The following is a 53,122-nucleotide window of genomic DNA, read 5'->3' as shown; positions in this document are numbered from 1 at the left end:
ATCTATCTTGCTTACACGCAGACCCACTATCCAAACATCGTGTCCGAAGAATTTGATGGGGCCACTGGAAACGGTGTCTGGGCTGACATTCTACTTCAAACAGATAGCTATATCGGACGTATTGTTGATGCGATCGAGGGGGCAGGTGTTTCCGACGACACCATGGTGATAATTACTGCTGACAACGGCCCCGAAGCTCTTCCGGTTGGAAACGCCAACGTCTCGCCGGTGCCAGCGGTACATGGTACAGCCGGACCTTGGCGCGGTACTCTGTTTACCAGCCTCGAAGGAAGCATGCGCGTGCCCTTCGCCATCAAGTGGCCGGGGAAGATCCCCGCTGGTTCAGAAAGCAATGACGTTGTCCACTCAATGGACCTTTTTCCAACACTGGCGGCGTTCGCAGGCGGTAGAGTGCCGGAAGACCGGGCATTTGATGGCATCGACCAGTCAAAGTTCTTTCTTGGCGACCAGCCAAAATCGAACCGAGAAGGCGTGATCGTCTACATGGGTGAGCAGATATTCGGCGTAAAATGGAAGGACTGGAAAGTTCTGTTCAAAGAGAACACAACGGCTTTTGGCGCGACGGAGCCTTTCGACACACCAAGGGTCTACAACCTTCTGAATGATCCACACGAGCGTGAAAGCGTACTCTTCCCGCACACATGGGCGGCCGAAAAAGCGCTGCCGCAGTTGCAGGAACACATTGCAACCTTCGAGGAGTACCCTCCAATCCCACCGGGAACGCTTGATCCCTACGAACCACCCAAAAACTGAACAGCGGCTTTGTCCGCCAGCCGGACACTGATCGCAAGGGGGCCCCGGTCTTGTTGGAATGCAAAGCGGTCGTTCGTTCTTTGTGCAAAAAAGTTCAAAACATCTCACTCATTCACGGCGCAACGCATTTGTAACCGTACGCGTTCCCTCATCTCGTCTGCTTTATCAGTTAAATAGTCCAGCCCCCCGCGCGTGATGGGCGTGGGACTTGAGTAAAATCGAGCGGCGTTCAAGTTGGGCCAGTGGATGAGGAGCGACATTCGTGCTCGGGTGACGATGTGTGGGCGCCAACGAAATCTCCGTGAAGCCATGTAATTTAGGGGGTAATTGGGTGCAATTGTGCTGACGCCAAAATCGATCCAAAAAATCAATTGATTTGGTGGAGCCTTAGGGGTAACGCCGCCAAACGCCTAATGCACTGATAGTAAACACTATTGTAGTGTGTTGGTTTGCAGTTTGTCTCACCCTAGTGTCACACCGACGCTTCGGCTACTCCTATTGACCACATTCGTTCAGGCAGAATAGCAAAGTGTGAAGCCGTCTCCTCTATATGTCTCCAATGATCAGGCCTGAGGGGTGCGTACCCCGGTGATGTATGCACTGTCGTTGTCCAAGCATGGGGGAACTCTGCCTGCCTTTAGTAAAAGATACGGGCTCGGAAAAACTCGCCAACAATTTGGCAATTGGAGTGGGCCAGAACAGCGGATATTGATGCGATATGCACAAAATAGCTGTCACGAACCCAGAGTGGAAAAACTTGATGGGGCCAAGCTAGATAGCGTCTTCACGGTGTAGAAAAATTGACCACCTACATTAAAATCGTATTGTCGAATATGGAGCGACAATAAGTTCACGCCGTTAAGTGCTTCGAAACAATTGTAGATCAAAATGAAAGAGGGACATTATGAAAAAACTTCTTTTAGCTTTGCCAGCAGCCGCAATTCTCGGTGCATGCGACGAAGGCAGCACAACCAGTGGCACGTCGGCAACCCCAACCGCAGCAGAACAAGCGTGCTTGCGTGATGTCACTGCGACCACCAACAATCCGGATGTAGCACTGCTCGGTTCTGAGTTTTCTGAAGCCGGTACGTTTGTGCGCGTCGGCGTCGGACCTGACCGCGCCCCTTGGCAGTGCATCGCCTACAGCGACGGTACAACAGATGGCATCATGTCGCTGACGAACGAAGGTACTCTCTAGCCTCACTATGTTCTCTGAACATGGTCTTTATCCCTTGGACACTGTGTAGTCTCCTGCACAGTGTCGATTGCTAGTGATATTTGAAAACCTACTTTGAACTTTGGTGAGAGAAAGCATGGGTAGGGGCCAACGGAAGTAATAGATTCCGTGTCTGGACAGTGAGAGATACGCATACAGCTTCATTTTGTGTCACACCTGTGTGTCACATCGCTCTAGTGCATACTATCCAGTTGTATTGTTAGGTATTGGTGGAGCCTAGGGGAGTCGAACCCCTGACCTCTTGCATGCCATGCAAGCGCTCTCCCAACTGAGCTAAGGCCCCATACAAGTACTGCCGAAGCAGTGGACGGACGTTTATGAGACAGTGGCGGTTAGCGCAAGTCCAAAAACAGGCTGACTGACCAAAAACTTTTAGCCCGCCGTCCGGGACGGTTCGAGGCGGCGCGGGGCCGCCTCTGACCGGAATTAGTTTTCGTCCTCGGACGACATGTCAGTGATGTCGTCCAGCGAGACGTTATCATTGTCGTCGTCATCATCGTCCAGCAGATCGTCTTCCAGTTCAACGTCGACGTTGTCGTCATCATCCAGAACAATATCTTCATCCGACGCGTTCTCACGCGCTTTGGCCGATGCTGCGTCTTCCGCATCTGCGGCGATCATCCGGCTTTTGCCGGTTTCAAGCTCCACGATCTCGCCGGTATAGGGGCTAACGATCGGGTCCTTGTTCAGGTCATAAAACCGCTTACCGGTTGTCGGGCAAACGCGCTTTACACCCCATTCTTCCTTGGGCATGTCAATTCCCCTTGATATCAGGTGAGTCGTATCAACGATTCAGGTCACGTGCCACATGCGGCGGGTACTGTCAAAGCCTTTGAGCAGGAGAAACAGGCATATGGGAGATCACGCACTGCCCGGGACGCCTCCGGTGCCGCTGACATTGCGCAAGTCAGCACAGGCGCGACGGATCAGCCTGCGAATTTCCCAATTGGACGGGCGCGTTACACTGACTTACCCGCAAGGCGTGCCAGAGGCCGAGGCGCTGAACTTTGCACGTATGAAAGAAGACTGGATCCGGCAACATCTTGAGGACAGACCGGAGCTGTCGGTTGTCCAGTTTGGTCAAAGTATCCCGGTCGAGGGCGTCGCACGGCGAATCGTTCCCGCCAGCGGACGTCGTGTGCAGATGGGCACTGATGAAATCGCAGTCCCAAAGGGCGCCGAGGCGCGACGTTTGGCCAGATTTCTCAAGGAACTGGCGCGGGATCGTCTTACCGGGGCGTGCGATGACTATGCGGCCATGTTGGGACGTCCGTATTCCAGCCTGACGATCCGGGATACGCGGTCCCGCTGGGGGTCGTGCAGTTCGACAGGTGGTTTGATGTTTTCTTGGCGGTTGATATTGGCCCCGTCCGATATCCTGCATTACGTCGCGGCGCATGAGGTTGCGCATTTGGCAGAAATGAACCACTCGCCCGCGTTTTGGGCGCAGGTTGAGCGCATTTTCGGGGACTACAAAGACCAAAGACGGTGGCTGCGCGACAACGGGGCGCAGCTTCATCAGTATAGATTCGATACTGCCATGAGTTGACCGCAGGTCAGTTTGTGATCACATGGGGGCATGTTAAGCGCTCGTCCTTCAGAAACCCAAACAGCAACACATGACCGGGTTTACCGTGCCCTGCGCGCCCGTATCATGCACGGTGAGATTTCGCCGGGTCAGGCCCTGACTTTGCGCGGGATCGGCAAAGAGTTTGGTGTTTCGATGACCCCGGCGCGCGAAGCGGTGCGGCGTCTGGCAGCTGAAGGCGCGCTGTTTCTCTCGTCATCCGGCCGTGTCTCGACGCCCGAGTTGACGAATGACCGGATCGAAGAGCTGGCGGCCCTGCGCGCCCTGCTTGAGGTGGAGCTGGCAAGCCGCGCTTTGCCTCGGGCGCATATGGCTTTGATCGACCGGCTTCAAAGCATCAACATGAACGTGGCTGAAATGGTCACCAAACGCGATGCTGTCGGCTATATCCGGACCAATCTTGAGTTTCACCGGACCCTTTACCTGAGGGCGCAGGCACCCGCGATGCTGGCCATAGCCGAAACCGTCTGGCTGCAATTGGGACCGACGATGCGCGCTTTGTATGGTCGTTTGCGCCGGACTGAGCCGCCGCATTACCACAAGCTGATCATTGCCGCGCTCAAGGCCGGGGATGAACCCGGTTTGCGCCTCGCGGTGCGCTCGGATGTCACGCAGGGCCTGAGGATGCTGGTCAGCTAGGCGACTTGTCGCCGAGCGCCCTGCGTCTGCTCTGACCTGGTGCGTCGTTCTGGTTTAGGGCGCGGCTCTGTTGTACTCTGGACCAAATCACAACAAGAGCAGATTTCAGCCATGATCAATCGTCGAGTATTTTCTGTCGGCCTCGGGTCCGCCCTTTTGACTGCATGTTCCGCAGGGACGCAGTCCAATGCACCTGCATCGCGAATGCGTGCCGTTCCGAACTCGGGCTGGGATGCCTGGGTGGCCGGTTTCAAAGGCCGCGCGGCCGCGCAGGGCATTTCGCAATCCACAATCAATCGGGCCTTTCAGGGGGCGGGTTATTTGCCTGACGTGATCGAACGCGATCGCAATCAGGTTGAGTTCAAGCGCTCGCTCGAAGACTATCTGGCTATCGCCGCCTCGGATGAGCGGATTGAGACGGGTCAACAGATGATGGTCCGCCACGCCGCGACGTTGTCCAAGATTGAAGCGCAATACAGTGTCGACAAAGAGGTTATCGTTGCGGTCTGGGGACTTGAAAGCCGCTATGGTGCCCGCCGTGGTGATGTGCCCGTGATCTCGGCGACCTCGACACTGGCTTATGACGGGCGGCGGGGTGCATTCTTTGAAAAGCAATTGATTGCGGCCCTGCAGATCATTCAGGAGGGCGACACGACGCCCGACAAGATGACTGGAAGCTGGGCAGGCGCAATGGGCCACACCCAGTTCATTCCGACCTCGTACCTTGCCTATGCGGTGGATTTCACCGGCGATGGACGGCGTGATATCTGGTCTGATGATCCAACAGATTCACTTGCGTCTACAGCGGCATATCTGGCCCGCGCGGGATGGGTGCGCGGGCAGCCTTGGGGTGGCGAGGTTGGAACAGTCTCGGGCACGCCGGTCGCGGTTCTGCAGCCGCAAAAGCCGGGGCCAAGTATTGCTGTTTTCCGCAATTTTCAGGTGATCAAGCGGTATAATAATTCGGATAGCTATGCGATTGGCGTCGGGCACTTGTCCGACCGGATCGCGGGCGGTGCGCCGTTCCAGGCATCGTTCGGGCCGGATGCCGCGGGTTTGACGCTGGAAGATCGCAAGGAACTGCAACGCCGATTGACTGCCGCCGGGTATGATACGCAGGGCGCAGACGGTGTGATCGGGAATAACACGAAATCCGCCATCAGCGCCTATCAGGGCGCCAAGGGCCTGCCAGTGACGGGCGAACCCTCGGTGGCGCTGTTGCGGCAGTTGGGGGGCTAGGCGCGTTACGCGGCCAGCCCTTTGGAACCGATATCGAGGAATTTTTGACGGCGGTCGCGGATCAGAGCGGCCGCGTCTTTGCCGTCCAACTCGTTCAGCATTGCGGCAATCGCTGCGCGAACCGAGTCAACCGCAGAGGCGCGATCACGATGAGCGCCACCTTTAGGTTCGGTGATGATACGGTCGCAGACGCCCAGTTTGTAAAGGTCTTGCGCGGTCAGGCGCAGGGCCTCTGCCGCTTCGCGCATCTTTTCCGAATCTTTCCACAGAATCGACGCGCAGCCTTCGGGCGAGATGACCGAGTAAACCGAATGCTCCAGCATCGCCACGCGGTTTGCCGTGGCAAACGCCACCGCCCCGCCCGAGCCGCCTTCGCCTATGATGACCGAAACCAAAGGTACGCCGATTTTCAGGCACATCTCGGTTGAGCGGGCGATCGCTTCGGACTGGCCGCGCTCTTCCGCGCCTTTGCCGGGGTAGGCCCCAGCCGTGTCGATAAGGGTGATGACCGGCAGCCCAAACCGCCCTGCCATTTCCATCAGTCGGACGGCTTTGCGGTATCCTTCGGGCCGGGCCATGCCGAAATTCCGTTCGATCCGCGACTTGGTGTCCGAGCCTTTTTCGTGCCCGATCACCATGACCGGCTGGTCGTTGAAGCGCGCTAGACCACCTATCACGGCCAGATCGTCGGCAAAGTTTCTGTCCCCGGCCAGCGGAGTGAATTCGGTGAACAGTTCCTTGACGTAGTCCTGACAATGTGGGCGTTCAGGGTGCCGTGCCACCTGACATTTGCGCCACGGGGTCAGATCCGCGTAAAGCTCGTCCAGCAGCTTGGCGGCCTTGGCGTCCAGTGCGGCGGCTTCTTCGGCCACGTCCATCTCTTCGTTGGCGCGGGCCAGCGCGCGCAATTCCTCGGCCTTGCCTTCAATCTCGGCCAGGGGTTTTTCGAAATCCAGATACTGGGTCATGACGCCTCTCAACGCGGAATTTCCCTGCTATATGACCTGACGTCGCGCCGGATGCAACTCGGGCAATGCGATCGGCCTTTGTTGCCGTCAGATTTCTTCGCCAAGAAGCCGGTTACGCTGGCCATAGAACGGGGTACAGCGAAGCCACCAACAATATCGCCATGGTCCAGTTGAACACCGACAAGCGTTTCGGGTTGGTTAACACGCGTGCCATCTGTTGCCCCAGAACCGTCCACGTACTGACCGAGGGCAGGTTCACCGCGCCAAAGACCAACGCAACGACAACGATGGCGTTCAGAGTCTGCTCGGGCGTGTAGGCGGTTGTGGCGGTCAGGGCCATGACCCATGCCTTAGGGTTGACCCATTGAAAAGCTGCGGCCTGTAAAAAGGTCATCGGCGTGCCCGAGGTCGCCCCCGCCTTGGCCGGCGCTGCATGAGCGACCTTCCAGGCAAGAAACAGCAGATAAAGGACCGAGGCGGTTTTCAGGATCGTATAGCTGATTGGGAACCGATCAAAGACCTGCACCAATCCGGCCCCGACAAGCAGAACCATCACCGTAAAGCCCAATCCGATCCCCAACATGTGCGGGACTGTCCGGCGAAAGCCAAAGTTCGCACCCGATGCCATCAGCATCAGGTTGTTTGGTCCCGGTGTAATGGACGAAACAAAGGCAAACGTGATCAGGGCCAGAAGAATCTCATAAGTCATGAAGGGGATAATTGCTGCGTATTGGGCAAATGAAATTGCGTTTTTGTGCGTGATTGTCATAGTTTTGCAATCAATGACCAAGATAGATCAAATAAATCAGCAAATATTGCACGAGCTTTCGCGTGATGGACGGATCAGCAATCTGGATCTGGCCGAACGTGTCGGGCTTTCCCCGTCTGCCTGCCTGCGCCGAGTGCAAGAGTTGGAGCGTTCAGGGGTGATCGCCGGATATCGCGCGGTGCTGAATCCGGCGGCGGTTGGAGTGGGGTTCGTGGCTTATATCGGCGTGGGGCTGGGTGAACATACCAAAGCCGCGCAAGAAGGGTTCGAGCGCGCCCTTCAGCGTGCCCCCGAAGTGGTTGAGTGTCACAACATCACTGGCACCATAGAATACCTGCTGCGCGTCGAATGCGCAGACCTTCCGGCATATAAGACCTTTCATACGGATGTGCTGGGAACGCTGCCCCATGTCACGTCGATTACGTCTTATGTCGTCATGGATTCGCCCAAAGATATGCGTGCTTAGCCTTGCGATTGTGATGTTTAACCGTCTTGCGGGGTTAATTTTCACACCCTAGTGTCAGTTAATGACCTAATTTGACGGGGAACATACCCCGCGGGATGACTCTCAGGGAGGAGAAAATGAAACTCTTCAGAACAGGGGCGCTTGTCGCAGTATTCGCGATGATTGCCGGTGCGGCCATGACAGCGCCGCTCAAGCTGCAACCTGCCAGCCCCCAGCCCAGTCCAAAAGCGGGGCTTAACGTGAAGTATGCATGGGAGGGTAATCCTCCACGCAAGATCCAGAACCTATCCAAGGTCGATTTTTTGCTGAAAAAGGCCAAGCCGGGTCAGCCGCTGCGCGGGTTGGACTACCGCGATACGTCAGAAGGCGACCCGGTGCTGACGTTCAACGAAGCGTTCAACGTCGCGGCTGAGATCACCGGGTATATCAAGTTCAACGCGCCCGGTGTTTACGAGCTTGAGACATGGTCCAATGACGGGATCGACGCTTGGGTCGGCGGGCAGCAAATCGGGTATTTCAATGGTCGTCAGGGTTGCGATGCAAACCAGAGGACCGAGGTCGAAGTCCCGCAGGCTGGATGGTACCCCCTGAAGATCAAGTATTTTCAGAAATACGGAACGTCTTGCCTGATGATGAAATGGGGCAAGAAAGGCGAGCGGTTCACCTGGACCCCCAACGACGTCTTTGGCCGTTAAGAAAAAGGCGCCCTTCGGGGCGCCTTTTCAGTTTCAACCGTTTGCGGCGATCAATTCAGCCTGCGCCACGATGACCTCGGCCTGTTTGATCGACGCGATGTCTACCAGACGCCCCTTGTAAACCGTTGCGCCTTCGCCGTTGGCCTTTGCCTGTTCCATCGCAGCAAGGATTTCGCGGGCCTCGGACACAGCCTCGTCCGACGGGGTGAAGACCTGATTGGCGAGCGCGATCTGCTTGGGATGGATCGCCCATTTGCCGACCATGCCCAAAGTGGCCGAACGTTTGGCCTGCGCGATATAGCCTTCGTCATCCGAGAAATCGCCGAACGGCCCATCCACGGGCAACACGCCATGGGTGCGGCAAGCGGCGACGATGGCGGCCTGCGCCCAGTGCCACGGATCAGACCAGTGCTTTTCGCCCTCGCGCAGCATGTAATAGTTTTCCTGCGTGCCACCGATGCCGGTGGTCTGCATCCCCATCGAGGCGGCAAAGTCCGCAGCCCCGAGGCTCATGGCCTGCATACGGGGCGAAGAGGCCGCAATTTCCTCGACATGGGCGATGCCTGCGGCGGATTCGATGATGACCTCAAAGCTGACGGGCTTGGTGCGGCCCTTGGCGCGCTCGATCGCTGTGACCAGCGCGTCTACAGCGTAGACATCTGCTGCGCATCCGACTTTAGGGATCATGATCTGGTCCAGACGATCGCCTGCCTGTTCCAGCAGATCAACCACGTCACGGTACCAGTAAGGTGTGTCCAGCCCGTTGATGCGGACGGACATATACTTGCCGCCCCAGTCGATGGTGTTCAGCGCTTCGATTACATTGGCGCGGGCTGCATCCTTGTCACTAGGTGCGACCGAGTCCTCAAGGTCCAGATTGATCACATCGGCTGCAGACGCGGCCATTTTCGGGAACAGTTTGGTGTTTGATCCCGGCCCGAACAATTGGCAGCGGTTGGGGCGCGCGGGGGCGGCGGGTTGGATGCGAAAGCTCATCTGGACCTCGTGCGAGAAAGGAAATTGCGATTTTCTTGCCTCTTGAGGTATTAAATTGCGCGGTGCTGCGCAAGCGTCTTTGTGCAGATGCGGCAATGCAATCGCAGCATTCACCGTAATACGCTGCGTCGCTGGAGGTTAAAGTTTAATCGCTTTGAAAACTTGGGATGATTTTGCGCGTCAGGTAAAAATTACGCAAAATTATCCCTCGCGACCCGGCGTCCTTGCGGGAAAACGCGAAACACTCGTTCGGGTGCTTCAATAATCTGCGCCGGAATCAAAGGAGTGCACCGCAATGATCGAGACACCGTATCTGTTGTTTTTGGGCGATGCGCCCGACCAGTTGGCGGCAAAGGTTGCCATCGGAATCCGCGACTGGCGGCCGGAGAACGCCGTGGGTCAATACCGAATGGACGGCTGTAAGGCCGATCTTGGCATGACGGATATGACGCTTGCCGAAGCCAAGGCAGCCGGGGCAAAGACGTTGGTGATCGGCGTTGCCAATCGCGGCGGTGTGATCAGCGCAGCGTGGAAGAAGGTGCTGATCGAAGCGCTGGAGATGGGCTATGATCTGGCGTCCGGCCTGCACAACCTGCTGCGTGATGAGGGCGATCTGGTCGCGGCTGCTCAGACTCATGGTTGCACGTTGCATGATGTGCGGGTGCCGACCGTTGGGTATCCGATTGCAAACGGTCGTAAGCGCGCAGGCAAGCGCTGTCTGGCCGTTGGCACCGATTGTTCAGCAGGCAAGATGTATACCGCGATGTCGATGGATGCCGAGATGCGCAAGAGGGGTATGAAATCCACCTTCCGCGCCACCGGTCAGACGGGCATTCTGATCACCGGGCAGGGCGTTCCACTGGACGCGGTCGTCGCCGATTTCATGGCGGGTGCGGTTGAATATCTGACGCCCGAGAATGACGCCGATCACTGGGATCACATCGAAGGGCAGGGCTCGCTTTACCATGTGTCATATTCTGGTGTGACCATGGCGCTGATCCATGGCGGCCAGCCGGATGCGCTGATCCTGTGCCACGAACCCACCCGGACCCATATGCGCGGCTTGCCGGAATATTCTTTGCCAACGCTGCCTGAACTGCGCGACGCCGCCCTTCCGATGGCCCGGATCGCGAATCCGGCCTGTCAGGTTGTCGGGGTGTCGATCAACACGCAGAACCTAAGCGAAGAGGACGCTTTGGCCTATATCGACGAGGTTGAGGCCGAGATGGGCCTGCCCGCCACTGATCCCTATCGGTTTGGTGCGGGTAAATTGGTGGATGCGCTAGCCGCGCTGTGATCTAAGCGCTGGGCCGGTGGCGTTTGTTGCCGGCCTTTTCGACACTAAACTGAAAGGGTAGGCGCGTGCAGATAGAGGTCTCTCGTGATGTGTTTCGGCTGGCGCAGGTGTTCACCATTTCGCGCGGGTCGCGGACCGAGGCGAAGGTTCTGACGGTCCGGTTGTCGGATGGCGTGCATCAGGGCTGGGGCGAATGTGTTCCTTACGCGCGTTATGACGAAACGCTGGAGTCCGTCGAGGCTGAGATCGCGGGCCTGCCAGCCGAATTTACACGCCAGTCGCTGATGGACCTGTTGCCCGCCGGGGCTGCACGAAATGCGGTGGATTGCGCTCTGTGGGATCTGGAATGCAAACGCGCAGGGAGACGTGTCTGGGACCTTGCTGGTCTGCCGGTTCCGGGGCCAGAGATTACCGCCTATACTCTTTCGCTGGACACGCCCGAGGCGATGCAGGCGCAGGCGGCGCAAAACGCGCATCGCCCGTTGCTGAAGATAAAGCTGGGCACGCCGGACGACATGCCTCGTCTTGAGGCCGTTCGCGCAGGCGCGCCTGGCGCGCAGATCATTGTCGACGCGAATGAGGGCTGGTCTGCCACCGTCTATGCCGATCTGGCCCCGCATCTGGTGCGTCTGGGTGTTGCGTTGGTCGAGCAGCCCTTGCCCGCAGGCGAGGATGACGCGTTGATCGGGATGGAGCGTCCGGTGCCGGTCTGTGCTGACGAATCCTGTCATGACCGCGCCAGCCTGCCCGGCCTTAAGGGTAAATACGACGTGGTCAACATAAAGCTCGACAAAACCGGCGGCCTGACCGAGGCGCTGGCCCTGCGTGATCAGGCGCTGGCCCAAGGCTATAAGGTCATGGTTGGTTGTATGGTCGGCAGCTCGCTTGCGATGGCCCCTGCGACCTTATTGGCGCAGGGTGCGATGGTAACGGACCTTGACGGCCCGCTTCTTCTGGCCGAAGACCGAACCAACCCGCTGATTTTTGATGACGCCGGAGTGCATCCGCCTTCAAGCGCGCTCTGGGGCTGAGGAGAACAACATGACCCGCACCGTTTACGTGAACGGAGAATACCTGCCCGAGACCGAGGCCAAAGTCTCGATCTTTGACCGTGGTTTCCTGATGGCCGACGCTGTTTACGAGGTGACCAGCGTGCTGGATGGCAAGCTGATCGACTTTGAAGGCCATGCGGTGCGTCTGAAACGGTCGCTGGACGAATTGCAGATGGCCGAGCCATGCAGCAAGGATGAGTTGCTAGAGATTCACCGCAAACTGGTCGAGCTGAACGGGATCGTTGAGGGTTTGATCTATTTACAGGTCACACGCGGCAGCGATGGCGACCGGGATTTTGTGTTCCCTGCGGCCGACACCAAACCAACGCTGGTTCTGTTCACGCAGAACAAGCCGGGACTGGCTGACAGCCCTGCGGCGCAGAAGGGGGCCAAGATCATCTCGATCGATGATATCCGTTGGGGCCGTCGCGACATCAAGACAACGCAATTGCTGTATCCGTCCTTGGGCAAGATGATGGCCAAGGCCGCTGGATGCGATGATGCGTGGATGGTCGAAGATGGGTATGTTACCGAAGGCACCAGCAACAATGCTTACTTCGTGAAAAACGGTAAGATCGTCACCCGCCCTTTGTCCAACGACATCCTGCACGGCATCACCCGCAAGGCCGTGCTGCGCATGGCGGCTGAGGCGCAGATGGAGGTCGAGGAACGTCTGTTCACCATTGACGAGGCGAAAGAGGCAAATGAGGCCTTTACCACTTCGGCCAGCGCTTTCGTGATGCCAGTGGTTGAGATCGACGGGATTGCTCTGGGCGATGGCACGCCGGGGCCGATTGCAAAGCGTCTGCGCGAGATCTACTTGGACGAAAGCCGCAAAGCGGCGATCTGATTTAAAAGGCTCGCTGGAATGGCGGGCCTTTTAGCTATATGTCCTCAGCCTTTTTTGCCGACGTTTTCTTCAAAGGCGACCTCGAAGGCGGCCTGTTTTTGAGGGCTGGCCTCGGTCTGATAATTGGCTTTCCATTCATCCATGGTCATACCGTAGAAAATCTGGCGGGCCTCGTCCTTGCCCATCTCAATGCCTTTTTCATTGGCGGCTTCTTGATACCAGCGCGACAGGCAGTTGCGGCAGAACCCGGCCAGATTCATCATGTCGATGTTCTGGACGTCGGTACGGTCTTCCATCAGGTGCTTTTGCAAGCGGCGGAAAGCGGCGGCCTGAAGTTCGATTTCGGTTTGCTTGTCCATGGTCTGGCTCCGGGTAAACACTCTTGTTTTCTATGACCTAGCGGTCCGGTGGCGATGTTTCAACAAACAGGACGTCACGCCAGTTTCAACGCCAGCCACGGGACGATGCAAAAGATCAATGTCAGAATCTTGTAGTTTGCGAGATACCTGAAATAGGCCCGTTTCACGTCCGGGCGTTCCATCTGGAACATCCTGCCGTGGATACCGGCAATCCAGTCCTGCATAAGCAGGACCATTGCTGTGGTAAACAGCAATACCGCGATATTGAGCACGGCCATCCAACCAAAGACGGAGGTGAGGAATTCCTGAGTCATAGTCGCCCCCTTTCCCACGATATATATGGGTTGGCGGCGAACCTCACAATGTCGTGCGCTTAAAGGTCGCTGTCCTCCAAAGCATCCTTCAGAACAACCGCCAACCGTTCAGCCCATGCGCGCTGCCCTGTGTGATCGGCGATCAGGTCGTTGCGTAATTCGATCAACGCATTAGGGCGGCCAAATCCCGTGCAGTGCTTGTCGATCGCGTCGCCGGGCAGCACGCCGGTATAGGGTTCGTTGATGCCGACGCACAGATCGTCTTCGGCCTGCAGCCGGTTGATCAACGGGCGCGCAAAACGTTCGTCCGGGGTGTGCAAAACACCCACGTGCCAAGGGCGCGGATCACGGCCGCGAAGCTGCCGGGTGAATGAATGCATCGACACAATCACCGCGTGGGGCAGGGCGGCTAATTCAGCAAGCGCATTGTGATATGGGCGATAGCACATGTTCAAGCGGCGTTCGCGCTCGGCGTTGTCGGCGTGGCGGTTGCTGGGAATGATCGAGCCATCATAGAGCTTCATCAGCAAGGTTGGGTCATCCTCACCCCGGTTGGGGTCGATCACAAGGCGCGAGAAATTGGCGGCAATGACGGGTGCGTTCAGGATCTCGCCCAGATGCTTGGACACCTCATAGGCGCCAACGTCATAGGCGATGTGACGTTCCATATCCTCGCGCGGCAGGCCGAGGTCCCCGCCGTTGATATCGGGCGGAACGGTGTTGGTTGCGTGGTCGCATGTGATCAGCCAGCGCGACGGGCGATCAGCGCCGTGGATAAAAAACGGAGAATACGTCATAAGCCTGTCATCTAGTTTGTCGCAGGTGTAGGGCAGTTGCTTTGAAAAGGGAATTGCGCAATAAGCAGCCTGCGGCAATGTTTGCGATAACATTTTCGCGAAGCCAAAAGACGACGTGAGGAGAGCAAGACCAATGCGACGCCTGAGAAGTGTAAAGATCGTGGCGACGCTGGGACCGGCGTCCAACGATTATGATACCATTCGTGCCCTGCACGAGGCCGGGGCGGATGTGTTCCGCCTGAACATGAGCCATGGCAGTCATGATGAAATTCGCGAACGTCATCAGATCATTCGGCAGGTAGAGAAGGATCTGGACAGCCCGATTGCGATCCTTGCCGACCTTCAGGGCCCGAAACTGCGCGTGGGCGTCTTTGCCAACGATGCGGAAGAACTGGTTGAGGGAGCAGCTTTCCGGCTGGACCTTGATCCAAAGCCTGGGGATATCAGCCGCGTATGCTTGCCTCATCCCGAGATTTTTGCCGCGCTGGAGCCAGGTGCGCGTCTTTTGGTGAACGACGGTAAAATCCGTCTGGTCGTGCAGGATTGTGGGCAGGACTTCGCTAACTGCTCTGTCGAAGTGGGCGGGACGATTTCAAACCGCAAGGGTGTGAACGTACCCGACGTCGTGCTGCCGCTTGCGGCATTGTCCGCCAAAGATCGCGACGATTTGGAATTTGTCTGCCAGTTGGGTGTCGACTGGCTGGCGCTGAGCTTTGTGCAGCGCGCGAAGGACGTGTTTGAGGCTCGCGCATTGGCTGATGGCCGCGCGTCTATCCTGTCCAAGATCGAAAAACCGGCGGCGGTTGAAGCATTTGACGATATCCTTGATGCGTCTGACGGTATCATGGTCGCGCGGGGTGATCTGGGCGTCGAGCTGCCGGTGTCAGCCGTGCCGCCGATCCAAAAACGTCTGGTTCGGAAATGCCGTGGTGCGGCCAAGCCGGTAATTGTGGCGACGCAAATGCTGGAGAGCATGATCGAAAGCCCAATGCCAACGCGCGCCGAGGTGTCGGACGTGGCCACCGCAATTTACGAGGGCACCGACGCTATCATGCTCAGCGCTGAATCCGCTGCGGGCTCTTACCCGATCGAGGCGGTTCAGACGATGAATAAAGTCGCCATCGAGGTTGAGGCAGACCCAACTTATTCTCAGATCATAGCGTCTTCGCGCTCGGCCAAGGGTACGTCTGTGGCCGACGGCATTGTTGCCGCCGCGCGAGAGATCGCAGAAAAAACTGAAATCAAGGCGATCTGCTGCTTTACGCAAAGTGGAACGACCGCCTTGCTGACTGCACGCGAGCGTCCGGCCGTTCCGATCCTTGCGTTGACACCAGCTACGGGTACGGCCCGCCGCCTGTGCCTGACATGGGGGTGTCATTGCGTGATGACGCCCGAGCTTGAGCGGTTCAAGGGCGCGGTGGTGAACGCAGCCCGAGCCGCCCGTTCCGGGGGGTTTGCAGCCGAAGCGGACCAGATTGTTGTCACGGCGGGTGTGCCCTTCAACGTGCCGGGTACGACCAACATCTTGCGTATCGCGCCCTGCGACGAGCGGTTGATCTACAACACTGATCCGGGTTGAACCAAGCGGGAGCGATCCCCAGTCAATGCCCATAGCCTAAAAAATGGGCAAAAAAAGTATATATAAAGCAACAGTATATCTAAATGGAGGGTGAATCTTTCAGTTTCCCCTCTATTTTTTGGTGTTTTTCTTGGATACTGATCCGCAAGGGCGGTCTACTCAATAAGTTCCAGGTTCCGGCTGCCCGGCCGGGGGTACGGGCCCCGGTATAATCAACAAAATCGGAGGAACGTCATGACAACCAAAATTGTCATTGGACTGGACGGGACAGAAACCGGTGAGCGCGCGATCGCTTTTGCCAAGGATTTGGCTGAACGAATCGGAACGTGTGAGTTGCTGGTGGTTTACGTTATCGAATGGTCCCCTTTCACTTTCCAAACACCTGAAGAAAACGCGTTGCGGCACAAGCGGCGCGAAGAAGAGGTCGACTTGGCGACGACGCGGATCGTAAGTCCGGCCGTGGATGCACTGACCGCTGCCGGATTCTCGGCGCATGGCATCGTGCGTCACGGCGATGTGGCAGAAACGCTGAATGCAATCACAGTTGAAAATGGCGGGACGCAGATCATCGTTGGCCGCGCGTCGGCTGACGGGTTCAAGAAACGGCTGTTTGGCAGCTCAACGCAGAACCTTGTGATGCATGCCGATGTTCCGGTCACTGTAGTGAATTGAGGGGGTGACGATTATGAACATGTTGAAACACTTGGGTCTGGCCATAGCTGCCATGTTCCTTGCTAGCCCCGCTCTGGCGCAAGATGCACCGGGGTTGGACGACAAAATCAACCAGGCTTTCGCCGATTTCACCGGGCCGTTTGTCAGCTTTATCTTCGCGCCCTTCCCGGGCACCGGGTTCCCTTGGATCGTGGGATGGCTGGTCGTCGCGGCAACGGTTTTCACGCTGTATTTTGCCTTTGTTCAGCTTCGGTTCTTCGGTCATTCGATCAGTCTGGTCAAAGGCGACTATTCCGACCCCAACGACGCGGGTGAGGTCAGCCACTTTCAAGCGCTGGCAACGGCTCTGTCCGGGACGGTTGGTCTTGGTAACATCGCTGGTGTGGCGGTGGCTGTCGGGATCGGCGGGCCGGGAGCCACATTCTGGATGATCGTTGCGGGCCTTTTGGGTATGGCGTCGAAATTCACCGAATGTACGCTGGGCGTCAAATACCGCAATGAATACGAGGACGGCACGGTTTCGGGTGGTCCGATGTACTACATGTCCAAGGGCTTTGCCGAATTGGGTCTGCCCGGTGGTAAAATCCTTGCGGTTTTGTTCTCGATCTTCTGTATCCTTGGTGCGCTGGGCGGTGGCAATATGTTCCAGGCGAACCAGGCGCATCAGCAGATCGCGGGCATCGTCGGCGACTATCCGGGGTGGATCACTGGTCTGGTCTTTGCGGGTATCGTGTTTGCTGTGATCGTCGGTGGCCTGAAGTCCATCGCGCGTGTGACTGAAAAGGTCGTACCTTTCATGGGCGTCATGTATGTATTGGCCGCGCTGGTCATCATCATCATGCACGCAGATCAGATCGGATGGGCCTTTGGTCAGATCTTCGCGGGTGCCTTTACCGGTCTTGGCGTTGCTGGCGGTATGGTCGGCGCGCTGATCCAGGGCTTCCGCCGTGCGGCGTTCTCGAACGAAGCGGGCGTTGGTTCTGCGGCGATTGCGCACTCGGCGGTGCGGACGAAAGAGCCGATCACCGAGGGCTTTGTGTCCCTGCTGGAGCCGTTCATCGACACCGTTGTGATCTGTACGATGACCGCGCTGGTGATCATCATCACCCAGCAGCTGATCATTGATCCGGCAACCGGCAACTACATGCTGAACGAAGCGGGCAACGCCATTGCGACGGTCGATGGAAACTCGGGCGTCAGCCTGACCTCGGCAGCCTTTGCCAGCGCCTTTGGGTGGTTCCCCTATGTGTTGGCCATCGCTGTGGTTCTGTTCGCCTTCTCGACCATGATCAGTTGGTCCTACTACGGCCTCAAGGCCTGGACCTACCTGTTCGGCGAAGGTCACACCAAAGAGCTGATCTTCAAGATCATCTTCTGCGTCTTCGTGGTTATCGGTGCGGCGGCCAACCTTGGCCCGGTTATCGACTTCTCGGATGCAGCGATCTTTGCAATGGCGGTTGTGAACGTCTTTGCGCTCTACTTCCTGATGAAAGTGGTGCGCGAGGAACTGGCTAGCTACGCAGCCCGGTTGAAGAGCGGCGAAATCCGCAAATTCGGCCATTAAGTCTTTCTACCGGGGCGGCGCGTGTCGCCCCGGTACCTGACCGCCCTACGAAAAGCGCAGATTCTGTTCAAAACCCCCTTGCCAGTATGAGCGAACTTGCGTAAACGGCGCTTCTGATCGCGTGACCGGCCGGATGGCATGCCGAGTCGCGTTTTGTACCGAACCCGAAAAAGGAGACGGAAATGCCTAAGATGAAGACCAAGTCGAGCGCCAAGAAGCGCTTTAAGGTGACTGCAACCGGAAAGGTCCTTGCTGGCCAGGCCGGTAAACGGCACGGCATGATCAAGCGGACCAAAAAGTTCATCCGCGATGCCCGTGGCAACACCACCCTGTCCGCCCCCGACGCCAAGATCGTCAAGGGCTACATGCCCTACGACCGCTAAGAGGAGATACCAACATGTCCCGCGTTAAAGGTGGAACCGTAACTCACGCCCGTCACAAGAAGGTCATCAAGGCCGCCAAAGGTTACTATGGCCGCCGCAAGAGCACCTTCAAAGTTGCACGTCAGGCCGTCGACAAGGCCAACCAGTATGCAACCCGCGACCGTAAGAACCGCAAGCGCAACTTCCGCGCGCTGTGGATCCAGCGTATCAACGCCGCTGTCCGTTCGCATGACGAGGCACTGACATATTCCCGCTTCATCAACGGTCTGAACCTGGCCGGTATCGAAGTGGACCGCAAAGTTCTGGCTGATCTGGCCGTACACGAACCGGAAGCGTTCGGTGCGATCGTCGCCAAAGCTCAGGCCGCTCTGGCTGCCTGATCCTCTGAAAAGAGACAGTGAAAGAAAGGCCGTCCCATTTGGGGCGGCTTTTTTGTTGGGGGCATTAGCGTGTCGGGCGGGTTTGAGAGAAATAAGGTTGCAGTGCTCGTCGAGTATCAGGTCTCGGTCATGTAGCGGTCAAAGACGGCCAGTGTTGGAGCATGCCCTTCAGCGAAGGACCGCCCGGTTTCACCCGCCAGGCAAACATCTGAAACCTTGCCTGAGCGGGAATGAATGTCAACGCCGGCCAAGATAAGTGCTTCGACGACCACCGGGTTCCATTCCGAGGCGGCTGTGATCAGAGGCGTCCATTGCAGATTTTTTGACCGCTGCTCGATATCTGCGCCCAAGGCCATGCATCGTTTGATCACTTCAGTCAGTTCATTCGGTTCGATTGCGTCACAATTGCCGAAACCAAGTCCGTGCAGAACATTGTAGTCCGACCCCAACCCGAGCTTCGGATCAGCGCCCCGATCCAGAAGAAGGCGAACGACCTCCAGCGACACGCCAAACATGCAAGACATCGCCATATAAAGCGCTGTTGCTTCTAATTCTCCGTGGGTCGCGTTGATTTCCCAATGGTCCAATGCGTCCGCGACGGCCCCGAGATCGCCGTCGCTGATTGCATCAAAAATCAGTGGCTCCGGTACATGCTCTTTTACTGCTTTTTCAGCGAATTGGTTTGCGAGGTCTTGGCTGAACGATTTCTCGTTTAGCAAGTCAAACTGAGCGGCCAACTGCCCTAACTCTGGAATGGTGTCACCATATTTGGCAATCGCCGCGTCAAGTTCCGCCCGTAAAGCCTTTACGTCCTCGGTGTTGCCTGATCCGTCGGTGATTTGGCTAATGAGAAAGTCGGAAATTAGCTGCTGAATAGAAAGGATATCCATGGTGCGGCAGTCTAGCGCGGAGTATGGCGAATTTAAGGGGAAAAAAGAAAGCGCTTATATTTGCGCTCTTATTCGATTGTGCATTTTCGGTAGAATTGTTCCCGGTGCTACGAAATATAGTCAAAACACAAGAAAACCGGCGCATTGAAGCGCCGGTTTTGTTACTTCACCGCGGTAAGGATCAACCAAACACACGCCCCAGCGCACCGTCGACCGCGTCGGTGATCTGGTCGATATCGTCCGCTGTCGCGATCAGTGCGGGCGAGAAGCACAGCGTGTTATTCTTGCCTGGCACCGAACGGTTGGTCACGCCGATGATAACGCCCTGCGCCATACAGTCCGCCACAACGGCCTGTGCCAGTTTCTCATTCACAGGCTCACGGCTTGAGCGGTCCGACACCAGCTCGGCCCCAAGAAACAGACCCTTGCCGCGCACGTCACCGATGACCTTGTGCTTCTCCATCAGCTCTTGCAGGTTGCCCATCATGCGCGCGCCCATGTCGGTGCAGTTCTGCAGCAGGTTCTCATCCTCGATGATCCGCATGTTTTCGATCGCCGCCGCCGGACCAGCGGTGCAGCCACCAAAGGTCGAGATATCGCGGAAATAGTTCATCGGGTCGTCTGCGTTGTCCTTGAACATGTCAAAGATTTCCTCGGTCGTGACCATGCAGGCAATCGCCGCATAGCCCGAGGCGACACCCTTGGCCATGGTCACGAAATCAGGCTTCACCCCGTATTGCTGATAGCCAAACCAAGTGCCGGTGCGGCCGACACCACAGACGACCTCATCAATATGCAGAAGGATGTCGTATTTGTCGCAAATCTCCTGCACGCGCTGCCAGTAGCCCTCGGGGGCTTCAATCACGCCGCCACCTGCGGTCACAGGCTCAAGGCACAGGGCGCCTACGGTGTCGGGGCCTTCACGTAGGATGACTTCTTCGATTTGATCAGCCGCCCATTCGCCGAAATTCTCTTCGGGGGCGCCGTCCAGCTCATGCTTGCGGTATTCCATGCAATGCGGGACGCGCACGAAATCGGGTGCGAAGGGGCCGTATTGCGCGTTGCGCTCGTCCTGACCACCTGCCGACATCGCCGCCAGAGTTGATCCGTGATAATCGCGGTCGCGATACAGGATCTTGGTTTTCTTGCCGCCGTATTTCTTGTGGGCGATCTGGCGGACCATCTTAAAGGCTTTCTCATTCGCCTCAGAGCCCGAGTTCATATAATAGACGCGGCTCATCCCTGGCATCTTGCTGATCAGCTTTTCCGCAAAGATCGAGCCAGGAATCGACCCGGCCGAGTTTGCAAAATAGCACAGCTTCATCAACTGGTCATAGACAGCCTTGCAGATCGATTCGCGGCCATAGCCCACGTTGACCGTCCAGACCCCGCCCGAGACCGCATCCAGATGTTCCTTGCCGTTCTGATCCCAAACGCGCATGCCTTTGCCTTCGACAATGATGCGCGGGTCGTTGGTTTCAAAGGGTTTATGTTGGATCAGGTGATGCCAGATATGGGCGCGGTCTGCCTCGACCACGCGGGAAAGATCGTTTTCGTTGAACGTGCCGTCCATGACATGTCCTTTCAGAATTTCTTGGGTGCGCAGGATGCCGGAGCTTAATCCCGGCCCGTGTGTTTTAGATGGCTCAGATCACCGCGAAAGACCATCGGTAGATAGGGCCAGATTGCATCATCGCATATTGCCAGTCCAGACCTGCGCCGTATTTCTACGGGTTTGTCAGCCGGGCAACTTTGTGATCAAGTCGCGCGATCAGACAAAGGGAGGGGAAACCGATGACTGACGCCAACATTTATGAACGTCATCTGGATCAATGCCGCGCGAACCATACGCCGCTGTCACCGCTAAGTTTCCTTGAGCGGACGGCGCAGGTTTACCCTGATTACCCGTCCGTCGTGTATGGCGAACGCAGATATACCTGGGCCGAAACATATGCCCGGTGTCGGCGTCTGGCGGGGGGACTTGCTGCGCGTGGCATTGGCAAAGGCGACACGGTCTCGATCATCGCCGCCAATATCCCTGAGATGTACGAGGCCCATTTTGGTGTCCCGATGACCGGTGCGGTGTTGAACGCGATCAACACACGGCTGGATGCGCCGATCATTGCCTTCATCCTCAACCACGCTGAATCCAAGATACTGCTTGTCGACCCTGAGTTTTCGGGCGCGGTGAAAGAGGCATTGAAGCAGGTCGATCACGATCTGCTGGTCATAGATATTGAAGATGCCAGTTTTGATGGCGGGGAAAAGCTGGGGTCCCTGACCTACGAAGCGCTTCTGTCCGAGGGCGATCCAGACCATTCTTGGTCTTTGCCGGATGACGAGTGGGACGCGATTACGCTGAACTATACCTCGGGCACGACCGGCAATCCCAAGGGCGTTGTGTATCATCATCGAGGTGCCGCGCTGAATGCGCAGTCGGACCTGTTGGACTGGGATATGCCCAAACACTCGGTCTATCTGTGGACCTTGCCGATGTTCCACTGCAATGGCTGGTGTTTCCCATGGGCGATGGCGGCTAATGCCGGGGTGTCGGTCTGCCTGCGCGCCGTGCGGGATGAGCCTATCTATGCGGCCTTTCGGGATGAGAAGGTCACGCATTTCTGTGGCGCGCCGATTGTTCTGAACATGCTGGCCAATGCGCCAGATCACCTCAAGGATTTCGATCACCAGATTAAGGTGATGACCGCAGGTGCCCCGCCACCAGCCGCCGTGATCGCGAATATGGAGGGGATGGGGATCGAGGTCACTCATGTATACGGTCTGACCGAAACCTACGGCCCATCGGTTGTCTGTGCATGGAAGGACGAATGGAATGACAAATCCGCCGATGAGCGCGCCGCGCTGAAGGTCCGGCAGGGGGTTCGCTATACCGCTTTGTCGGGTTTGATGGTGGCCGATCCAGAAACGCTGGAACCGGTGCCCGCCGATGGTAAGACGATGGGCGAGATTTTCATGCAGGGTAATGTGGTGATGAAAGGGTATCTCAAGAACCCGGATGCCACGGACAAGGCGTTCAAAGGCGGTTGGTTCGCCTCTGGCGATCTGGGGGTCATGCACCCGGACGGCTATGTCGCGCTAAAGGATCGGTCAAAGGACATTATCATCTCGGGCGGCGAGAATATCTCGTCGGTCGAGGTGGAAGATATCCTTTATAAGCACCCGGCCGTGATGGAGGCCGCAGTCGTTGCCCGCCCGGATGAGAAATGGGGCGAGACGCCCTGCGCCTTTGTCGAGCTAAAGCCGGATGCGCAGGCGACAGACGCCGAGATCATAGCCTTCTGCCGGGATAACATGGCGCATTTCAAGGCGCCCAAGACTGTGGTGTTTGGCCCATTGCCTAAGACATCAACCGGAAAGATTCAGAAGTTCAAACTGCGGGATCAGGCACGGGAACTGGACTAACTCCCCATCCTGTCAAAGATTGAAAGGTCCAGCGCAAGCATCTCGCCCATCCAGATGGCGCGGTCTCGATGATCCTCAAGATGTTGCCCGGTTTCGGGGTGGGTGAAGATGGTAAGCCCCTGCCGGTTCAGCATCAGCCAGGGGATGACCTGATCAAAGGCGTCTGCGGCGAAGGCCAACTGGCAACTCCAGCGCGGATGGGGACCGACGTTCTTGGTGTGCATTCGACCCATCTCAACTGGGTACAGGCGCGCGGCGTCTTTACAGAGCTGCTGGGCGGTCTCTTGCGTGTCGGCGTTGAAATAGACATGGGCGTGATAGCCGGTGATCTCGGGCATGGGGGCCTCCATCATTAGGTATGGTGAAGGTAGGTCTGCGCCGCCCGGATGCCTATGGCCATGTGCACACAGACCCTGTGCAGCAGATCAGGCGGGTACATGCCGGTCGGGGTTGGCATCTGCAAAGGCGGGGTGTACCGCGCAGGCGGCCTCGACGCTCAGAATGCGGGGCAGGTCGGTCAGATCAACGCCCCAGCGACGCGCGTTATATATCTGCGGCATCAGGCACAGATCGGCCAGGCCTGGTTGCGGCCCGGTGCAATAAGGGACCTGTTCGAATCCGCCCAAAAGCGCCTCGAACGCCAACAGGCCGGGGCGGATGAAATGGCGCATCCAATCGCCCGGCATCCCTTCGGCATTTCCGCTCAGTTCTGTTGCATGGCGCGCGACCGAAAGGTTGCAGACCGGGTGCAAGTCGATGGCGATGGAATGCGCCAGCGCAAGTGCCCGAGCGCGGGCGGCGGGTTCCGCTGGCAGCAGGCCCATGCCGCGCGTCTGATCCAGATAGTCAATTATTGCCAGTGATTGTGTTAGCCGTAGGCCGTCAATCTCGAGGACCGGCACCAGACCCTGTGGATTGCGCGCCAGATGATCGCCGGATTTGTGATCACCTGCGACCAGATCAACGGAAACCGGCTGATAGGCGATCCCGGCCAGATTTAACGCGATCCGCACCCGGTAGCTGGCTGAAGACCGCCAATAATCATACAGAACCGCGCTCATTCGGACCTCCTGTCCGGGTCAGTTGCCTTGCAGTCTGGCGGCTTTCAACGCTTGGGACAACACTTGGGCATCCCCGATATGATTGGCCAGTACCAAAACCAGCCGCGCGTTCAGGGCGTCACTTTCGGCCCTGTCTAACTCTTCATGGGCCGTCAACAGACTCGCATAGAAATCATCGGCACTGTCCAGATTGGGGGTGAGGATCAAATCGGTCATTTCGCTTACTCCTTACCGGTTGCCCGGCGGATTGCCTGGCGGAAAGCGTTTTCTTCGAAGTTGTCGCGCCGCGCCGCGACATGCTGGTCCGGACGGATCAAGTAGACGCCGCTGGTCGCGTCACCCAGATATCGGCGTTTCAAATCCAGTGTCGGATCATCCTTTACAGACAACGCAAGCCGCGTGGCCACGACGCCGTCTTCTTCCAGGCTGTCCGGTGCGTCGGCATCAATCGTCAGCAGGGTGAACTTGCCCGCAAGCTTGGGCAGCAGGAACGCATCGCCCAGCGGTGCGTCGGGACAGGCCGAGCCGGGTCGTGTGATGTCAGGCCCGTTCAGGGCATCGGCCGAGTTCAGGGAAGACCCGGTGTAGGTGCAAGGGGTGCTCAGACGTCCGGAATTTACCAGCGGGCGGGCAAAGTCATAGTGTTCGCTGAGGTCCAGAACCGCATCTCGCAACAGGCGCGACATCTCGGACTTGGGCGTGATGAAATCGGTTGAGCGCGTGGACATGCTGATATTCTCATCCGCTGCCTGCACGCGTTCGCGGCTGTAGCTGTCCAGCAGCAATTCGGGTGCCTGCCCGTCAATCACCAGCTTCAGTTTCCAGCACAGGTTGTCCGTGTCCTGAATGCCGGAATTGGCACCACGCGCACCAAACGGGCTGACCTGATGGGCGCTGTCCCCGGCAAAGAGGACGCGACCATAGCGGAAACGCTCCATCCGGCGGCATTGGAAGGTGTAGATCGAAACCCATTCCAGATCGAACTCAACATCTTCACCCAGCATTTGTTTGAGGCGCGGGATAACGTTTTCCGGCCGTTTCTCACGCTCTTTGTCGATGTCCCAACCCAGTTGCAGGTCAATACGCCAGACATTGTCTGGCTGTTTGTGCAGCAATGCGGATTGGCCGCGGTTGAAGGGTGGGTCGAACCAGAACCAGCGTTCGGTCGGAAAATCGGCCTCCATCACCACATCGGCGATCAGGAAATTGTCCTCGAACACACGCCCGTCAAAGTCCAGCCCCAGCATCCGGCGGGTCGGAGAGTGCGCACCGTCACAGGCGATCAGCCAGTCGGCTTCGACATTGTAGGGACCTTCCGGCGTTTCAACCTCAAGCTTGACGTGGTCGTCATGGGTGCCGATGGCCTCGACCTTGTTGCGGCCACGTATTTCCACGGGCGCACCCTCAGCATGAAGATCTCGGATGCGATCGACCAGTATGCGCTCCAGATGATATTGCTGAAGGTTGATGAAGGCAGGGTTTCCATAGCCTTTCTCAGGTTGAAGGTTGAACTCGTAGACCTTGCGATTGTCAAAGAACACTTTGCCCGCGTCCCACTGGACGCCGGTATCAACCATGGGTTTGCCGCCGCCCAAGCGATCGGCAATGTCCAGCGTGCGCTGCGAGAAACAGATGGCCCGACTGCCAAAACTGACCTTGTCGTTTTCGTCCAGCACCACGACCTCAACCCCTTGTTGCGCAAGGTCGATTGCCGCGGCAAGCCCGATGGGTCCGGCCCCGATGACGATTACCTTGTGGCGCACCGGGGTAGATGCATCCTGATCGGGGCTGCGGTCATAGGCGTAAAGCGGCGTTTCGAAAATCTTGTTCATGGGTTCTCCCCCGATGCTTTAGCGCGATTGGCGCAAAACTCTGGTCCCTGGGCATTGCCATGCCGGAGGTCATACACGATGATTTCACTGATTTTTCCGGCGCAAAACGATCTGGATCAAATGCGACGGTATGTCCCTAGCCCTGCAATGCCTCCCACATTTCAAGATCGCGCTGCGCGGTCCAGATGCGCGGAGTGTCGATGCCGCGCGCTTCGTCATAGGCGCGGGCGACGTTGAATGGCAGGCAATGTTCGTAGATTGCGTAGTCCGAGAATTTGGGATCGCATTCGGCGCGAACGGCATCCCAAGCTTCTTTCAATGAACCGCCACGCGCGGCAACCCTGGCCGCCGGACGATAGGTGCTTTCCACAAAGTCGCGTGTGTTTTCAATCGCGGCATTCACCATGCTTTTGCCCACCAACGCGTCCCCGCGTCCCGGTGCAATTGCATCGACATCGAACCACTTGATTTCGTCCAGCGTGTCGCCCCAATCGCTGAAATGACCATCACCGCAGTAGCAGGCCGAGTGATATTCGACGATGTCACCGGTGAACATAACGTTCTGATCGGGCACGTGGATCACGATATCGCCTGCCGTGTGCGCGCGGCCCAGATGCATCAGATCAACCCGGCGGTTGCCTAGATAGACGGTCATCGTGTCGCTGAAGGTGGAGGTGGGCCATGTCAGGCCGGGGATGCTTTCGTGTCCTTCGAACAGCCGAGGGAAGCGTTGGAATTCGCTGTCCCAGTCTTCCTGCCCGCGTTCCACGACCATGGCTCGGGCCATGTCGGACATAATGATCTGTTGCGCACCAAAGGCGCTGGCACCCAGCACCCTGACAGCGTGATAGTGGGTCAGCGCGACATGGGTAATGGGTTTGTCCGTAACCGAACGCACGCATTCGATGACCTTGTTTGCCAGACGCGGCGTTGCCTGTGCCTCGACAATCATCACGCTGTCGTCGCCGATGATGACACCAGAATTCGGATCCCCTTCGGCGGTGAAGGCGTATAGGCCTTCGCCTACCTCAGTAAACGAGATGTTCTTTTCAGACATGTCCCCTTGGGACGCGAAAGCTTTTGCCATCGTTCAACCTTTTAATTTGTAGTCGATTTGCAGAATGCCGCCCGGCTGTTTTGTGACGTCCAGCAGCGTCAGATCGTGCTGTTTTCCGGGGGCAAAACAGGGCAGTCCCTGACCAAGCAGGGTTGGCATGATAAAAACACGAAGCGTGTCGAACATACCGGCGTCAATCGCTGCCCGCTGTGTTTTGCCACCGCCAAGAATCCAGACCTTCTTATGCCCGGCTTCCAAAATGGCAGTTTTCAGGGACTCTATGCTGCCCGCAGCGGCGATGTGTGCGCCTTTGATCTTGGTCTGCCGGGTCAACACATAGGCGGGCCGTTCGCCATATGGCCAGCCCCATCCAAGAACCTGATCATAAGTCGCGTGACCCATGATCAGCGCGTCGATGGACGATATGAATTCTCCGTAGCCCCCGTCGCCCCCGTCCGAGGCCAGGGCTTCGTTGAACGGGTTCAGCCAATCAACACTGCCGTCGGGATCAGCGATGAATCCGTCCAGGCTCATCGCGATGTATCCGACATACGTGGGGTTCGCCGTCATGGGTTAGCGCCCGTAAGGGTCTTGCAGGGCAGGCAGGACCGTGCCCACGCAGTCACCAAACCCGATTGTGTAGCCTTCGCCCTTCGCCTCACCGGTCAGGGTCAGGGTATCGCCGTCTTCGATAAAGGTACGGGATTCGCCCGTGTCCAGAGTAAGCGGTTCTTTCCCGCCCCAGCTCAGTTCCAGAAGCGAGCCGCGCTCGGGCTTTGTTGGCCCCGATATTGTGCCGGACCCCAGCAGATCGCCTGTGTTCATCGGGCAGCCCGAGGTCGAGTGATGGGCCAGTTGCTGCGCCGAGGAATAGTACATCTCTTTGTAATTCGTTCTGGCGATTGTTGTGGCGGGCTTCCCTTCGGGTGCCATTGTTACCGACAGATCAATGTCATACAGCATCGGGCCGCAGTCTTTCAGGTGATCCAGCAACTCGAATTCGCGCGCAGGCGTGTCGCATCGGAACGGTTCCAGTGCCGCCTTGGTGACAATCCAGGGGCTGATGGATGTCGCTGTGGCCTTGGCTTGAAAGGGACCAAGCGGCTGATATTCCCACGCCTGAATGTCACGCGCGGACCAGTCGTTCAGCAGGACATAGCCAAAGATATTATTGTCGGCTTCTTGCACCGTGATCGGCCCATCCGAAGGCGTGCCCACGAGCGCGCCCATTTCCAGTTCGATGTCGAAACGACGGCTGGGCAAAAAGGCCGGGCGGTCGTGGTCGGGCGATTTCAACTGACCCCACGGGCGGCGAATATCGGTGCCGGAAACCACCACCGAAGACGCGCGACCGTTATAGCCAATCGGAATGTGCAACCAGTTCGGCGGCAGGGCGTTATCGGGGCCACGGAACATGGTGCCGACATTCTGCGCGTGATGCCGTCCGGCGTAAAAATCGGTGTATTCGCTGACCGCGACAGGCATGTGCATCTCGGCGTCGCTTTGGGCGACCAGCATGTGTTCAATGTCGGACCGTGTCTCGCTGCCCTCGGCCAGAAGGTCTGTCAGCCGGTCCCGCAGCGCGGCCCAGACCGCTGGGCCTTGTTCCATCAGCGGGTTCCAGAAGGGCAGGTCGAACAGCGGTTCGTCCGCCAACTGAATCAAACCTTCGGCTTCGGCGGCGGTGACATCAAAGATCATGTCACCGATCGCCACGCCGCAGCGCGGTTCATCGCCTTCGGTCGAGAATACGCCATAAGGCAGGTTGTTCAGCGGAAATGGGTGGTGGGCGTCATTGGCCGAAGCCACCCAGGATGTCTTTAAAGGCATCTGTGATCCTTGTTTTCTGATTTTTTAAGCATCTCGCAGGGATTTCAGGCCCAGCAGAAGGGCCGCCAATATCATGAAGCTGCCACCGGCCCGATCCAACCACAGCCGGGCGGACCCTTTCAGGCGCGTGGCCAGCCAACTGGCGCTGCCGCCATATGCGGTCAGGAATAGCCCATCGAGTGTCAGGTATGTGGCCGAGAGGATTGCGAATTGTGGCCAGAACGGAAGCGCCCCGTCGATGAACAGGGGAAATAGCGCCGCGAAAAAAACCACGGCCTTGGGGTTCGCGGCCGAGGTGACAAAGCCCTGCGTCCAGAGCGCTTTGCGACTGGCAGGTCGCGCCGATTGGGTCTGCTTCCCTCCGGTTTTCACAATCATGCGAAGTCCAAGATAAACCAGATAAGCAACGCCCAGCCATTTGATCACCGCCAGCGCTGTGCCCGACGCTGCGATGATTGCGGCAAGGCTCAGTCCAGCCGCCAGCATCTGCAGCAGGTTCGCCGTCAGATCGCCTGCCGCTGTGAATAGGCCGCGCTTCAACCCGTTGGCCGCCGAATTCGACAGCATCAGCAACTGGCTGGGGCCCGGTGTACTCATCAACAGCAGCACTGTTGCGATATAGGTGATCCAGATATCGAAGCTCATCACTTTTTCCCCGGCGTACCGTCAAACTTTTTCTCAAGAGAGGTCCAGCAGTCAATGTAGTCATCCTGCAGCGGGGCTTCACTTGCTGCAAATCGGGTCAAATGCTGAGGGAACCGGGTTTCGAACATGAAGGACATGGTGTTGTCCAGCTTGTCCGGCCCAAGGTTGGAGTTTGACGCGTTGTCGAACGCCTCGCGGTCGGGGCCGTGCGGCAGCATCATGTTGTGCAGGCTCATTCCACCGGGAACAAAGCCCTGAGGTTTGGCGTCGTACTGGCCGTAGATGTTGCCCATCAGCTCGGACATGATGTTCTTATGGTACCACGGCGGACGGAACGTGTCTTCGGCCACCATCCAGCGTTCTCGGAATAGGACAAAGTCGATATTGGCCGTACCCGGCTGACCTGATGGGGCTGTCAGCACGGTAAATATTGACGGATCGGGGTGATCGAACAGGATCGCTCCGACCGGGCAATACGTGCGTAGGTCGTATTTATAGGGCGCGTAATTGCCGTGCCATGCCACCACGTCCAGCGGGCTTTGACCGATCTTCGTCGTATGGAACTGACCACACCATTTGACAGTGACGGTCGAGGGAACCTCACGGTCCTCAAACGCAGCGACAGGGGCTTTGAAGTCGCGCGGATTGGCCATGCAATTGGCCCCGATTGGACCGCGGCCGGGCAATTCGAACTTTTGTCCGTAGTTTTCGCAGACAAACCCGCGCGCGGGACCTTCCAGAACCTCCACCCGGTACACCAGACCGCGCGGGATGATGGCGATCTCTTTCGGCTCGAGGTCGATGATCCCCAATTCGGTCGCAAAGCGCAGGCGGCCTTCCTGCGGCACAACCAGCAGCTCGGAATCGGCTGAGAAGAAGTAGTCATCCACCATGGATTCGGTGACCAGATAGATATGGCTGGCCATGCCCACCTGCGTGTTCACGTCGCCAGCCGTGGTCATGGTGCGCATCCCAGTCAGCCATGTCAGCCCTTCGTCCGAATGGGCCACCGCGTCCCAGCGGTACTGGCCCAGACTGATCACATCCGGATCAACAGAAGGTGCAGATTTCCAATAGGGCAGGTCGATCTTTTCGTAGCGATGCGAATGTTTTACCGAAGGCCGGATACGATAGCACCACGTCCGCTCGGGCGGGTTGGCTGTAAAGGCGGTGCCGCTGAGTTGCTCACCATACAATCCGTAATTGCAGCGCTGCGGGCTGTTCATCCCTTGGGGCAAAGCGCCGGGCAGGGCCTCGGTTTCGAAGTCGTTGCCAAAGCCGGGCATATAGCCTTCGTGCGTCCCTACCGGGCTGCTGGCTTGTGTCAGGCTGTGCGGATCAGTCGGACGATTCATCCCGTGTTCCTCCATTTGCTACTTGTCCGATAATAGTTGATTTTGTAACTAACAAGCATGACTAGCGCGGATTCCGACAAAAAAGATGAATTTGATCTGCGGGTTTTCCTGCCCTATCTGCTGAACCGGGCGGCCGAGGAAAGTTCGTTGGAGTTTCAGCGCGCCTATAAGGACAGGTATGGGATGTTGCGCACCGAGTGGCGCGTATTGTTCCATCTGGGCAACTACGGCGAGATGACCGCGAAAGAGATTGGTGAGCGCGCGCGGATCCACAAGACTAAGATCAGTCGTGCGGTCAGCAAGCTTGAACAGCGCAGATATCTGGTACGCAAACGAAGCGACACAGATCGCAGGGTTGAAATACTGACGCTGACAGCCGCCGGGCAAACGGTTTATCGCGAATTATGCGATATTGCCCAGCGATACGACGCAAAGCTGGCGGGGATGTTCAGTGCGGACGAGGTTACCCTGTTGCGCCAAATGCTGCAGCGACTGGCGGATATGATGTGAGGACTGGTAATCTGTTCGCGATGACCCCAGATGAAACCCTGAGTGGACGCAGGATTTAGACATGACAGCCCCGGACCCCAACGCGGCGAAAACGAACGATCTTATCAATTGGCTGGTATCGCGCGGCCTAGCTGGTGCCGAAAAGGAAGAGCTTCTGGACGGGTACTGTACGCGCCTTGTCGATATGGGAGTGCCGCTGATGCGGTTTCACGCGGCGCAATCCGCGTTGCACCCGGTTTATGGCGGTACAGGCTATAGCTGGTACCAGGGGCGCGGCGGGGATTATCAAAAGTTCGAGTACTCGGAAGATGTCAGCGAGGATTGGCAGCAAAGCCCGCTTTTTGCCATTCTCAACGAAGATGTCGAGGTTGTGCATGAACGCATGGTGGATCAGAACGAACCCAGCCGGTTTCCCCTGATCAATGATCTCAGAGAGAGTGGGGCGACCGAATATTACGCGCGTGGGGTGACGTTTGATGTCCCGACCCATAACGCGCCGCGGGACGCCAAGAAGCCTGTGGATGGGGTGTTGCTGTCCTGGACGTCCAACGCACCAGAAGGGTTCCGTGACGGCGATCTGGAGTTGATAAATACCGCGTTGCCCCATTTGGGGTTGGCCTTGAAATCGGCGTCGAATGCGCGGGTATCAAAGGACCTGATGCGTGTCTATCTGGGGCGCGAAGCCGGTCGTCGTGTTCTTTCGGGCGAAATACGGCGAGGGTCTTTGCAGCAGATTGATGCCGTGATCTGGAACTTTGATCTGGAGGGGTTCACCAGCCTGTCCGAAGAATTGCCGGGCAGCGAAATTATCGACATGCTGAATGACTACCTGGCTGTGGCCGTCGGAGTGGTGCATGACAATGACGGAAACATCCTGAAGTTTATGGGCGACGGGCTGATGGCCATGTTCGACGTGGGCGAAATTGACGAAGACGCCCGTGCGGCCTTGAAGGCCGTGCCTATGCTGCAGGAACGCATCAGGACGCTGAACGAAGAGCGCAGCGCCGCTGGCCTTCCGGTTGCCAATTTCACGCTGGCCCTTCACGCGGGTGAGATTTTGTACGGCAACATCGGGTCGGAAAGCCGCCTTGATTTCACTGTGATCGGGCCTGCGGTAAATCAGACGGCAAGGATCGCAAGTATGCACCGGTCGCTGGGTCAGCGCATTCTGATTTCAGACGATGTGGCGCAAGCGGCTATGCCCTGCAGTCAGGATTTGATCTCGGTCGGTCGTTACATGCTGCGCGGCGTGGCGGAACCGAAAGAGCTGTTTACCGTGTACAACGGTTAAAAGTCGATCTCGACGCCCGGCAGGTTCAGCTCTTTCATCATGTCACGCAGTTCCTGACGCGCGGCGATGTTCGAGATGTTGAGCTGCTTGACCCCAATATCCTTGAGGTCCAGCAAGGTCAGGCCACGTGGGAACAACTCGCGGAAAATCACGCGTTCGGAAAAGCCCGAGGCGACGCGGAAGCCAATGCGCTGCGATAGCATCTCGATCGCGCGTTGCATCTTTTCCTTGTTGACCATGCGCTGCGTGCCCACACGGTTGCGCACAACAACCCAGTCGATCGGTTTCAAACCCGCCTGCGCGCGCAACTGACGTGCGTTCCAGACCATCTCGGAATAGACCGACGGGCCGAGGATTTTCTCGCCCTTTGAATCAATCCGCGCCAGCAGGTCAAAGTCGATGAAGCTGTCATTCAGCGGCGTGATCAGCGTATCGGCCAGCGAATGCGCCACTTGGCTAAGACGTGTATGCGAGCCGGGGCAGTCAATCAGGATGAAATCGCTGTCGCTTTCCAATTCAGCAACTGCAGCAGACAGGCGGTGGTCATAGATGTTCTCGCCCGGCTTCAATTTGGTCGCGTCGATCTCGGGCAGGTCGTGGTGACGCGGTGTCGGCAGGGTCAGGTCCGAATTTTTAAGGAAATTAGAGCGATTTTCGAAATAGCGCCCCAGGCTGCGCTGCCGAAGATCAAGGTCTAGCGTGCTGACCTTATGGCCCAACCGTGCCAGTGCTGTGGCGACGTGCATCGAAACGGTCGACTTGCCTGCGCCGCCCTTTTCGTTCCCCACTACGATGATATGTGCCATGCCTGTATTCCCACATCCCGCCGTGTTTGACCACACGTTGTTGAAAACCACTATATGTTGTGGAAACGGGGAAGGGAAGAACCCGAAACACTGTGAACGCGCAATAAAATTCGCTGTTGCTGAAATCTCAGGGTGGATTTGGTCGCGCGCTTGCCAAACATTGCCACCTGTTTCACTGTCAAAATTACGAATTTGGATCAGGGGCTTGCAGTGGACCATCTGTTTCTGAATGTGCTGAACGTGGTCCTTCCCGTGCTGATCTGCGCCGGGATCGGGTACAGCCTGGCGTTGTTCAAAGCCCCGTTCGACAACAAGGTCATCGGTGGGATTGTGTCTCGGGTTGGGTATCCGACGCTGATCATCTCGCACCTTTCGACGACAAAGATCGCAGTGGCCACGTTCTTGGACGTGATGGCTGCGGCGGCGCTGGCGATTGCAGGCTTTGGCGCATTGGGGTTTGTGGCGCTCAGGGCCATGCGCCTGCCGGTTCGCGCGTTTCTGACGCCCTTGATGCACGGCAATGTCGGCAATATCGGTCTGCCGATTACGCTTTTGGCGCTGGGCGACGCTGGGATGGCCTATACGATGGGATTTGTGGTGGTCGTCCTGGTCAGCATCTTCACCGTGGGTATGTGGATTCCGGCAGGTGAATTTTCCCCGAAGAAACTGGCCACGTCCCCGATCATCTACGCGGTTATTGTTTCACTGGCGCTGATGGCGACGGGGTACAGCCTGCCGCAACCTGTGGCCAAGTCGTTTGATATTCTTGGCGGTCTTTCCATCCCGCTGATGCTTTTGACACTTGGTCACACGCTGGCAAGCCTTCAGGTGCACCGCCTCGGCCGCGCTGTGATCCTGACCGTGTTGCACCTGATTATGGCGACTGTGATAGCAACCGCTTTGGTCTGGGCATTCGGCTTTACCGGGGCAGAGCGCGGGGCGGTTATCCTTTGCTGTCTGATGCCGTCATCGGTGGCGACCTACCTGTTTATTGATCAGCACATGCCGGAATACGGCCCGGACGTGGCCGGATTTATTCTGGTATCCACACTGGCAACGATCGTCGTTTTGCCGTTGGCCCTGTCCTATTGGATCTGAGGCTGTGCGCTGGGCAGAAACCTGCTAAGGTGTTGATGTGGCGTCCCAAAGACGTCAGGTGGGTTTGAGGGCGGAGCGATGTCACAGACGAATTCACATCCCAATGGCGCACGGGTTGTTCTGGCTATGACCGCGATCTGCATGATGGTTGTTGGGTTCAACACCACGGCAGTCGCGACCATCCTGCCCAACCTCAAGGCAGAGTTCGACCTGACCCCGTCGGGCCTGCAATGGGTTATGGCGACTTACACCGTCGCCAGCGCCACCTTGGTGACTATCGTCAGTCGGTTGGGGGATATCACGGGCAAGATGGGCGTGTTCTTCTTTGGCATGGTCGTCTTCGCGGTTGGGTCCTCTCTTGTTCTTTTCGCCCAAGATGGCACGATGCTTTTGCTTGGGCGCGGCGCACAAGGGGCGGGCGCTGCGGCGTTGTTTGGCACTTCTCTGTCGTTGTTGACTGCGGCGACGCCCGAGGAACAACGCGCCAGCATGACCGGAGCCTGGGGCGCCATCGTAGGCTTGGCAATTGGCGTTGGTCCAATTGTTGGTGGTGCCTTTGCCCATTACGTCAGTTGGCGCGCCGTGTTTGCAACCGATCTGATCCTTTTGGTGATCGCGTTTGTCATCGGTTTGAACGTCAGCAAGCAAAAATATGTCCCGGATACGCGTCTGGCCGGGGCGCGGTTCGATTTTCTGGGGGCCATTGCAATCCTGCTGCTTCTGGGGCCGTTGTCTTTTGCGCTCAGCAACGGGGAAAGCAACGGTTGGGGCACGCCCATGACGCTGGTGCCGCTGGCCGTTGCAGCGCTGGCAACTGTGGGTATTGTTCTCGCAGCGCGCCGCAGTGATGATCCGCTGATCGAGCTGAGGTATTTTCGCCATCCGCGCTATTTCATGGCCGCGGCAGGGATGTTTTTCACCGGCTTCACGCTGTTTGGGTTCTTTGTCTATTTTAACACTTTCGTACAGTCGCCGGACGCCTTTGGGTATTCCTCCGTGGGCGCTGGGCTTGCGATCATGCCGCTCAGCCTTAGCATGTTCGTGATTTCGGTCACGGCACCGCGGTTTCTGGCCCCCTACAGCTTCCGGTGGCCCGTTGTCATCGGATTGGGGGCGATGGCGTGCGGGTTCCTGTTGCTGATGGCCACAACGAATAACACGCAGTATGGCGAAATCTGGTGGAAGCTAATGGTCGTTGGGATCGGGCTGGGCATCTGTTTCTCGCTTTTGCCGCGCCTCGGCCTGCGACTGCTGCCGGAAGAGCATGTGGGGCAGGGGTCGGGCGTGATAAACGCATGTCTCTATTTTGGGGCAACTCTGGGGGCGGTCGTGTGCGGACTTGCCGAAGCGATCACCACCCGTCGCGGCCTGTCTGAGGTGATTAACGCCTTGCCCGCGGGCTCGACGCAGCGCGAAGATCTGGCCCATGCGCTGACGCACGGTACGCCCAACCAGATTCAGCAGTTGATCGCCGGGATGGATCCGCAAAGTGGAACGGCATTGGCCAAAGCCTTGAGGGATTTGCAGGACAACGCCTTTGACAGCGCGATGATGATCACGGCCATTGCTGCACTGATTGGAATGGTGCTGGCGCTGCTGCTGCTGCGTGGGCCGGTTCCGCCATTGCACAGCGCGGCCGAGTTAACGCGTAAGGCGCAGTAAGTAGGCTCTGGATGCCTCCTCGGGTTTCTTCGCGGCCTGCGCTGACACTATGGTTCTTTGTGCAGATAGCAGCGTCCAAAGACCCTTGCTGTGTCGGAAAAAGAAAAAGGCCGCCCGAAGGGACGGCCTTTTGCATTTGAACCGGGTTAGGCTTAGAAGCCCAGACCTTCGTATTTCTTCTTGAACTTCGACACGCGGCCGCCGGCGTCCATCAGGCGCGCGCCGCCACCGGTCCATGCGGGGTGCACGGAGGGGTCGATTTCCAAGGCCAACTGGTCGCCTTCGGCGCCCCAGGTGGATTTCATCTGAACCACGGTGCCATCGGTCAGCTTGACGTCGATGATGTGGTAGTCGGGATGGATGTCTTTTTTCATCTTTCCGCTCCTTACGCCTCGGCGCCAGCCTTGGGCTTGTAGTTGGTGACCTCAGCGATACGTGCGGATTTACCGCGACGGGTGCGCAGATAGTACAGTTTGGCGCGACGGACGCGGCCGCGGCGGACAACGGTGATGCTGTCGATGTTGGTCGAATGCAGCGGGAACACACGCTCCACGCCTTCGCCGAACGAAATTTTGCGGACGGTGAACGAACCGGCGATGCCGCTGCCACCTTTGCGCGCGATGCAGACACCTTCGTAGTTCTGCACTCGGGTACGCGACCCTTCGGTCACTTTAAAGCCGACACGGATGGTGTCACCGGCTTTGAAATCGGGGATGTCTTTCCCCAGGGCGGCAATCTGTTCCGCCTCAAGCTGTGCGATCAGGTCCATCGCATTCACTCCTATCTGCTCGTGGTTGGTCCACGAAGTTTGGGCACGGGCTGAGAGCTCTTGGTCTTCACCGGGTCCTGCGTACAGCCCGCCAGAGGTCAGATCGAATGTTCCTTGGTGCGGTTTGTTCCGCCGAGCCGGGGCCGAAGAAAGCCGGGCGTCACGACATGGACCAAACCAAAACACCGGAGTCGCGCAAATGCGGCACCGGATTGCGGTCGTTTAAGGGCTTTGAACGCAGGGATCAAGCCCAAATCGTCATATTTTACAGGGCCGGTTGGTGAGTTTTCGCCGCCCGAAAACAACACCGTTGCCTTACGGGGTCGATCAGGCATTCTGGAAGGCAATTATACGAGCAGAAATTTATACAGGAACAGATCATGCGCACAGCTCTGATGCTGGCATTCATTGCCTTTGCGACCCTGTCTTGCGGTCGCAACAGCCCTCCGCCGCAGCAGGTCGAGGCCAAAGCCTTTCTGGATACAACGTCGCCTTCGGTGGTCTTCCCATCCTTTGGCGATGCCGACCCCCATGACTGGGAGGGGCGGCATCCCGGTCAATACCCGGTGCACGGGCTGGACGTGTCGAGGTGGCAGGGGCCAATCGACTGGCGGCGTGCCAAGGCGTCAGGTGTCAGTTTCGTATTCATCAAGGCCACCGAGGGCGGAGACGTCGCAGACCCAATGTTTGAAGCGCATCGCGTCGGCGCGCGCGCGGCTGGGGTGCCATGGGGCGCGTATCACTATTACTATTTCTGCCGCCCCGCCCATGAGCAGGCACGCTGGTTCATCCAGAACGTGCCCCGAGGATCAGACCTGCCGCATGTGCTGGACATGGAGTGGACGCCGCATTCCAAGACCTGCACTTTGCGCCCCGATGGCGCAACCGTTCGGGCCGAGGCACAGCGGTTCCTTGATATTTTGGAACGTCACTATGGGCGCCGTCCGATCGTCTATACGACCGTGGATTTCTATGGCGATACAGAAATCGGCCGCCTGCCAAAGACCGAATTCTGGCTGCGGTCTGTCGCGGGGCATCCGCGCACCGTTTATCCCAAAGCGGTCTGGCGGTTTTGGCAGTACACCGGAACCGGGCTGGTTCCCGGCGTAGATGGGCCGGTGGATATCAATACGTTCAATGGCCCGCCCGATATCTGGACGCGGTGGAAAGCAGGTTAGTCGCGCGACTTGCGATAGGCGTCCCACAGGTCGGGCCGGCGTTCGCGGGTGATCTGCTCGGACATGTCGTGCCGCCATTCAGCGATGCGACCGTGGTGACCGGACATCAGGATATCGGGGATCGGACGCCCCTTCCATTCGGCGGGGCGGGTATATTGCGGGTGTTCCAACAGCCCGGAAGAAAAGCTTTCCTCCTCGGCTGAGGCTTGGTTGCCCAAAACGCCGGGGATCAGACGCACCGTTGCGTCAATCAGCGCCTGAGCGGCGATTTCGCCGCCTGTCATGACAAAATCGCCCAACGAGACCTCCTGAACGCCGTAATGCTCAAGCACACGCTCATCCACGCCCTCAAACCGACCGCAAAGCAGGGTCATGCCGTCACAACGCGCAAGGTTCTGCATCATGCGCTGGTCCATCCGGCGTCCGCGCGGGCTGAGATAGATCAACGGCCAATTCCCACGCACCCCCGCCATCGTATGTTCAATAGCCTCGCCCAAAACATCGGCGCGCAGAACCATTCCTGCGCCGCCTCCGGCTGGGGTGTCGTCCACATTGCGGTGCTTGCCAACGCCGAACTGACGCAGGTCGATTGTCTCTAGCTGCCACAACCCTTCTTGCAATGCTTTGCCAGTCAGACTTTCGCCCAGCACACCGGGAAAGGCCGACGGGAACAGCGTGATGATCTTTGCTTTCCACACGCCGTGCAGGTCCGGTGTTGGGGTCAGCAGTTCACGCGGTTTCAGGGTCGGTCGGATCGCCTTGCGACCGTGGGACTTTGAAGGTTTGTCAGTCATATCGTGCCAATCAGAGCCTTTTGCGCGTGTTCGACGATGGCCTTCTTTTGCGCGACCAGAGCGGCCTCGTCCAGACGAGAACGATTCAGGTCCAGCAATTCTGCCAGAACGTCCTCTGGCAGTCTGGGGTTGGAGTGTGCAGGCGGGGCCAGCAGGTTGGCTTTTTCTTGGTGCAGGTCCAGAAAATCTGCAAAAGGCGCACCCGGGCCAAACCGCAGCTTTTGCAAATCTTCCAGCCACTCGGACAGAACCGTGACATTCGGAAGCGCTTCGCTAATCCGGTCCACTGTGGCTTGCAGCGGGGCGAGGGTTTCCATGCTTTCGCAATATGTTTCGAAATCCTGCACTTGACGCATACGTTGCAGATCGTGCGCCCAAAGGCTGCGCAGCCAGCTTCCGCGCTGCCTAAGGGACAGGTAGACGGTAATCTCGACCTCTTGCCCGGAAAACCTATGCCGGACAGCGTTCACAAGGCTGGCCGCAAGCTCGGGCGCGGCGGCGTAACCTTGTTCCAGATTACGGCTGGGACGGAGGCCCGCGAAATTCTCTTCGCTGACAATCAACCCGCGCTTTTCACCGAAATCGAGCGTATCCAGAAAGGCCGATATCTGGCGTTCGAACTCTGAAAGAGTCCCGGCCAGCCCATAGACAGAATGATTGGTGGCGGCCCGTGAAAGACCGGAATTGCGCGTGCGGTAAGGAAGCACCAGCGCAAAGTGGGGCCAGATCAGTTCGCGGTTTTCGAAAAGAAAAGACTGTGCAGCTGTAGTGCCTGTTTTATGTAAACCCAAATGCAGCAGGATTCGCCGCATCAGATCAAACCTTCAGGGGGATCGGCGACGATACGGCCTTTTTCAAGGTCAACGGTCGGAACGGCCTCAAGCGTGAAAGGCAGCAGGACGGTGGATTTCAGCCCCGACCCGTGCAATTCCAACAAATCAGCGGCGCCGTGGTTTTGCACCGACTTTACCCGGCCCAGCAGGGTGCCGCCGGTGTCATAGACCTCAAGCCCGATCAGGTCGGTATGATAGAACTCATCATCCGGCAATGAAGGCAATTGATCACGGCGCGCAAACAGGCGCAGACCCTTCAGCGCATCAGCCTGTTCCTTGGTCTCGATGCCGCCCAACCGGGCAGCGAAACCATTCTTGATCGAACGGGTCAGGACCAGAGGGTACCGCTCGTCGCCCGCCTCGTTGGTCAGGGGCGAATAGGCTTCGATATCTTCGGGGACGGCGCAGTAGCTTTTCAGCCGCACCTCGCCGCGCACGCCATACGACCCGGCAATACTGCCGACGCAGATCAGATCACTCATTTGCCCCATCCGTCACACATAGCCCGTCTTCCCATTGCCCGCGTGTTTCGCACACCTCGCGCTGGTTGGAGCGTTCGAAGAACACGCCGACAATAAAGGCGATCATCATCAGAATGGGAAGGCGTAACAATCCGAACATCTGCTTAGCGCACCTCGACAGGCAGGCTGTCGTTGCGGTTTTCCCATCCGACTTGCTCCAGTTCGGGCGTGTCCGACACGTCTTTGGGATATCCAACGCAGAAATAACCAATCAGCCGCCAATCATCAGGCACATCCAGATCGCGCGCCATCTGGTCAGGGTCAAGAATGGACACCCAGCCCAGCCCCAGCCCCTCAGCCCGCAAAGCCAGCCAGAACAGGGTTATGGCTGAAACTACGGAATAGCGCCGCATCTCGGGCATTGTGCCTGCGCCCAGACCTTGCCCCTTGTCGGTGGCGTCGTCGCAGAACACGGCCAGTTGCACCGGGGCCTCTTGCATCCCCGACAGTTTCAGGCGGCTGTATAGCTGCGCCTTTTCGCCAGAATAGCCTTCCAACGCCTGCGCGTTGGTGGTTTGAAAATTTCGCAGCGCCGCGTCGCGCGCGGGCTGGCTTTCGACGCGGATCACGCGCCAGGGTTCGCTCAGCCCCACCGAAGGGGCCAACCGAAACGCGTCGAGGCAGCGCGTCAGCACTGCCTCGTCAATGGCGTCGGTGCGGAACCGGCGCACATCACGCCGGAGCCGCAGCAACAGGTCAAACTGCGTGCGAAAATCGTCGGTGAACGTCTGATCCCGCACGCGCCCGCCTGCTTATTCTTCTGCAGCCGCTTCTTCAGCCGGTGCAGCAGCAACTTCTGCCGCTTCAGCAGCCTTGGCCGCTTTTTCTTCGGCGCGCTCTTGGGCTTTCTTGCCCGGGGTACCCTTGTTGGGGTTGTTGCGCTCGGCTTTGTCACGGGTGCCGGCAGCTTCCAGCATACGTGCGATCCGGTCGGTGGGCTGGGCGCCCTGATCCAGCCAGTACTGGATGCGCTCCATGTTCATTTTCACGCGCTCTTCGCTGTCTTTGGGCAGCAGCGGGTTGTAGGTGCCCAGTTTCTCGATGAAACGGCCGTCGCGGGGCATACGGCTGTCGGCCGCCACGATGCGGTAGAAAGGACGCTTTTTCGAGCCGCCGCGAGCGAGACGAATTTTCATTGCCATGGTGGTATCTCCTTTGAATGGCATCACGCCAGAGGCGTGTATTTTTTAAAGACCGGGGTCTTGTCCGGCTATTCTTGGTATTTGTGGAAACGGGTTATTCCTGATGTTTCCGGTGGTGTCGGATGACTTCCTGAATGATGAAATTCAGAAAAGCCTTGGCGAAGTCAGGGTCCAGATCGGCCTCTTTCGCCAGGTCTTCTAACCGAGCGATCTGCGCGGCTTCGCGCGTGGGATCGGACGGGGGAAGGTCGTGTTCGGCCTTGAGCTTGCCAACGGCCTGCGTGTGCTTGAACCGCTCGCCCAGCGTATAGACAAGGATCGCATCCAGCCGGTCGATGCTTTCGCGATGCTCTTTCAACAGCGTGGCAGCCTGTGTCACGGGGTTGGTCATTGGGCGGTCCTCTCAGGCGTCAAAGCAGGGTCGGAAATATCGAGTTTCGGGTGCCGCCAAACCTGGCAGGGGGTGCCGACAACCTCGCCTTCGCGCTCGTACGTGGCACCAAGACGTTCCGCAAGCGCGCGCGAGCGGTCATTGTCATGGGCGATGTACGAGATCGGAGCGTTCAAACCCTGATGGCGTGCGGCATAGGCGCGGGCAGCTTTTGCGGCTTCAAAAGCGATGCCTTTGCCTTCGAACCCATCCATGACGACCCAACCCAGTTCGGGTTCGTCCCAGCCCGGCGCGTTGATCATACCGGTCCAGCCCGCAAACGCGTTGCTGGCCTTCTCGACGATATGCCAGCCGCCATAACCCAGCACCGCCCAGTGCCCGAACCGCCCCATGAACGAACGCCATGTTTCCAGCGCCGTCTTGGGGCCGCCGACCATGCGGCTGCGTTCGGATGCAAAGAATGCTGTCATCGCAGGCAAATCGTCTTGATGAGGGGCGCGCAGGATCAGATTATCGGTCTCGACAGTGGGGATGGTGAAAGAGGTCATGCGTAAGCCTCCATCCCGCCTTGCAGCTCATCCGGGTGAGGATGGCGATACACAACATCCGCAGGGTCCGGGCGCGCTGAGGATTTGTCTTCGATCGCACCCAAACGTTTTGCCAAAGCAATCGAGCGCGCGTTGTCGTTGTCGATATAGCTGACCAACGTGCTAAGCCCTGTATTTTCAAAGGCCCAATCGCGTGCCGCGCAAGCCGCCTCAAACGCTAGTCCTTGACCCTCAAAGCCTGGGAAGATGCACCACCCCAATTCCACTTCGGGGAAACGCGGCGGTTTGTTGACGCCAACCTGCCCAATGAGTTCGCCGGTTTCGGTCAGATCTACGGCCCAACTGCCATAGCCCAGCCATTGCCAACTGGTGACTTCCGCACCCAGCCAACGCCACAATTCGTCATCTGAAATGGGCCCACCCATATACTTTGCCCACTCCGACGCGAATAGCGCAGCCATTGGCTTGAAATCCTCAAGCCGATGATGGCGCAGCGTCAGGCGCGCAGTGGTTATGGTGGGGGCGACGGTCACAGTTTACTTCTTCTTCCCAAAGCCGCTGAGGCCCGGAGGCAGCGCCATGCCGCCACCCATTCCAGGCATGCCGCCGGGCATCTTGCCCATCGCCTTTGCCGCCTGTTCCAGTGCCTTGGGGTCCATGCCCGCAGCCATTTCCTCGGGCGAGGGGCCGCCTTTGCCGAACATGCCTTTCATGGCCTGTTTCAGCATCTTGCCTTTGCCCATCTTGCCCATCTTTTTCATCATGTCCGACATCTGCCGGTGCATCTTGAGCAGCTTGTTGAGGTCGCTGACTTCCATCCCCGAACCTGCCGCGATCCGCTTTTTGCGGCTGGCCTGCAATAGTTGCGGATTGGCGCGCTCGCGTTTGGTCATCGACTGGATCATGGCGATCTGGCGCTTGAGCACCTTGTCGTCCATGCCTGCTTCTTCGACCTGCTTGGCCATTTTGCCCATGCCCGGCATCATGCCCATCATTCCCTGCATGCCGCCCATCTGGATCATCTGCTCTAGCTGCATTTTCAGGTCGTTCATGTTGAACTGACCCTTGACCATGCGCTTCATCATGCGCTCGGTCTGTTCCATCTCCATCGTTTCCTGGGCCTTTTCTACCAAGGCAACGATGTCGCCCATGCCCAGAATACGACCGGCGATCCGGTCCGGCTCGAAGGTTTCGAGCGCGTCCATTTTTTCGCCCAGACCGACAAAGCGAATGGGCTTGCCAGTGACCGCGCGCATCGACAGCGCCGCACCACCGCGCCCGTCGCCGTCCATACGGGTCAGGACCACGCCCGAGATGCCGACCTTGGCGTCGAACTCTTCGGCGACTTCAACGGCGACCTGACCGGTCAGACCGTCGACGACCAGCAAGGTCTCGCGTGGATCGACCGCGTTGCGGACCTGCTCGACCTCGTCCATCAGGACTTCGTCGATATGCAGTCGACCCGCGGTGTCCAGCATGTAGACGTCATAGCCGCCTAGCGTCGCCTGCTGTTTGGCACGCTTGGCAATGTCGACGGGTTTCTGGCCCGGCACGATTGGCAGGGTATCGACGCCGACCTGCGTGCCCAGAACGGCCAACTGATCCATCGCCGCCGGGCGATAGACGTCGAGCGAGGCCATCAGGACCTTCTTGCCCTCTTTCTCTTTCAGGCGCTTGGCCAGCTTACCGGTGGTGGTCGTCTTACCCGAGCCTTGCAGGCCGACCATTAGGATCGGGGCGGGCGGGTTGTCGATCTTCAGTTTGCCGGGGTCTTCTTCGCCACGCAGCGTGTCGACCAGCGCGTCATGTACGATCTTGACGACCTGCTGACCGGGGGTGATCGACTTGGTGACGGCCTGACCAGTTGCCTGTTCCTGTACCTTCTTGACGAATTCACGTGCAACCGGCAGCGAGACATCGGCCTCAAGAAGCGCAACGCGCACTTCGCGCAGGGCGGTCTTGACGTCTTCTTCAGACAGCGCGCCCTGTTTGGTCAGCCGGTCAAAGACGCCAGAAAGGCGTTCGGATAGATTTTCAAACATGCCTTCGGCCTCCTTAGCCGGTTGTCCTGTGGCACCCCTTAGTTAGGCAGCGCCGGTTCAATTCACAATTGCCCTTAAGTCATTGTCGTAGAGGTCATGCCAAATGGCATTGCCCCCACGGGCGAAACTCGCTGGTGGGGGGCGATCCCTGAACGACTCAAGGGACCGGAAGATCAGACGCTTCCGGATGTTTGGAAGGGGCTTTAGGCCGATTGATCGTCAGAGTCAACCGCGCGTGCCGGAAGCCAATCATTGACGGCATCGACCATCCGATGAGACCCGTGCCCGCTGACATAGGCGCTGACGATGGGGTGGCGTCCCGCGCTCATGCCTTGGTCGAGGATCAAGACGGGCCGGTGCATCGTGCTGGAGCCGTTGTTGCCGTTCGACGTGGTGGTCTCGACCTCGGCATGTGAGAGGTTGGACAACACGTGCCGGACCGTTTCATAGCCAAAGATGGATTGCCGTCGGATCAGAATGCTGTCTGTGTTGCGGTCCAGAATGACCTGCACGCGGCGAACAAATACGCAGAACGCAATAAATCCCATGCCGCCGCCAAACAGCGCGACGAAAATGCCGGACCAGTCGCCTTCGGCAATCATCGACAGGCCAGCCCCGACAAAGCAGAGAATGAAGAAGACCAGCATAATGCCAATCAGCCACGGCCTGTTGGACAGGATCAGTTGGTTTGGTGTCTTGCGCGTCACTTTCATGGCCGGACGCTAACATTGAAATCCCATGCTGTCGTGGCTTGAAATTACCGCCACGGTACGCGATGAGCGCAAAAAATTCAGGAGAGTATCATGGACGCCTCATCTGCCTTTCAGGATACATTGCCGCTCAGCTCTGACGCGTTGCTGGCCAAATTGGATGAGTGGGAGCTGGCCTACAGGCTGCACACCCATGTCCCTCTGCGCACGGTGGAGGAGTCAAAGGCGGTTGAAGATCAGTTCATGGTCCCCGGTGAGAACGCGCTGCGCCTGAAAAACCTTTATCTGCGCGATAAGAAAAAGCGGAACTATCTGGTGACGTTGGAACAAAGCCGAGACATAGACCTTAAGGCGTTGGGCGCGGAACTGGGCGTCGGGAACCTTTCGTTCGGTTCGGCGGATCGGCTGATGCAGAACCTTGGAATTCGGCCCGGCGCGGTCAGCCCACTGGCGATGATAAACGGTGTGGAAAACAACGTCCGGTTCTTTATGGATGCAGCGGGGCAGCAGGCCGACGTGATCTATATGCACCCGCTGGTCAACGACCGCACCATCGCAATGGCGCGCGGGGACCTGATGGCGTTTTTCGACCGGATCGGCTGTGACGTGACTTGGCTGCCCTGATCAGGCTCCAAGTGCCTCTTTTAACGCTGCTGCGACATGCGCTGCCGAGGGATTGACGAATAAATGCCCGTCCGCCTCGAACACGGCGTCGTCCAGATTGTCGGGGAAGGCCAGCGGCAGTTCGGTGCAGGCCAGTAGGATCGCGGTTCCGGGCTTGGCGTGTTTGTTGCAATAGGCCACCAGCCGGGCCCGCGCCGTTTCTGTTGCGCCGCCGTAGAAATCCGTGTCGATCATATTCTGCATCTCGGCAATCTCGGCGTCCGGCAGGGGCGCGTTGGCATTAATCTGGGCCTTGGCCAACCTATCGGCATAGTTCGATGCCTGCATCGTAACAGTCGTGCCCAGAACCAGGGCCTGCGTGGCTTCGGTTGCGGCGGTTGCTTCGGCTGCGGCGTCGAAGATACTGAGGATCGGCATGGAAACGCCCTGCCGGATCGCGTGCAGGCGCATGTGCGGCGTGTTGGAGGCGATAATGCCGAAATCGCAACCCGCATGTTCCAGTGTCAGCAAGGCATCGCGAAAGACGGCGTCAAAGGCGGCCCAGCTTTCCTCATCCCCGGCGACGCCTCTCAATGAGCGGGTCTTGGACTGTGTGACGGATTCGATTGTCATGGGCGGGATCGGCAGGGGGGATCCATAACCACGCTCTGCAAAATACTGCCCGGCGCCTTGCGCGATGGCCCTGTAATAATCAACGGTTGAGGCCCAGCCCACACCGCCCAAAATTCCGACTTTCTTCATAATAAACGTCCAGTCTGCGCAATCGTGTTCAATTGCAGACTGGACGTTTGAATATGTAAAGACCAGAGGTCAATCAGGCGGCCAGTTCTGAAACAGCCTGACGCGCGTTGTCCAGCGTGGCTTCGGCGTCCAGTGCCATCTGATCAGCGGCAATAACATCGACAGTGTGAATGCCGATAAAGCCCAGCACGTGTTTGGCATAGTCAGTGGCAAAGTCTATGTCTGACCCCACAGCCGTTCCGCCCGACGCGATGGCCAGTACAGCGCGTTTGCCTTCCAATAGGCCTTTGGGGCCGTTCTCGGTATAGGAAAAGGTCAATCCAACCCTGGCAACAAGGTCTATCCAAGCTTTGAAGGCCGCCGGGACCGAGAAGTTATAGATCGGTAGGCCGATGACGATCGTATCCGCCTGCTGCAACTCTGCTACTAGATCGTCAGACAGGGAAAGTTGGTCACGCTGAACTTCGTCGCGCTGATCGGCTGGGGTAAAGTTCGCAGCAATCCAGTCCTCGGTCAAAAGCGGCAGCGGAGTCGCCAGATCACGGCGAATGATACGTCCGGCGTTCAGGTGTTTCACGATCCGGTCGGACAAGTCACGGGTGGTAGATCCTTCGCGGCGGGCCGAGGCGTCTATGTGCAGGATGGTCTTGGTCATTGGGTTCAGTCCTGATTGAGTAAGGTTTTTCGCTCTGATCCCAATATGATTGTTGCGTCTACGAACAAAACTCTGATACTCCAACAGTGAATGTTGAAATTTGCACAATGGAACCGATGCAATGGACAATTGGGATGAGGTGAGAACCGCCTATCAGGTCGCGCGGATGGGTACGGTCAGCGGCGCGGCCGAAATACTGGGTGTGCATCATGCCACGGTCATCCGGCATATCGATGCAATCGAGGCGCGGTTGGGGATCAAACTGTTCCAGCGTCATGCGCGGGGCTACACCCCCACTGAGGCCGGGGAAGACCTGCTGCGCGTCGCGCAGGCAACCGAAGATCAGTTCAACCAACTGGTCGGGCGCATGAAAGGTCGCGGGGATGATGTGTCGGGCGAGTTGGTTGTAACGTCACTGTCTTCTTTGGCACCCTTGGTCGTTCCGGTCCTGAGCGAGTTTCAACGCGTGCACCCGGACCTGATCGTGCGCTACCTGACGGGCGACAGGTTGTTTCGATTGGAATACGGCGAGGCGCATGTGGCCATCCGTGCGGGCTCGGCCCCTGATCAGCCAGACAATGTTGTGCAACCTTTCATCACGCAGGAAGTCGGTCTCTATGCCAGTAGGGATTATATTGACCGATACGGCAAGCCGGCGACCATCGAGGATTTTGCAAACCACTACTTCGTCAGCACGGATGATGAAAACAGCCGCGCTCCGTTTTCACGCTGGTTACGCCAGACAGTGCCGGTCGAACGGATCACGTTCCGCTGCACGAACAACTTTTGCATTCGCGAGGCAGTGCTGTCCGGCGCAGGTATAGGTTTCATGGCCCGGTGGGAGGCCGCCCGCGATCCGAGTCTGGTCGAGGTCATTAAGCCGATGCCGGAATGGTTCGGCAATTTGTGGCTAGTCACTCATGTTGACCTGCATCGCACGACCAAGGTGCAGGCGTTCCTGACCTTTTTGAAAGAACAATCCAAAAGTTGGTTGCCATGAGCCCGCAAGCCCGTGGCCATTTGGCCATGCTTATTTTTTCAGCGTTGGTTGCGGGCAGTTTCTCATTGGGTTCCATGATCGCCAACAAAATTGCCCCCGAGGTGGTTACGGCGGCACGGTTCGCAATTGCTGCGGTAGTGATCGGGGTTGCTGCGCTTTTGACAACCGGTCTGCCGCGCAGCGCAGCACGAGCGCCCTGGCGCTATCTGGTGCTGGGCGGGCTATTTGCCACCTATTTCGTTCTTATGTTCCATGGCCTGAAAACAGCCCCACCTGTCAGTGCTGCAGCCGTCTTTACCCTGACGCCGGTTCTGTCCGCCGTGGCGGGCTGGGTTTTGCTTCGACAAGTGACCACACCCCGAATGGCGTTGGCGCTTACCATCGGGGCAGTCGGCGCGCTGTGGGTTATTTTCAGGGCGGATTGGCAGGCATTTACGGCCTTCCAGATCGGGACCGGAGAAATCATCTATTTCTGGGGGTGCGTCGCGCATGCGATCTACACACCTATGGTGCGCAAGCTCAACCGTGGTGAACCGGCGGTCGTGTTTGCATTTGGTACGATATTGGCAGGGTGCCTGATGCTGACGCTGTATGGCTGGTCCGACATTCGTGCAACCGATTGGGCAAACCTGCCAATGATCGTTTGGGCCGGATTGCTGTACGTCTCGATTTTTGCCACGGCGGCTAGTTTTGTGCTGGTTCAGTTCTCGGCCCTGCGCCTGCCGTCCGCTAAAGTGATGGCCTACACGTATCTTGTGCCCAGTTGGGTGATCCTGTGGGAAATTGCGCTTGGAAATGGTGTCCCGGCTGCATTGATCCTGGTTGGTGTGGTTCTGACCTGTGCCGCGTTGCTCATGCTGTTGCGTCCGGACGAGGTACCTGATGCAAAGCCCGCTCTTGAGGCAGATCAAAGCTGATACATGCGGGTTTTCCTATGCTCGGGCCAAGGAGGGTTGCACCATGTATAACCACATCATGTTTCCGGTTGACCTGCATTTGCCGCCCGAGGTTCGCAAGGCCGCAAATGTCGCCGCCGAAATTGCCAAGTGGCAAGGTGCCAAGATCACAGTTGTGAGCGTCACGGGAACCCAGCCCGGTGACCCCGTCCAAACAGACGCCACAATCGGCGATAACCTACGGGAATTTGCGGATCATCTGGCCAAGAACAGCGGCACAGAAGTCGCCTTTCAAAATATCCATTCGGTTGACGTCGCGATCGAGGTGGATGCAGATCTGGCCAAGGCAGCGGAAGACATCGGTGCGGACCTGATCGTGGTCGGCACACATGCGCCCCGTATCATGGATTATATCCTATCAAGCCACGCCGGGTATCTGGCCAAGCACGCCCGCGTTTCCGTCTTTGTCGTGCGGTGACTGCGTTATTCTTTTGCAGTCGGTAGCTCGACTTCGAGGAACCGTTCGAACGCGTCTAGGTTTACCGGCTCGAACTGTCCAAACCCCTGCATCCAGACCGACGCCGCGCGCAGCGCGTCGGGCTCAAGCTTACACCACTTTACCCGACCGCGTTTTTCCTGACTGATCAACCCGGCCTTGGTCAGGATCACCAGATGTTTCGAGATCGCAGCCAGCGACATCTCGAACGGCTCTGCCACGTCGGTCACGGCCATGTCGTCCTCAAGCAGCATGGCAAGGATTGTGCGGCGCGTGGGATCGGCGAGGGCAGCAAAGACGGTATCGAGATCGTTGGACATGGTTCCGCTGAACCACAGCGCCCGGGTTTGGTCAACCATTTGGTTGAATATGCGATTTCAGCGGTTTTGAGCGCAAGTCGTCAGGTGCGGCTGACGTGTTAGGCTGGTGGCGTGAAGGAAAATGAATTAAAAACAAATACTTAAATTGGTCTTATCCGAGCGTTCAATGCCGTTGACTCTGCGCGCCGTGCCCCTTAGCACCCTACCCAAGACTGTGCGAAGGAAACGCCCGTGACTGATGATGACCAAAAGCAGCGTATGGCGCAGCTTGAGGCCAAGATCGACGCGGCGAAAAAGGCCAAAGAGCCACCCAAGCGCGCAGACAGTGACATATCCGGCGGCGAGCTTGCCTGGAGGATGGTCATCGAAATGGTATCCGGTCTGGGGATCGGATTTGGCATTGGATACGGGCTGGACAGCCTGCTCGGGACGATCCCGATCTTTCTGGTGCTGTTCACATTGCTGGGCCTTGTCGCGGGCGTGAAGGTTATGCTCCGCAGCGCGAAAGAGGTTCAAGAGAAACAAGCGGCGGCGACGGCTGCCGAGAAGGACGAGAGGGACTGAACGTGGCAACTGAGACCACCGCAGCAGAAGGCAGCAGCCTGGTATTCCACCCGATGGATCAGTTCATCGTCAAACCGCTGTTTGGCGATGGCGCTGTTGGTATGTTCACGATCACCAACGTGACCCTGTGGCTGTTCTTTGCGATCGCTGCGGTTGTTCTGCTGCTGGTTCTGCCGACATCAAAGCGCGCGATTGTTCCGACACGTATGCAGTCGGTCGCAGAATTGACCTACGGTTTCGTCTACAAGATGCTGGAAGACATCTGCGGCAAGGAAGGCGTCAAGTTCTTCCCTTATGTCATGACCCTGTTCATGTTCATTGTCTGCGCCAACTTCCTGGGCCTGATCCCGACCTCGTTCACCACAACCTCGCATTTCGCGGTCACTATCCCGCTGGCGCTGGCCGTGTTCCTGACCGTGACCGTTCTGGGCTTTGTCAAAAACGGTGCCGCGTTCCTGGGCCTGTTCTGGGTCTCCAGTGCGCCTCTGGCGCTGCGCCCGATCCTGGCGATCATCGAGCTGATCTCGTACTTCGTGCGCCCCGTCAGCCACTCCATTCGTCTTGCCGGTAACGTCATGGCAGGCCACGCGGTGATCAAGGTGTTCGCAGGCTTCGCTGCGGTCGCCGTGATCTCACCCGTGTCCGTTCTGGCGATCACCGCAATGTATGGCCTCGAGGTCCTGGTGGCCTTCATTCAGGCCTACGTTTTCACCATTCTGACCTGTGTTTATCTGAAAGATGCGCTGCATCCGTCGCACTAAGGTCCGAACACCCAACATCGAAACTTCCAATTCGTAAGGAGATACATCATGGAAGGCGATCTCGCACACATCGGCGCAGGCCTGGCAGCAATCGGTTCCGGCGCAGCCGCAATCGGGGTGGGCAACGTAGCAGGCAACTTCCTGGCCGGCGCCCTGCGCAACCCTTCGGCGGCTGCTTCGCAGACCGCAACCCTCTTCATCGGTATCGCATTCGCAGAAGCCCTGGGGATCTTCGCATTCCTGGTCTCGCTGCTGCTGATGTTCGCCGTATAATCTGCGGAACCTGATCCTTACGCGCAGGTGGGCCCAAGCCATAGCGGTCCACCTGTTGTAAAGACAAGTTTCCGACGGAGGATATCATGGCGACTGAACCCCTTACAAAAGAGGTAGCTGGCTCGTGCGTCGACTCCTATGGCTCTGCCATCGGGATGCCGCAGCTCTGCTTCGATTGGTTCCCCAACCAGATTTTCTGGCTGGTCATTACGCTGGTCGTCATCTTTCTGGTCCTGTCTCGCGTGGCTCTGCCCCGCATCGCGGCAATCCTGGCTGAACGTCAGGGGACCATTACAAATGACCTGGCTGCGGCCGAAGATCTGAAGGCCAAGGCGGTCGAGGCAGAAGAGGCCTATAACAAGGCGCTGGCCGATGCCCGTTCTGAGGCACAGCGTATCGCAGCGGAAGCCCGTGCTGAAATTCAGTCCGGTCTGGATGACGCGATTGCCAAGGCGGACGCGGAAATCGCTGCAAAGGCGGCTGAATCGGAAAAGGCAATTGCCGAAATCCGTGCAGGTGCGCTGGAAAGCATTCAAGTGGTTGCCAAGGATACGGCGGCTGAACTGGTTACTGCACTGGGCGGCGAGGCGGATGCCAAAGCCATCGACAGTGCAATTGACGCGCAGACGAAAGGATAAGTGACATGCGGAATACTCTTGCCCTTATCCTGACCGTCGGTGCAGCTAGCCCGGCGTTTGCGGCCAAAGGTCCGTTCTTCTCGCTTGGCAACACGGATTTTGTGGTCCTTCTGGGCTTCATCGTGTTCATCGCGGTTCTGTTCTATTTCAAGGTCCCCGGCATGATCGGTGGCGCGTTGGACAACCGTGCCGAGGGCATCAAGTCCGAACTGGACGAAGCCCGCGCCCTGCATGAAGAAGCGCGCAGCCTGCTTGCCTCGTATGAGCGTAAGCAGCGTGAAGTGCAAACGCAGGCAGACGCTATCGTTGCGGCGGCCAAGGACGACGCGGCTCTGGCTGCTGAACAAGCCAAGGTCGATCTGGAAAAATCCATCGCACGCCGCCTGGCGGCTGCGCAGGATCAGATTGCATCGGCTGAGGCTTCGGCTGTGAAAGAAGTCCGTGATCAGGCCATCACCGTTGCAGTTTCCGCAGCAAACACGGTTCTGGCCAAACAGATGACTGCTACGCAAGCCAACAAGCTTATCGACGCGGCAATCGCCGATGTGGGCGAAAAGCTGCACTAAGCTGTTGCGCAATCCGAACAAGAAACCCGGCCGTAGAGCCGGGTTTTTTGTTTGTCAGAGTTCGGATGCGGTATTGCCACTCATTACCCCGGCAACTTGCTGAGGGCGCTTTCGTAATCCGGCGAGGCCACAAACAATTCCGGCAAATCCGCCAGTGCCCTGTCGATGGGGTCATAAACCTGAGCAGCCTTCGCCAAAACTTCGTCAGGGATAGACTTGCGCGCCCGTTCAGCCCGCTCTGGCAAAGTGAACTTCAATCCCAGAAAATCTTGGACATCTTCTTGTCTGCGCCAGATCGCATCGTAGCTGAGGCACAGAACAGGGACATCCTGAAACGTGCCCCATCGCCTCATCTGTTCGACCTGATTGAGAACATCAAATTCGAACAGATCATCGAATGTCCCCTTGGCGTGAAGGTGTTCAAAGTGCTGGTCTACCCAATCACGCCCAAATCTCTCCAACGCGGAATAGACGGAAAGGGCAGAGTCTTTCGTGGGGCCAAAACAGAACAGAACCTTGACGTTTTCGCGGCCCTTCAGGCCAGCCGGAAAATCATGGGTCTTGATCAGAGATCCCGCAGGC

The 53,122-nt window shown here is 57.8% G+C and carries 66 protein-coding genes and 1 tRNA gene (2 of these 67 cut by a window edge); 30 read left to right on the top strand and 37 right to left on the bottom strand.

Translation table 11 applies throughout. From position 1 onward, the window contains the following. Together GOV87_RS17835 and GOV87_RS17830 are read left to right on the top strand one after the other, a co-directional pair. Nucleotides 1-774, top strand: partial view of an arylsulfatase gene (locus GOV87_RS17835; protein WP_171212668.1) — the 3' portion only. Its footprint begins 663 nt before the window's first position; the window shows 774 of its 1,437 coding nt (coding positions 664-1,437); its start codon lies off the left edge, out of view; its stop codon occupies nt 772-774. Nucleotides 775-1,678: 904 nt separating this feature from the next. Further along, nucleotides 1,679-1,972 (top strand): hypothetical protein, encoded by a 294-nt coding sequence (locus GOV87_RS17830; protein WP_171212667.1) that lies wholly within the window; start codon nt 1,679-1,681, stop codon nt 1,970-1,972. A 246-nt stretch (nt 1,973-2,218) separates the two neighbouring features. On the opposite strand, the gene GOV87_RS17825 is transcribed toward GOV87_RS17830, so the two are convergent. Together GOV87_RS17825 and GOV87_RS17820 are read right to left on the bottom strand one after the other, a co-directional pair. Continuing rightward, a tRNA-Ala gene (locus GOV87_RS17825) sits at nt 2,219-2,294 on the bottom strand. Nucleotides 2,295-2,437: 143 nt separating this feature from the next. Continuing rightward, entirely contained in the window at nt 2,438-2,764 is a 327-nt protein-coding gene (locus GOV87_RS17820) for a TIGR02300 family protein (protein ID WP_171212666.1), read from the bottom strand. Between the two features lie 100 nt (nt 2,765-2,864). Between GOV87_RS17820 and GOV87_RS17815 the strand changes: the two genes are divergently transcribed. The 3 genes from GOV87_RS17815 (at nt 2,865) to GOV87_RS17805 (ending at nt 5,477) form a co-directional block, all read left to right on the top strand. Further along, the gene (locus GOV87_RS17815) at nt 2,865-3,560 is read left to right on the top strand and encodes a M48 family metallopeptidase (RefSeq protein WP_171212665.1); all 696 of its coding nucleotides are present in this window, start codon (nt 2,865-2,867) and stop codon (nt 3,558-3,560) included. A 30-nt stretch (nt 3,561-3,590) separates the two neighbouring features. Then, a complete protein-coding gene (locus GOV87_RS17810) occupies nt 3,591-4,238 on the top strand; it encodes a GntR family transcriptional regulator (RefSeq protein WP_171125422.1) in 648 nt (215 codons plus the stop codon). 111 nt (nt 4,239-4,349) lie between these two features. Continuing rightward, nucleotides 4,350-5,477, top strand: a complete 1,128-nt coding sequence (locus GOV87_RS17805; RefSeq protein WP_171212664.1) for a lytic murein transglycosylase — start codon at nt 4,350-4,352, stop codon at nt 5,475-5,477. Nucleotides 5,478-5,482: 5 nt separating this feature from the next. Here the strand turns inward: GOV87_RS17805 and GOV87_RS17800 are convergent, their stop codons facing one another. Both GOV87_RS17800 and GOV87_RS17795 read right to left on the bottom strand, forming a co-directional pair. Beyond that, nucleotides 5,483-6,445 (bottom strand): acetyl-CoA carboxylase carboxyltransferase subunit alpha, encoded by a 963-nt coding sequence (locus GOV87_RS17800; RefSeq protein WP_171125418.1) that lies wholly within the window; start codon nt 6,443-6,445, stop codon nt 5,483-5,485. 112 nt (nt 6,446-6,557) lie between these two features. Further along, entirely contained in the window at nt 6,558-7,154 is a 597-nt protein-coding gene (locus tag GOV87_RS17795) for a LysE family translocator (protein WP_171212672.1), read from the bottom strand. 73 nt (nt 7,155-7,227) lie between these two features. On the opposite strand from GOV87_RS17795, the gene GOV87_RS17790 reads away from it, so the two are divergent. Continuing rightward, nucleotides 7,228-7,680: an Lrp/AsnC family transcriptional regulator gene (locus GOV87_RS17790; protein ID WP_171125414.1), complete on the top strand. Its 453-nt coding sequence runs from the start codon at nt 7,228-7,230 to the stop codon at nt 7,678-7,680. Nucleotides 7,681-7,796: 116 nt separating this feature from the next. Then, nucleotides 7,797-8,375 (top strand): PA14 domain-containing protein, encoded by a 579-nt coding sequence (locus GOV87_RS17785; RefSeq protein WP_171125412.1) that lies wholly within the window; start codon nt 7,797-7,799, stop codon nt 8,373-8,375. Between the two features lie 33 nt (nt 8,376-8,408). Here the strand turns inward: GOV87_RS17785 and GOV87_RS17780 are convergent, their stop codons facing one another. After that, a complete protein-coding gene (locus tag GOV87_RS17780) occupies nt 8,409-9,371 on the bottom strand; it encodes an L-malyl-CoA/beta-methylmalyl-CoA lyase (RefSeq protein WP_171212663.1) in 963 nt (320 codons plus the stop codon). 295 nt (nt 9,372-9,666) lie between these two features. Between GOV87_RS17780 and dgcN the strand changes: the two genes are divergently transcribed. From dgcN to GOV87_RS17765, 3 genes are all read left to right on the top strand, one after another. Beyond that, nucleotides 9,667-10,668, top strand: coding sequence for an N-acetyltransferase DgcN (gene dgcN / locus GOV87_RS17775; RefSeq protein WP_171212662.1), 1,002 nt, complete (start codon nt 9,667-9,669; stop codon nt 10,666-10,668). 65 nt (nt 10,669-10,733) lie between these two features. Beyond that, nucleotides 10,734-11,699: an N-acetyl-D-Glu racemase DgcA gene (gene dgcA, locus GOV87_RS17770; protein ID WP_171212661.1), complete on the top strand. Its 966-nt coding sequence runs from the start codon at nt 10,734-10,736 to the stop codon at nt 11,697-11,699. 10 nt (nt 11,700-11,709) lie between these two features. Then, complete coding sequence (locus tag GOV87_RS17765; protein ID WP_171212660.1) at nt 11,710-12,570, top strand: D-amino-acid transaminase; 861 nt, start codon at nt 11,710-11,712, stop codon at nt 12,568-12,570. Nucleotides 12,571-12,614: 44 nt separating this feature from the next. Here the strand turns inward: GOV87_RS17765 and GOV87_RS17760 are convergent, their stop codons facing one another. From GOV87_RS17760 to GOV87_RS17750, 3 genes are all read right to left on the bottom strand, one after another. Then, nucleotides 12,615-12,929, bottom strand: coding sequence for a DUF1244 domain-containing protein (locus GOV87_RS17760; protein ID WP_171126912.1), 315 nt, complete (start codon nt 12,927-12,929; stop codon nt 12,615-12,617). Nucleotides 12,930-13,003: 74 nt separating this feature from the next. Continuing rightward, nucleotides 13,004-13,243: a DUF6868 family protein gene (locus GOV87_RS17755; RefSeq protein WP_171212659.1), complete on the bottom strand. Its 240-nt coding sequence runs from the start codon at nt 13,241-13,243 to the stop codon at nt 13,004-13,006. A 59-nt stretch (nt 13,244-13,302) separates the two neighbouring features. After that, a complete protein-coding gene (locus GOV87_RS17750; protein ID WP_171126910.1) occupies nt 13,303-14,040 on the bottom strand; it encodes an N-formylglutamate amidohydrolase in 738 nt (245 codons plus the stop codon). Nucleotides 14,041-14,173: 133 nt separating this feature from the next. On the opposite strand from GOV87_RS17750, the gene pyk reads away from it, so the two are divergent. The 5 genes from pyk to rplT all read left to right on the top strand — a co-directional run bounded on the left by pyk (nt 14,174) and on the right by rplT (nt 18,618). After that, nucleotides 14,174-15,619: a pyruvate kinase gene (gene pyk, locus GOV87_RS17745; protein ID WP_171212658.1), complete on the top strand. Its 1,446-nt coding sequence runs from the start codon at nt 14,174-14,176 to the stop codon at nt 15,617-15,619. Between the two features lie 234 nt (nt 15,620-15,853). Next, complete coding sequence (locus GOV87_RS17740) at nt 15,854-16,291, top strand: universal stress protein (protein WP_171125394.1); 438 nt, start codon at nt 15,854-15,856, stop codon at nt 16,289-16,291. Between the two features lie 13 nt (nt 16,292-16,304). Then, a complete protein-coding gene (locus tag GOV87_RS17735; protein WP_171125392.1) occupies nt 16,305-17,855 on the top strand; it encodes a sodium:alanine symporter family protein in 1,551 nt (516 codons plus the stop codon). A 182-nt stretch (nt 17,856-18,037) separates the two neighbouring features. Beyond that, nucleotides 18,038-18,238, top strand: a complete 201-nt coding sequence (rpmI, locus tag GOV87_RS17730; RefSeq protein WP_010443552.1) for a 50S ribosomal protein L35 — start codon at nt 18,038-18,040, stop codon at nt 18,236-18,238. 14 nt (nt 18,239-18,252) lie between these two features. Then, the gene (rplT, locus tag GOV87_RS17725; protein ID WP_008756009.1) at nt 18,253-18,618 is read left to right on the top strand and encodes a 50S ribosomal protein L20; all 366 of its coding nucleotides are present in this window, start codon (nt 18,253-18,255) and stop codon (nt 18,616-18,618) included. 116 nt (nt 18,619-18,734) lie between these two features. Here the strand turns inward: rplT and GOV87_RS17720 are convergent, their stop codons facing one another. Then, the gene (locus tag GOV87_RS17720) at nt 18,735-19,508 is read right to left on the bottom strand and encodes an ankyrin repeat domain-containing protein (protein ID WP_171212657.1); all 774 of its coding nucleotides are present in this window, start codon (nt 19,506-19,508) and stop codon (nt 18,735-18,737) included. Nucleotides 19,509-19,689: 181 nt separating this feature from the next. Further along, entirely contained in the window at nt 19,690-21,081 is a 1,392-nt protein-coding gene (locus GOV87_RS17715) for an aspartate aminotransferase family protein (protein ID WP_171212656.1), read from the bottom strand. 221 nt (nt 21,082-21,302) lie between these two features. Here GOV87_RS17715 and GOV87_RS17710 point away from each other — a divergent pair, with 221 nt between their 5' ends. Further along, nucleotides 21,303-22,931: an acyl-CoA synthetase gene (locus GOV87_RS17710; protein WP_171212655.1), complete on the top strand. Its 1,629-nt coding sequence runs from the start codon at nt 21,303-21,305 to the stop codon at nt 22,929-22,931. On the opposite strand, the gene GOV87_RS17705 is transcribed toward GOV87_RS17710, so the two are convergent. The 9 genes from GOV87_RS17705 to hmgA all read right to left on the bottom strand — a co-directional run bounded on the left by GOV87_RS17705 (nt 22,928) and on the right by hmgA (nt 30,711). Further along, on the bottom strand, nt 22,928-23,269 hold the full coding sequence (locus GOV87_RS17705) for a DOPA 4,5-dioxygenase family protein (RefSeq protein WP_171212654.1): 342 nt from the start codon (nt 23,267-23,269) through the stop codon (nt 22,928-22,930). The genes GOV87_RS17710 and GOV87_RS17705 overlap by 4 nt on opposite strands. A gap of 87 nt (nt 23,270-23,356) precedes the next feature. After that, on the bottom strand, nt 23,357-23,992 hold the full coding sequence (gene maiA, locus GOV87_RS17700; protein ID WP_171212653.1) for a maleylacetoacetate isomerase: 636 nt from the start codon (nt 23,990-23,992) through the stop codon (nt 23,357-23,359). A gap of 18 nt (nt 23,993-24,010) precedes the next feature. After that, nucleotides 24,011-24,208: a DUF2783 domain-containing protein gene (locus GOV87_RS17695; protein WP_171125382.1), complete on the bottom strand. Its 198-nt coding sequence runs from the start codon at nt 24,206-24,208 to the stop codon at nt 24,011-24,013. 5 nt (nt 24,209-24,213) lie between these two features. Next, nucleotides 24,214-25,824: an FAD-dependent oxidoreductase gene (locus tag GOV87_RS17690; RefSeq protein ID WP_171212652.1), complete on the bottom strand. Its 1,611-nt coding sequence runs from the start codon at nt 25,822-25,824 to the stop codon at nt 24,214-24,216. Between the two features lie 136 nt (nt 25,825-25,960). Then, nucleotides 25,961-26,911, bottom strand: a complete 951-nt coding sequence (locus GOV87_RS17685) for an MBL fold metallo-hydrolase (RefSeq protein ID WP_171212651.1) — start codon at nt 26,909-26,911, stop codon at nt 25,961-25,963. A 3-nt stretch (nt 26,912-26,914) separates the two neighbouring features. Further along, nucleotides 26,915-27,451, bottom strand: coding sequence for a dihydrofolate reductase family protein (locus tag GOV87_RS17680; RefSeq protein WP_171212650.1), 537 nt, complete (start codon nt 27,449-27,451; stop codon nt 26,915-26,917). A gap of 3 nt (nt 27,452-27,454) precedes the next feature. Continuing rightward, nucleotides 27,455-28,711 (bottom strand): fumarylacetoacetase, encoded by a 1,257-nt coding sequence (gene fahA / locus GOV87_RS17675; protein WP_171212649.1) that lies wholly within the window; start codon nt 28,709-28,711, stop codon nt 27,455-27,457. Nucleotides 28,712-28,735: 24 nt separating this feature from the next. Continuing rightward, entirely contained in the window at nt 28,736-29,356 is a 621-nt protein-coding gene (locus GOV87_RS17670) for a LysE family translocator (RefSeq protein WP_171212648.1), read from the bottom strand. Next, on the bottom strand, nt 29,356-30,711 hold the full coding sequence (hmgA, locus tag GOV87_RS17665) for a homogentisate 1,2-dioxygenase (protein WP_171125370.1): 1,356 nt from the start codon (nt 30,709-30,711) through the stop codon (nt 29,356-29,358). Before hmgA ends, GOV87_RS17670 begins: the two co-directional genes overlap by 1 nt. A gap of 57 nt (nt 30,712-30,768) precedes the next feature. Between hmgA and GOV87_RS17660 the strand changes: the two genes are divergently transcribed. Further along, complete coding sequence (locus GOV87_RS17660) at nt 30,769-31,221, top strand: MarR family winged helix-turn-helix transcriptional regulator (RefSeq protein WP_171212647.1); 453 nt, start codon at nt 30,769-30,771, stop codon at nt 31,219-31,221. 61 nt (nt 31,222-31,282) lie between these two features. After that, nucleotides 31,283-32,512, top strand: a complete 1,230-nt coding sequence (locus GOV87_RS17655) for an adenylate/guanylate cyclase domain-containing protein (RefSeq protein ID WP_171212646.1) — start codon at nt 31,283-31,285, stop codon at nt 32,510-32,512. Here GOV87_RS17655 and GOV87_RS17650 read toward each other — a convergent pair. Next, entirely contained in the window at nt 32,509-33,318 is an 810-nt protein-coding gene (locus GOV87_RS17650) for a division plane positioning ATPase MipZ (RefSeq protein WP_171125364.1), read from the bottom strand. The two genes, GOV87_RS17655 and GOV87_RS17650, sit on opposite strands and share 4 nt — an antisense overlap. Before the next feature lie 210 nt (nt 33,319-33,528). Between GOV87_RS17650 and GOV87_RS17645 the strand changes: the two genes are divergently transcribed. Further along, nucleotides 33,529-34,416 carry an AEC family transporter gene (locus GOV87_RS17645; protein WP_171212645.1) on the top strand — a complete coding sequence of 296 codons (888 nt, stop codon included), beginning with the start codon at nt 33,529-33,531 and terminating at the stop codon, nt 34,414-34,416. A 78-nt stretch (nt 34,417-34,494) separates the two neighbouring features. Continuing rightward, a complete protein-coding gene (locus GOV87_RS17640; RefSeq protein ID WP_171126893.1) occupies nt 34,495-36,078 on the top strand; it encodes an MFS transporter in 1,584 nt (527 codons plus the stop codon). Nucleotides 36,079-36,230: 152 nt separating this feature from the next. Here the strand turns inward: GOV87_RS17640 and rpmE are convergent, their stop codons facing one another. Next, entirely contained in the window at nt 36,231-36,452 is a 222-nt protein-coding gene (gene rpmE / locus GOV87_RS17635; protein ID WP_170388151.1) for a 50S ribosomal protein L31, read from the bottom strand. A gap of 11 nt (nt 36,453-36,463) precedes the next feature. Further along, on the bottom strand, nt 36,464-36,847 hold the full coding sequence (gene rplS / locus GOV87_RS17630) for a 50S ribosomal protein L19 (protein ID WP_039541573.1): 384 nt from the start codon (nt 36,845-36,847) through the stop codon (nt 36,464-36,466). Nucleotides 36,848-37,227: 380 nt separating this feature from the next. On the opposite strand from rplS, the gene GOV87_RS17625 reads away from it, so the two are divergent. Next, a complete protein-coding gene (locus tag GOV87_RS17625; RefSeq protein ID WP_171125359.1) occupies nt 37,228-38,025 on the top strand; it encodes a GH25 family lysozyme in 798 nt (265 codons plus the stop codon). Here GOV87_RS17625 and trmD read toward each other — a convergent pair. From trmD to GOV87_RS17570, 11 genes are all read right to left on the bottom strand, one after another. Then, nucleotides 38,022-38,819 (bottom strand): tRNA (guanosine(37)-N1)-methyltransferase TrmD, encoded by a 798-nt coding sequence (trmD, locus tag GOV87_RS17620; RefSeq protein ID WP_171212644.1) that lies wholly within the window; start codon nt 38,817-38,819, stop codon nt 38,022-38,024. The genes GOV87_RS17625 and trmD overlap by 4 nt on opposite strands. Further along, nucleotides 38,816-39,631, bottom strand: a complete 816-nt coding sequence (locus GOV87_RS17615; RefSeq protein WP_171212643.1) for a hypothetical protein — start codon at nt 39,629-39,631, stop codon at nt 38,816-38,818. The genes trmD and GOV87_RS17615 overlap by 4 nt, the downstream gene beginning before the upstream one ends. Further along, on the bottom strand, nt 39,631-40,134 hold the full coding sequence (rimM, locus tag GOV87_RS17610) for a ribosome maturation factor RimM (RefSeq protein WP_171212642.1): 504 nt from the start codon (nt 40,132-40,134) through the stop codon (nt 39,631-39,633). The genes GOV87_RS17615 and rimM overlap by 1 nt, the downstream gene beginning before the upstream one ends. Then, nucleotides 40,127-40,273, bottom strand: coding sequence for a hypothetical protein (locus GOV87_RS17605; RefSeq protein ID WP_171212641.1), 147 nt, complete (start codon nt 40,271-40,273; stop codon nt 40,127-40,129). The genes rimM and GOV87_RS17605 overlap by 8 nt, the downstream gene beginning before the upstream one ends. 4 nt (nt 40,274-40,277) lie before the next feature. Next, nucleotides 40,278-40,913, bottom strand: a complete 636-nt coding sequence (bluB, locus tag GOV87_RS17600) for a 5,6-dimethylbenzimidazole synthase (protein ID WP_171212640.1) — start codon at nt 40,911-40,913, stop codon at nt 40,278-40,280. Nucleotides 40,914-40,925: 12 nt separating this feature from the next. Then, entirely contained in the window at nt 40,926-41,315 is a 390-nt protein-coding gene (gene rpsP / locus GOV87_RS17595; protein WP_171212639.1) for a 30S ribosomal protein S16, read from the bottom strand. Nucleotides 41,316-41,409: 94 nt separating this feature from the next. Next, entirely contained in the window at nt 41,410-41,706 is a 297-nt protein-coding gene (locus tag GOV87_RS17590; RefSeq protein WP_170380494.1) for a chorismate mutase, read from the bottom strand. Further along, nucleotides 41,703-42,254, bottom strand: coding sequence for a GNAT family N-acetyltransferase (locus GOV87_RS17585; protein ID WP_171125348.1), 552 nt, complete (start codon nt 42,252-42,254; stop codon nt 41,703-41,705). The genes GOV87_RS17590 and GOV87_RS17585 overlap by 4 nt, the downstream gene beginning before the upstream one ends. Continuing rightward, nucleotides 42,251-42,787, bottom strand: coding sequence for a GNAT family N-acetyltransferase (locus tag GOV87_RS17580; RefSeq protein ID WP_171126886.1), 537 nt, complete (start codon nt 42,785-42,787; stop codon nt 42,251-42,253). The genes GOV87_RS17585 and GOV87_RS17580 overlap by 4 nt, the downstream gene beginning before the upstream one ends. Nucleotides 42,788-42,790: 3 nt before the next feature. Beyond that, nucleotides 42,791-44,296 (bottom strand): signal recognition particle protein, encoded by a 1,506-nt coding sequence (ffh, locus tag GOV87_RS17575; protein ID WP_170418150.1) that lies wholly within the window; start codon nt 44,294-44,296, stop codon nt 42,791-42,793. Nucleotides 44,297-44,499: 203 nt separating this feature from the next. After that, on the bottom strand, nt 44,500-45,009 hold the full coding sequence (locus tag GOV87_RS17570) for a hypothetical protein (RefSeq protein ID WP_171212638.1): 510 nt from the start codon (nt 45,007-45,009) through the stop codon (nt 44,500-44,502). A 90-nt stretch (nt 45,010-45,099) separates the two neighbouring features. Here GOV87_RS17570 and GOV87_RS17565 point away from each other — a divergent pair, with 90 nt between their 5' ends. Then, on the top strand, nt 45,100-45,630 hold the full coding sequence (locus tag GOV87_RS17565; protein ID WP_171212637.1) for a prolyl-tRNA synthetase associated domain-containing protein: 531 nt from the start codon (nt 45,100-45,102) through the stop codon (nt 45,628-45,630). Here the strand turns inward: GOV87_RS17565 and GOV87_RS17560 are convergent, their stop codons facing one another. Beyond that, complete coding sequence (locus tag GOV87_RS17560; protein WP_171212636.1) at nt 45,631-46,371, bottom strand: aspartate/glutamate racemase family protein; 741 nt, start codon at nt 46,369-46,371, stop codon at nt 45,631-45,633. Nucleotides 46,372-46,444: 73 nt separating this feature from the next. Beyond that, nucleotides 46,445-47,026, bottom strand: a complete 582-nt coding sequence (locus GOV87_RS17555; protein ID WP_171212635.1) for an FMN-dependent NADH-azoreductase — start codon at nt 47,024-47,026, stop codon at nt 46,445-46,447. 121 nt (nt 47,027-47,147) lie between these two features. Here GOV87_RS17555 and GOV87_RS17550 point away from each other — a divergent pair, with 121 nt between their 5' ends. From GOV87_RS17550 to GOV87_RS17540, 3 genes are read left to right on the top strand one after another with little or no spacing between them, the layout of a single operon-like run. Further along, nucleotides 47,148-48,026: a LysR family transcriptional regulator gene (locus tag GOV87_RS17550; protein WP_171126881.1), complete on the top strand. Its 879-nt coding sequence runs from the start codon at nt 47,148-47,150 to the stop codon at nt 48,024-48,026. After that, on the top strand, nt 48,023-48,943 hold the full coding sequence (locus GOV87_RS17545) for a DMT family transporter (protein ID WP_171212634.1): 921 nt from the start codon (nt 48,023-48,025) through the stop codon (nt 48,941-48,943). Before GOV87_RS17550 ends, GOV87_RS17545 begins: the two co-directional genes overlap by 4 nt. Nucleotides 48,944-48,986: 43 nt before the next feature. Next, nucleotides 48,987-49,400 (top strand): universal stress protein, encoded by a 414-nt coding sequence (locus GOV87_RS17540; RefSeq protein WP_171126879.1) that lies wholly within the window; start codon nt 48,987-48,989, stop codon nt 49,398-49,400. A gap of 5 nt (nt 49,401-49,405) precedes the next feature. Here GOV87_RS17540 and GOV87_RS17535 read toward each other — a convergent pair whose 3' ends face one another. Then, nucleotides 49,406-49,738, bottom strand: coding sequence for a metalloregulator ArsR/SmtB family transcription factor (locus tag GOV87_RS17535; RefSeq protein ID WP_171126939.1), 333 nt, complete (start codon nt 49,736-49,738; stop codon nt 49,406-49,408). Between the two features lie 231 nt (nt 49,739-49,969). On the opposite strand from GOV87_RS17535, the gene GOV87_RS17530 reads away from it, so the two are divergent. From GOV87_RS17530 to GOV87_RS17510, 5 genes are all read left to right on the top strand, one after another. Beyond that, nucleotides 49,970-50,302: an AtpZ/AtpI family protein gene (locus GOV87_RS17530; protein WP_171212633.1), complete on the top strand. Its 333-nt coding sequence runs from the start codon at nt 49,970-49,972 to the stop codon at nt 50,300-50,302. Nucleotides 50,303-50,304: 2 nt separating this feature from the next. Continuing rightward, nucleotides 50,305-51,063, top strand: a complete 759-nt coding sequence (locus GOV87_RS17525; protein ID WP_171126877.1) for a F0F1 ATP synthase subunit A — start codon at nt 50,305-50,307, stop codon at nt 51,061-51,063. A gap of 48 nt (nt 51,064-51,111) precedes the next feature. Beyond that, nucleotides 51,112-51,336 carry a F0F1 ATP synthase subunit C gene (locus GOV87_RS17520; RefSeq protein WP_005981269.1) on the top strand — a complete coding sequence of 75 codons (225 nt, stop codon included), beginning with the start codon at nt 51,112-51,114 and terminating at the stop codon, nt 51,334-51,336. Nucleotides 51,337-51,422: 86 nt separating this feature from the next. Then, on the top strand, nt 51,423-51,974 hold the full coding sequence (locus GOV87_RS17515) for a F0F1 ATP synthase subunit B' (RefSeq protein WP_171125327.1): 552 nt from the start codon (nt 51,423-51,425) through the stop codon (nt 51,972-51,974). A 5-nt stretch (nt 51,975-51,979) separates the two neighbouring features. Continuing rightward, entirely contained in the window at nt 51,980-52,540 is a 561-nt protein-coding gene (locus GOV87_RS17510) for a F0F1 ATP synthase subunit B (protein WP_171125325.1), read from the top strand. Between the two features lie 83 nt (nt 52,541-52,623). On the opposite strand, the gene GOV87_RS17505 is transcribed toward GOV87_RS17510, so the two are convergent. Further along, nucleotides 52,624-53,122 carry the 3' portion of a hypothetical protein gene (locus GOV87_RS17505; RefSeq protein ID WP_171126876.1) on the bottom strand. It continues 176 nt past the right edge of the window, so the window shows 499 of its 675 coding nt (coding positions 177-675); its start codon lies beyond the right edge, outside the window; it ends in the stop codon at nt 52,624-52,626.

Source organism: Ruegeria sp. HKCCA5426 (genome assembly GCF_013034585.1).
In the GTDB taxonomy this organism is placed as follows: Bacteria; Pseudomonadota; Alphaproteobacteria; order Rhodobacterales; family Rhodobacteraceae; genus Ruegeria.
The sequence above is the reverse complement of the archived record's forward strand: the minus strand, read 5'-3'. Positions and strand labels throughout refer to the sequence as shown.

What these genes read in the sequence shown, in the direction of transcription:
- GOV87_RS17720 (WP_171212657.1), bottom strand. Translation starts at nt 19,508, where the DNA reads ATGGATATCCTTTCTATTCAGCAGCTAATTTCCGACTTTCTCATTAGC.
- rpmE (WP_170388151.1), bottom strand. Translation starts at nt 36,452, where the DNA reads ATGAAAAAAGACATCCATCCCGACTACCACATCATCGACGTCAAGCTG.
- GOV87_RS17560 (WP_171212636.1), bottom strand. Translation starts at nt 46,371, where the DNA reads ATGAAGAAAGTCGGAATTTTGGGCGGTGTGGGCTGGGCCTCAACCGTT.
- GOV87_RS17660 (WP_171212647.1), top strand. Translation starts at nt 30,769, where the DNA reads ATGACTAGCGCGGATTCCGACAAAAAAGATGAATTTGATCTGCGGGTT.
- GOV87_RS17755 (WP_171212659.1), bottom strand. Translation starts at nt 13,243, where the DNA reads ATGACTCAGGAATTCCTCACCTCCGTCTTTGGTTGGATGGCCGTGCTC.
- rplT (WP_008756009.1), top strand. Translation starts at nt 18,253, where the DNA reads ATGTCCCGCGTTAAAGGTGGAACCGTAACTCACGCCCGTCACAAGAAG.
- GOV87_RS17550 (WP_171126881.1), top strand. Translation starts at nt 47,148, where the DNA reads ATGGACAATTGGGATGAGGTGAGAACCGCCTATCAGGTCGCGCGGATG.
- GOV87_RS17735 (WP_171125392.1), top strand. Translation starts at nt 16,305, where the DNA reads ATGAACATGTTGAAACACTTGGGTCTGGCCATAGCTGCCATGTTCCTT.
- GOV87_RS17765 (WP_171212660.1), top strand. Translation starts at nt 11,710, where the DNA reads ATGACCCGCACCGTTTACGTGAACGGAGAATACCTGCCCGAGACCGAG.
- GOV87_RS17820 (WP_171212666.1), bottom strand. Translation starts at nt 2,764, where the DNA reads ATGCCCAAGGAAGAATGGGGTGTAAAGCGCGTTTGCCCGACAACCGGT.
- GOV87_RS17815 (WP_171212665.1), top strand. Translation starts at nt 2,865, where the DNA reads ATGGGAGATCACGCACTGCCCGGGACGCCTCCGGTGCCGCTGACATTG.
- maiA (WP_171212653.1), bottom strand. Translation starts at nt 23,992, where the DNA reads ATGAGCGCGGTTCTGTATGATTATTGGCGGTCTTCAGCCAGCTACCGG.
- GOV87_RS17510 (WP_171125325.1), top strand. Translation starts at nt 51,980, where the DNA reads ATGCGGAATACTCTTGCCCTTATCCTGACCGTCGGTGCAGCTAGCCCG.
- GOV87_RS17640 (WP_171126893.1), top strand. Translation starts at nt 34,495, where the DNA reads ATGTCACAGACGAATTCACATCCCAATGGCGCACGGGTTGTTCTGGCT.
- GOV87_RS17655 (WP_171212646.1), top strand. Translation starts at nt 31,283, where the DNA reads ATGACAGCCCCGGACCCCAACGCGGCGAAAACGAACGATCTTATCAAT.
- GOV87_RS17625 (WP_171125359.1), top strand. Translation starts at nt 37,228, where the DNA reads ATGCGCACAGCTCTGATGCTGGCATTCATTGCCTTTGCGACCCTGTCT.
- GOV87_RS17685 (WP_171212651.1), bottom strand. Translation starts at nt 26,911, where the DNA reads ATGGCAAAAGCTTTCGCGTCCCAAGGGGACATGTCTGAAAAGAACATC.
- GOV87_RS17670 (WP_171212648.1), bottom strand. Translation starts at nt 29,356, where the DNA reads ATGAGCTTCGATATCTGGATCACCTATATCGCAACAGTGCTGCTGTTG.
- GOV87_RS17790 (WP_171125414.1), top strand. Translation starts at nt 7,228, where the DNA reads ATGACCAAGATAGATCAAATAAATCAGCAAATATTGCACGAGCTTTCG.
- GOV87_RS17555 (WP_171212635.1), bottom strand. Translation starts at nt 47,026, where the DNA reads ATGACCAAGACCATCCTGCACATAGACGCCTCGGCCCGCCGCGAAGGA.
- GOV87_RS17590 (WP_170380494.1), bottom strand. Translation starts at nt 41,706, where the DNA reads ATGACCAACCCCGTGACACAGGCTGCCACGCTGTTGAAAGAGCATCGC.
- GOV87_RS17540 (WP_171126879.1), top strand. Translation starts at nt 48,987, where the DNA reads ATGTATAACCACATCATGTTTCCGGTTGACCTGCATTTGCCGCCCGAG.
- GOV87_RS17605 (WP_171212641.1), bottom strand. Translation starts at nt 40,273, where the DNA reads ATGTTCGGATTGTTACGCCTTCCCATTCTGATGATGATCGCCTTTATT.
- pyk (WP_171212658.1), top strand. Translation starts at nt 14,174, where the DNA reads ATGCGACGCCTGAGAAGTGTAAAGATCGTGGCGACGCTGGGACCGGCG.
- hmgA (WP_171125370.1), bottom strand. Translation starts at nt 30,711, where the DNA reads ATGAATCGTCCGACTGATCCGCACAGCCTGACACAAGCCAGCAGCCCG.
- GOV87_RS17715 (WP_171212656.1), bottom strand. Translation starts at nt 21,081, where the DNA reads ATGGACGGCACGTTCAACGAAAACGATCTTTCCCGCGTGGTCGAGGCA.
- GOV87_RS17795 (WP_171212672.1), bottom strand. Translation starts at nt 7,154, where the DNA reads ATGACTTATGAGATTCTTCTGGCCCTGATCACGTTTGCCTTTGTTTCG.
- GOV87_RS17585 (WP_171125348.1), bottom strand. Translation starts at nt 42,254, where the DNA reads ATGACCTCTTTCACCATCCCCACTGTCGAGACCGATAATCTGATCCTG.
- GOV87_RS17810 (WP_171125422.1), top strand. Translation starts at nt 3,591, where the DNA reads ATGTTAAGCGCTCGTCCTTCAGAAACCCAAACAGCAACACATGACCGG.
- GOV87_RS17805 (WP_171212664.1), top strand. Translation starts at nt 4,350, where the DNA reads ATGATCAATCGTCGAGTATTTTCTGTCGGCCTCGGGTCCGCCCTTTTG.
- GOV87_RS17680 (WP_171212650.1), bottom strand. Translation starts at nt 27,451, where the DNA reads ATGACGGCGAACCCCACGTATGTCGGATACATCGCGATGAGCCTGGAC.
- rpmI (WP_010443552.1), top strand. Translation starts at nt 18,038, where the DNA reads ATGCCTAAGATGAAGACCAAGTCGAGCGCCAAGAAGCGCTTTAAGGTG.
- GOV87_RS17535 (WP_171126939.1), bottom strand. Translation starts at nt 49,738, where the DNA reads ATGTCCAACGATCTCGATACCGTCTTTGCTGCCCTCGCCGATCCCACG.
- GOV87_RS17565 (WP_171212637.1), top strand. Translation starts at nt 45,100, where the DNA reads ATGGACGCCTCATCTGCCTTTCAGGATACATTGCCGCTCAGCTCTGAC.
- GOV87_RS17740 (WP_171125394.1), top strand. Translation starts at nt 15,854, where the DNA reads ATGACAACCAAAATTGTCATTGGACTGGACGGGACAGAAACCGGTGAG.
- GOV87_RS17650 (WP_171125364.1), bottom strand. Translation starts at nt 33,318, where the DNA reads ATGGCACATATCATCGTAGTGGGGAACGAAAAGGGCGGCGCAGGCAAG.
- fahA (WP_171212649.1), bottom strand. Translation starts at nt 28,711, where the DNA reads ATGCCTTTAAAGACATCCTGGGTGGCTTCGGCCAATGACGCCCACCAC.
- GOV87_RS17830 (WP_171212667.1), top strand. Translation starts at nt 1,679, where the DNA reads ATGAAAAAACTTCTTTTAGCTTTGCCAGCAGCCGCAATTCTCGGTGCA.
- GOV87_RS17615 (WP_171212643.1), bottom strand. Translation starts at nt 39,631, where the DNA reads ATGCGGCGAATCCTGCTGCATTTGGGTTTACATAAAACAGGCACTACA.
- GOV87_RS17785 (WP_171125412.1), top strand. Translation starts at nt 7,797, where the DNA reads ATGAAACTCTTCAGAACAGGGGCGCTTGTCGCAGTATTCGCGATGATT.
- GOV87_RS17780 (WP_171212663.1), bottom strand. Translation starts at nt 9,371, where the DNA reads ATGAGCTTTCGCATCCAACCCGCCGCCCCCGCGCGCCCCAACCGCTGC.
- trmD (WP_171212644.1), bottom strand. Translation starts at nt 38,819, where the DNA reads ATGACTGACAAACCTTCAAAGTCCCACGGTCGCAAGGCGATCCGACCG.
- GOV87_RS17520 (WP_005981269.1), top strand. Translation starts at nt 51,112, where the DNA reads ATGGAAGGCGATCTCGCACACATCGGCGCAGGCCTGGCAGCAATCGGT.
- rplS (WP_039541573.1), bottom strand. Translation starts at nt 36,847, where the DNA reads ATGGACCTGATCGCACAGCTTGAGGCGGAACAGATTGCCGCCCTGGGG.
- GOV87_RS17690 (WP_171212652.1), bottom strand. Translation starts at nt 25,824, where the DNA reads ATGAACAAGATTTTCGAAACGCCGCTTTACGCCTATGACCGCAGCCCC.
- ffh (WP_170418150.1), bottom strand. Translation starts at nt 44,296, where the DNA reads ATGTTTGAAAATCTATCCGAACGCCTTTCTGGCGTCTTTGACCGGCTG.
- dgcN (WP_171212662.1), top strand. Translation starts at nt 9,667, where the DNA reads ATGATCGAGACACCGTATCTGTTGTTTTTGGGCGATGCGCCCGACCAG.
- GOV87_RS17800 (WP_171125418.1), bottom strand. Translation starts at nt 6,445, where the DNA reads ATGACCCAGTATCTGGATTTCGAAAAACCCCTGGCCGAGATTGAAGGC.
- GOV87_RS17710 (WP_171212655.1), top strand. Translation starts at nt 21,303, where the DNA reads ATGACTGACGCCAACATTTATGAACGTCATCTGGATCAATGCCGCGCG.
- GOV87_RS17695 (WP_171125382.1), bottom strand. Translation starts at nt 24,208, where the DNA reads ATGACCGATTTGATCCTCACCCCCAATCTGGACAGTGCCGATGATTTC.
- GOV87_RS17545 (WP_171212634.1), top strand. Translation starts at nt 48,023, where the DNA reads ATGAGCCCGCAAGCCCGTGGCCATTTGGCCATGCTTATTTTTTCAGCG.
- GOV87_RS17750 (WP_171126910.1), bottom strand. Translation starts at nt 14,040, where the DNA reads ATGACGTATTCTCCGTTTTTTATCCACGGCGCTGATCGCCCGTCGCGC.
- GOV87_RS17705 (WP_171212654.1), bottom strand. Translation starts at nt 23,269, where the DNA reads ATGCCCGAGATCACCGGCTATCACGCCCATGTCTATTTCAACGCCGAC.
- GOV87_RS17515 (WP_171125327.1), top strand. Translation starts at nt 51,423, where the DNA reads ATGGCGACTGAACCCCTTACAAAAGAGGTAGCTGGCTCGTGCGTCGAC.
- rimM (WP_171212642.1), bottom strand. Translation starts at nt 40,134, where the DNA reads ATGAGTGATCTGATCTGCGTCGGCAGTATTGCCGGGTCGTATGGCGTG.
- GOV87_RS17760 (WP_171126912.1), bottom strand. Translation starts at nt 12,929, where the DNA reads ATGGACAAGCAAACCGAAATCGAACTTCAGGCCGCCGCTTTCCGCCGC.
- GOV87_RS17570 (WP_171212638.1), bottom strand. Translation starts at nt 45,009, where the DNA reads ATGAAAGTGACGCGCAAGACACCAAACCAACTGATCCTGTCCAACAGG.
- rpsP (WP_171212639.1), bottom strand. Translation starts at nt 41,315, where the DNA reads ATGGCAATGAAAATTCGTCTCGCTCGCGGCGGCTCGAAAAAGCGTCCT.